51 protein-coding genes (1 of these 51 only partly in view) are annotated in these 57,671 nt (G+C 39.4%); 23 read left to right on the top strand and 28 right to left on the bottom strand.

Annotated elements, in window-relative coordinates:
* Window positions 1-114: 114 nt before the first annotated feature.
* The 8 genes from ACNKW3_RS05520 (at window position 115) to ACNKW3_RS05485 (ending at window position 5,624) form a co-directional block, all read left to right on the top strand.
* Window positions 115-963 carry an alpha/beta hydrolase gene (locus tag ACNKW3_RS05520; RefSeq protein WP_427398280.1) on the top strand — a complete coding sequence of 283 codons (849 nt, stop codon included), beginning with the start codon at window positions 115-117 and terminating at the stop codon, window positions 961-963.
* Entirely contained in the window at window positions 956-2,206 is a 1,251-nt protein-coding gene (gene kynU, locus ACNKW3_RS05515; protein WP_427398279.1) for a kynureninase, read from the top strand. The genes ACNKW3_RS05520 and kynU overlap by 8 nt, the downstream gene beginning before the upstream one ends.
* Entirely contained in the window at window positions 2,206-2,547 is a 342-nt protein-coding gene (locus ACNKW3_RS05510; protein WP_427398278.1) for an MGMT family protein, read from the top strand. Before kynU ends, ACNKW3_RS05510 begins: the two co-directional genes overlap by 1 nt.
* Window positions 2,548-2,631: 84 nt before the next feature.
* Window positions 2,632-3,117 carry a YHS domain-containing (seleno)protein gene (locus tag ACNKW3_RS05505; protein WP_427398277.1) on the top strand — a complete coding sequence of 162 codons (486 nt, stop codon included), beginning with the start codon at window positions 2,632-2,634 and terminating at the stop codon, window positions 3,115-3,117.
* Window positions 3,118-3,215: 98 nt separating this feature from the next.
* Window positions 3,216-3,512, top strand: coding sequence for a DUF2282 domain-containing protein (locus tag ACNKW3_RS05500; RefSeq protein ID WP_427398276.1), 297 nt, complete (start codon window positions 3,216-3,218; stop codon window positions 3,510-3,512).
* A gap of 7 nt (window positions 3,513-3,519) precedes the next feature.
* Complete coding sequence (locus ACNKW3_RS05495) at window positions 3,520-4,407, top strand: DUF692 domain-containing protein (protein ID WP_427398275.1); 888 nt, start codon at window positions 3,520-3,522, stop codon at window positions 4,405-4,407.
* Window positions 4,407-5,183, top strand: coding sequence for a putative DNA-binding domain-containing protein (locus ACNKW3_RS05490; RefSeq protein ID WP_427398274.1), 777 nt, complete (start codon window positions 4,407-4,409; stop codon window positions 5,181-5,183). The genes ACNKW3_RS05495 and ACNKW3_RS05490 overlap by 1 nt, the downstream gene beginning before the upstream one ends.
* 9 nt (window positions 5,184-5,192) lie before the next feature.
* Window positions 5,193-5,624, top strand: a complete 432-nt coding sequence (locus ACNKW3_RS05485; protein WP_427398273.1) for a DoxX family protein — start codon at window positions 5,193-5,195, stop codon at window positions 5,622-5,624.
* A gap of 83 nt (window positions 5,625-5,707) precedes the next feature.
* On the opposite strand, the gene ACNKW3_RS05480 is transcribed toward ACNKW3_RS05485, so the two are convergent.
* The 7 genes from ACNKW3_RS05480 to ACNKW3_RS05450 all read right to left on the bottom strand — a co-directional run bounded on the left by ACNKW3_RS05480 (window position 5,708) and on the right by ACNKW3_RS05450 (window position 15,636).
* Window positions 5,708-7,291: a serine hydrolase gene (locus ACNKW3_RS05480; RefSeq protein WP_427398272.1), complete on the bottom strand. Its 1,584-nt coding sequence runs from the start codon at window positions 7,289-7,291 to the stop codon at window positions 5,708-5,710.
* 91 nt (window positions 7,292-7,382) lie between these two features.
* Complete coding sequence (locus ACNKW3_RS05475; protein ID WP_427398271.1) at window positions 7,383-8,129, bottom strand: SDR family oxidoreductase; 747 nt, start codon at window positions 8,127-8,129, stop codon at window positions 7,383-7,385.
* Between the two features lie 3 nt (window positions 8,130-8,132).
* Complete coding sequence (locus ACNKW3_RS05470) at window positions 8,133-9,200, bottom strand: phosphotransferase family protein (RefSeq protein WP_427398270.1); 1,068 nt, start codon at window positions 9,198-9,200, stop codon at window positions 8,133-8,135.
* A gap of 1 nt (window position 9,201) precedes the next feature.
* On the bottom strand, window positions 9,202-10,422 hold the full coding sequence (locus ACNKW3_RS05465; protein ID WP_427398269.1) for an acyl-CoA dehydrogenase family protein: 1,221 nt from the start codon (window positions 10,420-10,422) through the stop codon (window positions 9,202-9,204).
* Window positions 10,423-10,620: 198 nt separating this feature from the next.
* Window positions 10,621-11,220 carry a thymidine kinase gene (locus ACNKW3_RS05460; protein ID WP_427398268.1) on the bottom strand — a complete coding sequence of 200 codons (600 nt, stop codon included), beginning with the start codon at window positions 11,218-11,220 and terminating at the stop codon, window positions 10,621-10,623.
* 88 nt (window positions 11,221-11,308) lie between these two features.
* Window positions 11,309-13,327: a putative bifunctional diguanylate cyclase/phosphodiesterase gene (locus ACNKW3_RS05455; RefSeq protein WP_427398267.1), complete on the bottom strand. Its 2,019-nt coding sequence runs from the start codon at window positions 13,325-13,327 to the stop codon at window positions 11,309-11,311.
* A 65-nt stretch (window positions 13,328-13,392) separates the two neighbouring features.
* Window positions 13,393-15,636, bottom strand: a complete 2,244-nt coding sequence (locus ACNKW3_RS05450) for an acyl-CoA dehydrogenase (RefSeq protein WP_427398266.1) — start codon at window positions 15,634-15,636, stop codon at window positions 13,393-13,395.
* A 265-nt stretch (window positions 15,637-15,901) separates the two neighbouring features.
* On the opposite strand from ACNKW3_RS05450, the gene ACNKW3_RS05445 reads away from it, so the two are divergent.
* The 6 genes from ACNKW3_RS05445 to ACNKW3_RS05420 all read left to right on the top strand — a co-directional run bounded on the left by ACNKW3_RS05445 (window position 15,902) and on the right by ACNKW3_RS05420 (window position 20,378).
* On the top strand, window positions 15,902-16,648 hold the full coding sequence (locus ACNKW3_RS05445; protein WP_427398265.1) for an outer membrane lipoprotein-sorting protein: 747 nt from the start codon (window positions 15,902-15,904) through the stop codon (window positions 16,646-16,648).
* Window positions 16,649-16,699: 51 nt separating this feature from the next.
* Window positions 16,700-17,878 carry a hypothetical protein gene (locus ACNKW3_RS05440; protein ID WP_427398264.1) on the top strand — a complete coding sequence of 393 codons (1,179 nt, stop codon included), beginning with the start codon at window positions 16,700-16,702 and terminating at the stop codon, window positions 17,876-17,878.
* A gap of 8 nt (window positions 17,879-17,886) precedes the next feature.
* Complete coding sequence (locus tag ACNKW3_RS05435) at window positions 17,887-18,471, top strand: outer membrane beta-barrel protein (protein WP_427398263.1); 585 nt, start codon at window positions 17,887-17,889, stop codon at window positions 18,469-18,471.
* Between the two features lie 46 nt (window positions 18,472-18,517).
* A complete protein-coding gene (locus ACNKW3_RS05430; protein WP_427398262.1) occupies window positions 18,518-18,775 on the top strand; it encodes a DUF3081 domain-containing protein in 258 nt (85 codons plus the stop codon).
* Window positions 18,776-18,838: 63 nt separating this feature from the next.
* The gene (gene lpxL / locus ACNKW3_RS05425; RefSeq protein WP_427398261.1) at window positions 18,839-19,780 is read left to right on the top strand and encodes an LpxL/LpxP family Kdo(2)-lipid IV(A) lauroyl/palmitoleoyl acyltransferase; all 942 of its coding nucleotides are present in this window, start codon (window positions 18,839-18,841) and stop codon (window positions 19,778-19,780) included.
* Complete coding sequence (locus ACNKW3_RS05420; RefSeq protein WP_427398260.1) at window positions 19,764-20,378, top strand: TcpQ domain-containing protein; 615 nt, start codon at window positions 19,764-19,766, stop codon at window positions 20,376-20,378. Before lpxL ends, ACNKW3_RS05420 begins: the two co-directional genes overlap by 17 nt.
* Here the strand turns inward: ACNKW3_RS05420 and glnE are convergent.
* Window positions 20,375-23,269, bottom strand: coding sequence for a bifunctional [glutamate--ammonia ligase]-adenylyl-L-tyrosine phosphorylase/[glutamate--ammonia-ligase] adenylyltransferase (gene glnE, locus ACNKW3_RS05415; RefSeq protein ID WP_427398259.1), 2,895 nt, complete (start codon window positions 23,267-23,269; stop codon window positions 20,375-20,377). The genes ACNKW3_RS05420 and glnE overlap by 4 nt on opposite strands.
* Window positions 23,270-23,364: 95 nt before the next feature.
* Here glnE and ACNKW3_RS05410 point away from each other — a divergent pair, with 95 nt between their 5' ends.
* Window positions 23,365-24,273: a DUF350 domain-containing protein gene (locus ACNKW3_RS05410; protein ID WP_427398258.1), complete on the top strand. Its 909-nt coding sequence runs from the start codon at window positions 23,365-23,367 to the stop codon at window positions 24,271-24,273.
* Window positions 24,274-24,291: 18 nt separating this feature from the next.
* On the opposite strand, the gene ACNKW3_RS05405 is transcribed toward ACNKW3_RS05410, so the two are convergent.
* The gene (locus ACNKW3_RS05405) at window positions 24,292-24,603 is read right to left on the bottom strand and encodes a GIY-YIG nuclease family protein (protein ID WP_427398257.1); all 312 of its coding nucleotides are present in this window, start codon (window positions 24,601-24,603) and stop codon (window positions 24,292-24,294) included.
* Window positions 24,604-24,630: 27 nt separating this feature from the next.
* Here ACNKW3_RS05405 and hldE point away from each other — a divergent pair, with 27 nt between their 5' ends.
* Together hldE and ACNKW3_RS05395 are read left to right on the top strand one after the other, a co-directional pair.
* Window positions 24,631-26,064, top strand: a complete 1,434-nt coding sequence (hldE, locus tag ACNKW3_RS05400) for a bifunctional D-glycero-beta-D-manno-heptose-7-phosphate kinase/D-glycero-beta-D-manno-heptose 1-phosphate adenylyltransferase HldE (protein WP_427398256.1) — start codon at window positions 24,631-24,633, stop codon at window positions 26,062-26,064.
* A gap of 115 nt (window positions 26,065-26,179) precedes the next feature.
* Window positions 26,180-27,259: an XrtA/PEP-CTERM system-associated ATPase gene (locus ACNKW3_RS05395; RefSeq protein WP_427398255.1), complete on the top strand. Its 1,080-nt coding sequence runs from the start codon at window positions 26,180-26,182 to the stop codon at window positions 27,257-27,259.
* Window positions 27,260-27,302: 43 nt separating this feature from the next.
* On the opposite strand, the gene ACNKW3_RS05390 is transcribed toward ACNKW3_RS05395, so the two are convergent.
* From ACNKW3_RS05390 to ACNKW3_RS05375, 4 genes are read right to left on the bottom strand one after another with little or no spacing between them, the layout of a single operon-like run.
* The gene (locus ACNKW3_RS05390; protein ID WP_427398254.1) at window positions 27,303-28,994 is read right to left on the bottom strand and encodes a hypothetical protein; all 1,692 of its coding nucleotides are present in this window, start codon (window positions 28,992-28,994) and stop codon (window positions 27,303-27,305) included.
* A gap of 12 nt (window positions 28,995-29,006) precedes the next feature.
* On the bottom strand, window positions 29,007-30,053 hold the full coding sequence (locus tag ACNKW3_RS05385; protein WP_427398253.1) for an XrtA-associated tyrosine autokinase: 1,047 nt from the start codon (window positions 30,051-30,053) through the stop codon (window positions 29,007-29,009).
* Window positions 30,053-31,630, bottom strand: coding sequence for an XrtA system polysaccharide chain length determinant (locus tag ACNKW3_RS05380; protein WP_427398252.1), 1,578 nt, complete (start codon window positions 31,628-31,630; stop codon window positions 30,053-30,055). The genes ACNKW3_RS05385 and ACNKW3_RS05380 overlap by 1 nt, the downstream gene beginning before the upstream one ends.
* A 15-nt stretch (window positions 31,631-31,645) precedes the next feature.
* Window positions 31,646-32,278, bottom strand: coding sequence for an XrtA/PEP-CTERM system exopolysaccharide export protein (locus tag ACNKW3_RS05375; protein ID WP_427398251.1), 633 nt, complete (start codon window positions 32,276-32,278; stop codon window positions 31,646-31,648).
* 219 nt (window positions 32,279-32,497) lie between these two features.
* Between ACNKW3_RS05375 and ACNKW3_RS05370 the strand changes: the two genes are divergently transcribed.
* From ACNKW3_RS05370 to ACNKW3_RS05355, 4 genes are read left to right on the top strand one after another with little or no spacing between them, the layout of a single operon-like run.
* On the top strand, window positions 32,498-33,907 hold the full coding sequence (locus ACNKW3_RS05370) for a TIGR03013 family XrtA/PEP-CTERM system glycosyltransferase (RefSeq protein ID WP_427398250.1): 1,410 nt from the start codon (window positions 32,498-32,500) through the stop codon (window positions 33,905-33,907).
* An 8-nt stretch (window positions 33,908-33,915) separates the two neighbouring features.
* Window positions 33,916-34,770 carry an XrtA system polysaccharide deacetylase gene (locus ACNKW3_RS05365; protein WP_427398249.1) on the top strand — a complete coding sequence of 285 codons (855 nt, stop codon included), beginning with the start codon at window positions 33,916-33,918 and terminating at the stop codon, window positions 34,768-34,770.
* Window positions 34,771-34,782: 12 nt separating this feature from the next.
* Window positions 34,783-36,282 (top strand): exosortase A, encoded by a 1,500-nt coding sequence (xrtA, locus tag ACNKW3_RS05360; protein WP_427398248.1) that lies wholly within the window; start codon window positions 34,783-34,785, stop codon window positions 36,280-36,282.
* Between the two features lie 3 nt (window positions 36,283-36,285).
* On the top strand, window positions 36,286-37,440 hold the full coding sequence (locus ACNKW3_RS05355) for a glycosyltransferase family 4 protein (protein WP_427398247.1): 1,155 nt from the start codon (window positions 36,286-36,288) through the stop codon (window positions 37,438-37,440).
* A 48-nt stretch (window positions 37,441-37,488) separates the two neighbouring features.
* Here the strand turns inward: ACNKW3_RS05355 and ACNKW3_RS05350 are convergent, their stop codons facing one another.
* Together ACNKW3_RS05350 and ACNKW3_RS05345 are read right to left on the bottom strand one after the other, a co-directional pair.
* Window positions 37,489-38,073, bottom strand: a complete 585-nt coding sequence (locus ACNKW3_RS05350) for an acyltransferase (RefSeq protein WP_427398246.1) — start codon at window positions 38,071-38,073, stop codon at window positions 37,489-37,491.
* A gap of 3 nt (window positions 38,074-38,076) precedes the next feature.
* Complete coding sequence (locus tag ACNKW3_RS05345) at window positions 38,077-39,255, bottom strand: TIGR03087 family PEP-CTERM/XrtA system glycosyltransferase (protein ID WP_427398245.1); 1,179 nt, start codon at window positions 39,253-39,255, stop codon at window positions 38,077-38,079.
* Between the two features lie 227 nt (window positions 39,256-39,482).
* Here ACNKW3_RS05345 and ACNKW3_RS05340 point away from each other — a divergent pair, with 227 nt between their 5' ends.
* Window positions 39,483-40,574, top strand: coding sequence for a glycosyltransferase (locus ACNKW3_RS05340; protein WP_427398244.1), 1,092 nt, complete (start codon window positions 39,483-39,485; stop codon window positions 40,572-40,574).
* A 35-nt stretch (window positions 40,575-40,609) separates the two neighbouring features.
* Window positions 40,610-42,148: an ArnT family glycosyltransferase gene (locus tag ACNKW3_RS05335; protein WP_427398243.1), complete on the top strand. Its 1,539-nt coding sequence runs from the start codon at window positions 40,610-40,612 to the stop codon at window positions 42,146-42,148.
* A 21-nt stretch (window positions 42,149-42,169) separates the two neighbouring features.
* Here the strand turns inward: ACNKW3_RS05335 and ACNKW3_RS05330 are convergent, their stop codons facing one another.
* From ACNKW3_RS05330 to ACNKW3_RS05270, 13 genes are all read right to left on the bottom strand, one after another.
* Window positions 42,170-43,180, bottom strand: coding sequence for an acyltransferase family protein (locus ACNKW3_RS05330; protein WP_427398242.1), 1,011 nt, complete (start codon window positions 43,178-43,180; stop codon window positions 42,170-42,172).
* Between the two features lie 71 nt (window positions 43,181-43,251).
* Complete coding sequence (locus ACNKW3_RS05325; protein WP_427398241.1) at window positions 43,252-45,132, bottom strand: acyltransferase family protein; 1,881 nt, start codon at window positions 45,130-45,132, stop codon at window positions 43,252-43,254.
* 44 nt (window positions 45,133-45,176) lie between these two features.
* Complete coding sequence (locus tag ACNKW3_RS05320) at window positions 45,177-46,037, bottom strand: glycosyltransferase family A protein (RefSeq protein ID WP_427398240.1); 861 nt, start codon at window positions 46,035-46,037, stop codon at window positions 45,177-45,179.
* 9 nt (window positions 46,038-46,046) lie between these two features.
* A complete protein-coding gene (locus ACNKW3_RS05315) occupies window positions 46,047-46,421 on the bottom strand; it encodes an EamA family transporter (RefSeq protein WP_427398239.1) in 375 nt (124 codons plus the stop codon).
* Window positions 46,418-47,845, bottom strand: a complete 1,428-nt coding sequence (locus ACNKW3_RS05310) for a UbiA family prenyltransferase (RefSeq protein ID WP_427398238.1) — start codon at window positions 47,843-47,845, stop codon at window positions 46,418-46,420. The genes ACNKW3_RS05315 and ACNKW3_RS05310 overlap by 4 nt, the downstream gene beginning before the upstream one ends.
* Entirely contained in the window at window positions 47,835-49,100 is a 1,266-nt protein-coding gene (locus ACNKW3_RS05305) for a hypothetical protein (RefSeq protein ID WP_427398237.1), read from the bottom strand. The genes ACNKW3_RS05310 and ACNKW3_RS05305 overlap by 11 nt, the downstream gene beginning before the upstream one ends.
* A complete protein-coding gene (locus tag ACNKW3_RS05300; RefSeq protein WP_427398236.1) occupies window positions 49,097-50,362 on the bottom strand; it encodes an O-antigen ligase family protein in 1,266 nt (421 codons plus the stop codon). Before ACNKW3_RS05300 ends, ACNKW3_RS05305 begins: the two co-directional genes overlap by 4 nt.
* A gap of 90 nt (window positions 50,363-50,452) precedes the next feature.
* Window positions 50,453-51,562 (bottom strand): glycosyltransferase, encoded by a 1,110-nt coding sequence (locus tag ACNKW3_RS05295; RefSeq protein WP_427398235.1) that lies wholly within the window; start codon window positions 51,560-51,562, stop codon window positions 50,453-50,455.
* Window positions 51,555-52,601: an acyltransferase family protein gene (locus ACNKW3_RS05290; protein WP_427398234.1), complete on the bottom strand. Its 1,047-nt coding sequence runs from the start codon at window positions 52,599-52,601 to the stop codon at window positions 51,555-51,557. Before ACNKW3_RS05290 ends, ACNKW3_RS05295 begins: the two co-directional genes overlap by 8 nt.
* The gene (asnB, locus tag ACNKW3_RS05285) at window positions 52,594-54,480 is read right to left on the bottom strand and encodes an asparagine synthase (glutamine-hydrolyzing) (protein WP_427398233.1); all 1,887 of its coding nucleotides are present in this window, start codon (window positions 54,478-54,480) and stop codon (window positions 52,594-52,596) included. The genes ACNKW3_RS05290 and asnB overlap by 8 nt, the downstream gene beginning before the upstream one ends.
* Window positions 54,481-54,494: 14 nt before the next feature.
* On the bottom strand, window positions 54,495-55,559 hold the full coding sequence (locus ACNKW3_RS05280; RefSeq protein WP_427398232.1) for a GNAT family N-acetyltransferase: 1,065 nt from the start codon (window positions 55,557-55,559) through the stop codon (window positions 54,495-54,497).
* Between the two features lie 4 nt (window positions 55,560-55,563).
* Window positions 55,564-56,562: a WalW protein gene (locus ACNKW3_RS05275; RefSeq protein WP_427398231.1), complete on the bottom strand. Its 999-nt coding sequence runs from the start codon at window positions 56,560-56,562 to the stop codon at window positions 55,564-55,566.
* An 11-nt stretch (window positions 56,563-56,573) separates the two neighbouring features.
* A protein-coding gene (locus ACNKW3_RS05270; protein WP_427398230.1) for a glycosyltransferase crosses the window boundary here: on the bottom strand, window positions 56,574-57,671 show its 3' portion. The gene runs 15 nt beyond the window's last position; 1,098 of the gene's 1,113 nt are visible here — the last part of the coding sequence; its start codon lies off the right edge, out of view — the gene reads right to left on this strand; its stop codon occupies window positions 56,574-56,576.

The raw sequence follows: 57,671 nt of genomic DNA, 5'->3' as shown, positions 1-57,671 counted from the left end.
AAGGTTATATATTCACGAGAAGTATAAAATGATTGAAAGTTACAATGCAAAGTCAGTCTTGATTTTATCGACAAAAATAGCGAGGCTAACGCAGACCTTAGAAAAGGAACACGTATGATAAAAATTATTCTGTTGGCTGTATCGGTTATTTTTAGCTCAAGGCTATTAGCGAATGCTGGATTGATTGACTATCCAGACGTTGATCCAGCGCCTTCATATACAAGTTTACTTGAATTAGATTATTCCCAATCAACCAAAACCATAGATTATGGGAGTGATCCGCAGCAGTTTGTGCAGTTTTATAAGGCTAAAAAAGCCGAAGAATCGCAAACCATGGTAATTTTTGTGCATGGGGGGTGTTGGCTATCAGAGTATGACATTCAACACTCAAGCGCTTTTGCTACTGCGCTTAGTCAAAAAGGAATGGACGTTTGGAACATTGAATACAGACGCGCGGGCAATGGCGGAGAATGGCCAGTAGCTTTAAACGATATAAAAGCGGCTATCAATATGTTCACTACCGAATTCAATAAAGAGGGTAAGTATAAGAAGGTGTTTTTGCTTGGACACAGTGCTGGTGGGCATCTCGCTATGCGAGTTGCTAGTGAGTTAAATCTGCCTAATTTACATCTCATTGGATTAGCCCCGATTGTTGATGTTCAGGCATACGCTTTCGGCGACAACAGTTGTCAGACCGCGACTAAGGCATTTATGCAAGGCATGCCGAATGACATTCCCGAGGCTTACGACAATGCTACCCTCGTAAATAAGTCGTTGTCACATTTACCATCGGCTTATATTTTCCACGGCGGTGAAGATAAAATAGTACCAATAGCGCAAACCATTCATCCTGATACTGGCTTTATGCAAATTCCTTATGCAGCGCATTTTGACTGGATCTTCCCTGGTACGCCTGGTAATAACCGGTTACTCCAATACATGGAAAAAATAGTCAATGAATAGGCTGTTAAAAGAGCAAGCCAAATCGCTAGATATCGCTGATCCTTTAGCGAAATGTAAACAGCAATTTAGTCTACCCACTCAAGTTATTTACTTGGATGGCAATTCATTGGGCGCCTTACCTTTAAGTGCGGAAAAACGTGCTCAAGAAGTAGTGAAGGAGCAATGGGGAAAAGATCTCATTAAGAGCTGGAATTGTCATCAATGGATAGATTTGCCCGAAATAGTCGGCGCTAAATTGTCACGGATAATTGGCTGTGCTAAAGATGAGGTTATTTGTTGTGATTCTATTTCAGTTAATTTGACTAAAGTACTTTGTAGCGCACTATCGATAAACTCTGAACGCAAAATTATAATGTCAGAGAGCGGCAATTTTCCCACGGATTTGTATATGGTTCAGGGACTTCAGGCATTGCTAGGCGAAAAAAGGTGCGAACTGCTCACTGTGGATGTTGATAATATTGAATCTGTAATAGATGCACGAGGAAACGAAATTGCCTTGTTGCTTTTATCCCATGTGGATTTTCGCACAGGGAAAATTAAATCCATGGAAAAAATTACCCAGATAGCCCACGACAATGGTGTTTTGGTCTGCTGGGACCTAGCCCACAGCGCCGGTATTTTACCTGTATTGCTGAATCAAGCAGATGTGGACTTCGCTGTTGGTTGTACTTATAAGTATTTGAATGGGGGACCTGGAGCTCCTGGGTTTGTGTATGTGAAACGTGCATTACATGAACGCATTAAACAACCCCTTACCGGTTGGATGGGGCATGCAACACCTTTTGATTTTTCCAACAATTATGAGGCTTCTGAGGGCATCAGAGCCATGTTAGCAGGCACGCCATCGATAATTTCTATGAGTGTATTGGATGCTGCGTTAGATGTATTTGAGCTTTTGGATATGCATCAGGTTTGGCAAAAATCCCTCGCATTGAGCGACTTTTTTCACCAGTGTTTAACGCAACTTTGTCCTAACAATGGATTAGAATATCTTTCACCGGACAACGCACATCGGGGCGGACAACTAGCTTATACGCATCCCCATGCCTACCAAATTTGCCAAGCGTTAATTGCACGTAATATTATTGGCGATTTTCGAGCGCCTAATATTCTAAGACTAGGTTTTTCTCCTCTGTATTTAAGTTATAAAGATATGGTTACTGCAGCCAATATTCTGGCTGACATTATGCAAAACAAAACTTACCTAGCACCCGAATATAGCCAAAAAACCAAGGTGACCTAATGACAAAATCTGATTATGTACGTATTTGGGACGTTATTGATTTAGTTCCAAAAGGCAAAGTGTCTTCCTATGGTCAAATTGCTGATTTAGCGGGCTTGCCAGGTCGGGCTAGGTTAGTAGGCAAAGCGTTGGGACATGTCCCTAAAGATCGCAAGGTAAATTGGCATCGAATTTTACGCAGCAATGGACAAATCGCCTTTCCTAAAGGTTCGGAACACGCGCAAAGGCAAACCGGATTATTACAACAAGAAAATGTCGCTGTGTTTAACAATCGGGTAAAAATGAATGACTTTGGGTGGCAGCCGGATATATCTGTTCTACTGCATGAATTAAAATTTTAATATTTTTTGAAAGTATAGGATAAATATTTAGGTCATATAGGTAAGTTTTTACCATCCGTTAATTTTACAATTGGAACTTTGACTATGACCAACAAACTATTATCCGTTATTGTGATCGGCGTGACATTGACGCTCGCATCATGCGGTATTATTCCAACACAAGCGAATTCTTCTATAGAAGCTATTAATGTAGATGAATCTCGATTAGCAATTAAAGGTTATGATCCAGTGGCATATTTTACGCAATCTATGCCAGTGGAAGGAAGTGCATCCTACACAGCTGAATACAAAGGTGCTATTTACCATTTTGCTTCAGCGGAGCATCAATCGTTATTTAAAGCAAATCCAGCAAAATATGCGCCTCAATACGGCGGCTATTGTGCCTTTGGAGTCTCTAAAGAAAAGAAATTTGATACTGACCCAACTGCTTGGGCTATCGTAGATAATAAGTTATATTTAAATCTGAATGATAAAGTACAGGGTCGTTGGGTACTCAATAAAGAAGAGCTTATTTCTGAAGCCAATGAAATTTGGCAACAAATTGAAAATACGCCAGTATCAGAGTTATAACTCGCATGTGGTAATTTATTTTTAAGAAAGTAATTTAGTAAAAGAGGCAGAATATACTGCCAATCTGTACCGTAAATTTAAATCAAGGAATCATCATTATGAAAACAAATATTGCTGTTGCAGCGGCTATCGCTTCGGTTATGACGTTAGGTGCAATTGATGCAGCTGAAGCTGCCGATAAGAAAAAAGAGAAATGCTATGGCGTTTCACCTGCTGGTCAAAATGACTGTGCTAACCTAGCTGGTACTCACAGTTGTGCAGGTCAATCAACCGTTGATAACGATATCGGCGAATGGCGTTTAGTACCAGCAGGCACTTGTAAAGACCTAGGTGGATATAGCCGTAAAGAAGCTAAAGAAATGTGGAAAAAAATGAAAAAAGATAAGAACAGCTAAATCATAAATGGCGTTCCATTCTTTTGATAAGCCCAACCCATTTATTGGTGTTGGGCTTCGTCATCCTCACTATCAACAAGCCTTAGATCACCAACCTGAACACCTGTCTTTTGTTGAAATTCATGCCGAAAACTTCTTTGCTTCTGGCGGTATTACCAAGCAACTATTAGCGGATGTTCGCAATCAATACGAGATAAGTGTGCACGGGACTTCTTTGGGGTTAGGTTCTCAACAAAGAGTGCCTCCCGAAGTACTGGAACAATTTTCTCAACTAGTTGCCTTTTCACAGCCTTGTTTAGTATCAGAACATCTATGTTTTAATCGCGCGCTTATCGATAATAAACTTATGCATTCGGGCGATTTATTACCGATACCTTACAATAAAGCATCGTTGGAATTAATTTGCGGACATATTAATGAAGTACAAGATGCTATTCGCAGGCCACTTCTGATAGAGAATTTGTCTGCCTATTTACAACCAACTGAATTAGCAGCGCATGCTCAGGATGATATGACGGAGGTCGAATTTTGGCATGCAATGTGTCGTCAATCAGGTTGCGGAATCCTACTTGATATTAATAACTTGATTGTGAATGCACTAAATCAAAAAGTAACCAATGTAGAAGCTGAAGTGACGCGCATACTTGAAGCAGTTTCACCAGAATTTGTGGGGGAAATTCATTTAGCTGGTTTTACAGATAATAAAGTAAATGGTTTTATCGTGGATGACCATGGTGCACAGGTGTCGGAACTTTGCTGGAAGTTGTATCAAAAGGCATTGAAGCTTTTTGGTAATCTTCCTACCCTAGTTGAATGGGATACACAATTACCGAGTTGGGAAACACTAACCGCGCAAAGTGATAGAGCCTATAAATTTGCCAAAGAGAATGGTTAATGGACTATCAACAATTATTAATCAATTCCATATTCAACCAGCAAGGTGGAAATTCGTCTGCGTTAGAGATTTATCAAAATAATTATGTGGAAAATGCCATAAACGCTTTGAGCATAAGTTTCCCTACGTTATTAGGCATAATAGGGGAACCAGACTTTCGAAAAATTGCATTTCGCTATGCTAAACAATTTCCAAAATCTAGCTTCGATTGGGCGGAGTTTGGCACTTCTTTGAGTGAATTCTTGCAGCAAGAAGAAATGTTTGAAAATTTACCTTATTTAAGCGAAATAGCGGATTTTGATTGGCGAAGACTGTGGATTGAAAGAGCCCCAGATGAAACCTTTAGTGCAGATAGTTTTGCCTTGCTACAGCAATATCCTCCCAGCGAATTAAGGTTTCGTCCAGCGGCGGGTCTGCAAAAGGTGGAATATTTTTTTCCAATCGATACTTTTTATGATTTTTGCCAACTAGACGATCAAAATTCTGAGCAAAAACAGACACTTTTACTGTCACTAAAAAAAGCCATAAATGATGCAATAAAACAACCTCATCTTAGGTCTTTTGTACTGTGGCGTCATCAAGCAAAAGCGCAATTTGAAGTTCATTCCCCTTTGTACTGCAATGCTTTTGATAAGTTGCTTGATGATGCCTCCGTTGAAGAGGTGTTAGCCACCTTAGAAAAATCGCCTGAGCAAATGCATCATTGGTTACAAAGTGTTATTGCTAAGCGTCAGGTAGTCGCAATTGAAAAGCGTTCAACCAGCGCTGATGAGTGAGAGTAAGTCATGAATAAGGTAATAAATTGGTATAATCTGGTGTTTGCTAAATTAGGATATTTAGAGTCGCCAGCATTATTGGGTGCACGTTTATACGTTGCTTGGGTGTTTTTTAAATCGGGTCTTACTAAAGTAAACGATTGGGAAAACACCTTGCTACTTTTTGAGTACGAATACGCAGTACCCGTTTTGAACTTTGAATTTGCCGCTTATCTTGCAACCTTTGGTGAACTTGTATTGCCGATTTTATTGTCTTTAGGACTATTTGCCCGTAAATCTGCCATAGGCTTATTGATAGTTAACTATGTAGCTGTTATCAGCTTAGAAGACATTCCAACCGCAGCCTTATATTTGCATCATATTTGGGGGCTAGCACTAGCCGCTGTCATCATCTGGGGATCTGGGATTTTATCTTTAGATAAGTTATTAAAAATAAAGTAATTCTAGGTTTATGTTGGGAGTGATATGTGAACCCGTAATTACGGGCTCACTTCTATCTGGATTTCAGGCCTTTTTCCCTCTAATCAATCAGACTCCGAAATATCGAGTTTTTCTACTTTTGAGAAGTACATATCCCGATATTCATGGTTGCTTTGTTGTCTAACTGAGTATGGGTGCAAAGAAGCGCCTGTGATCATGTGGCTAGCATTGAGATCAAAAATAATAAAGGCATCGGACTGAGCATTTTCGTTGTCCCAGTCGATTTTAAATCTATTGTCTTGGAAAGGAGATAAAGTACCTGTTAAGGTTTTCATTCTTGAGGACTTAATCCTCAATTCATCGTCTTCCCTGTAGATAGTCATAGACCCAAACCAAGTATCTTGGTATTCACCAATCACATCTTCTGCAGAGATAGCCATTTTCGCTGTAATCTCAGGTGCAACATAGCGTTCTAAAGACCGCTTTTGACGTTCTGCTCGATATTCTTGATAGGCAGTTATCCAAGTATTATCAAACGCAGAAGCACCTAACATGGCTTTTACGATAGTTTGCATGATCGAGCCGCGAGCACCGTAATTAGAACCATTGTTTAGCACTACAATGCCAAGCTCTAACTCCGGTAATATACCAACATAGGCTTGATAGCCAGAAAGCGTGCCTGTGTGAGAGATAAATTTGTAAGGGCCAATATTAGAAATGCGCCAGCCTAAGCCATAACTATTAAAATGTGTACCATCCCATTCATAATCTGTATCTGAGACTGACAATATAGTGTGACCTTGCCACATTTTTTCTAGTTGCCATTGGGAAAAGGGTAAATTTGTTTTGGTGGCAAGTGCCTTTGCCCACTTTGCCATGTCGTAAGCATTACAGACCATTCCTCCAGCCGCGGCCGACATAAGCGCATCCCCTGTAATAGCGTTGCGAGGAATGGCATAAATGCCTTTTTCATCATCGTAACCATATGACATAGCACTATGTTCAACCGCTTCTTGATTAACCGCGCCGACAAAACAATTCATATCTAGAGGAGCAAAAACTTTGCTTTCGATAAATTGATCAAAGGGTACTTTTGCAACTCTTTCAATCAGTTGACCTGCGGTAATATACAACACATTACTGTAGGCATACTGTGATTTAAACGCGTATTCAGGTGTTAGGTATTTTAAGTTTTCTACCACTTCGCTTCGGCTAAAACCGCTGGGTTCGGGCCAAATCATGCTGTCACCCGCACCACTGACAAGGCCACTGTTGTGGGTTAATAAATCCATAACGGTGAAATGTTCAGTGGCGTAGCTATCTTTTAATCGAAATTCCGGTAAATAATCGATGACTTTATCGTCCCAATTGACCAGACCTTCATCCACTAAAACAGCTAAACCTGCGGCAGTAAATGCTTTGCTGGTGCTGGCTAAACGAAAATAAGTATGTCCAGTAACTGGGGTTTCTTGTTCGACATTGGCAAGACCATAACCTTCTGCGTGAATGATTTCACCGTTAAGGGTAATTGCCACTGACATCCCTGGGGTATTAAAAGCCTCAAGCGCGTTGGTGACAGTATTCGCTAATGCATCTTTGTCCAACTGCAAAGGCGGCATTTGCGCGTTTGCATTGAATAATAAACTGGCTAGGGTGGAAAAAAGGGCAATTCGCCAACGAACAGACATATTTAGAACTCTTGTTATTTTTTTATAAGTCTGCTGGATAATGAATTACATTGCAAATATACAAAAAGATAAACAGGCGCTAGTTAATAGGTTAACTCATTTTTGCTAATAACGATAAAGGCGCTACACGCAATAGCAATTGGACAATAGACCAAGGCCAAGAAGGCACATAAGCATTGGCAACCTCCTTTTCTACTGCTTTGACAATGGCTTTGCATCCGGTTTCTGTGTCAACAATAAAAGGGACTTTTTCTACTTTGTCATTAATTTCGCTGCGAATGAAGCCAGGGTGTACTGTGGTGACATTGATAGGTGTTTTTAACAAGTCCACTCGAATGCCTTCGGTTAAACAGCTTAATCCTGCTTTAGTTGCGGCATAGACGTTTAGCGCGCGTCGAAATCCACGAATGGCACTGATAGAAGAAATTGTGACTAGATGCCCTGCATTTTGCTCTCTAAAAATTTCAACTGCGGCTTCACATTGTGCCAAGGCTGATACAAAGTTTGTGATAGCCGTTTGTTTGTTGGCTGCAAAAAGTCCGGTTCCGACCGAGCCGCCTTTGCCCATGCCAGCGTTAACGATAACTCTGTCAATGCTTCCTAAGCGAGTTTTAAATTGCGCAAATACGTCAAATACGGCCTGGTGATCATTTACGTCAAGAGACAATATTTCTACCTTGATATTAGGATTAATATCGAGCAGTTTTTGTTTTAAGGTTTCTAATCTATCCAAGCGGCGGGCGCAGAGGGCGAGGTTTCGTCCTTTTTTGGCGAATTCTATTGCCATTCCTTCACCTAGTCCTGAACTTGCGCCTGTAATTAATATGTTTTGCCGCATTGACTATCCTTTTTGTTTGATAATTTTTTTACATCGATAGAGTAGGTAGTGCACGAAAACCCATAAATTTTTATAGGCAGGATTGCGCGTCTGTTTATGATGATATCGATAGTAAATTTGTTGCACTATACCAGCCAACCTAAATAATCCATACACCTCATAGAAGGCAAGGTCACCGGGATCCAGTTGTTGTTTACTACAATAATATTCAATCACTTGATCTCTTGTCATCATGCCTGGAATATCAGTGGGTTGACGTCGGGTTTTACGGGCAAAAAAGTCATCATCGCTTTGCACCCAATAGGCCAGACTGTTACCTAAGTCCATGAGAGGATCACCCAAAGTAGCGAGCTCCCAGTCCAATACCCCTAGAATTTTTGCAGGATCTTTTGCATCTAACACTAGGTTATCAAATCGGTAATCATTGTGGGTGATGCAAATAGTTTCTTTGCTTGGAATACGTTCTTCCAACCAACTAATAACCTTATGGGCTTTGGGTACGTTCCAAGTACGGGCTTTTTGGTACCGACTAATCCAGCCAGAGATTTGGCGCTGGGCATATCCAGCACCTTTGCCGATGTGATCAAGGCCTGCTGCCATGTAATCGACGTTGTGTAACGAAATTAGCTCGTCAATGGCAACTTCACATAAAGTTCGCGCCTGTTGCGGTGAAATATCTACGCCACGGGGAAAATATTTGCGCGGGATTATGCCGTCAATTTTCTCCATGACATAGAATTCCGCCCCGATAACAGATTCATCATCGGTATAGCCCAACATGGTAGGAACTTTATCGTAGACAGGTTTAAGACTTTTTTGTAAGCGATATTCTCTACCCATATCATGGGCCCCTTTGGCTTTGGTGCCTTTCGGGGGGCGTCTTAGAATCAAGGAACGATTGTCAAACGCTAAACAATAGGTCCAGTTTGACGCGCCTCCAGAATATTGACTAACTTGCATGGCGCCTTCTAAGTCGGGGACATTAGCATCTAACCATTCTTTTAGGGGCGCTATGTCGAGTTCTTCGCCAGGCCGGACTTTTCCAGCTGTATCTATGATTTGATTTGTCATGTTATTTATATTTCTTTAATTCTAGTCGAGACACCATAGCCATATGCACTTCATCAGGACCGTCTGCTAATCTAAGAGACCGGGCACCAGCGGCAAATCTTGCTAATGGAAAATCGTTGCAAACGCCTCCGCCACCATGAATTTGAACTGCGAAGTCGACAACATCTTGTAGCATATTGGGTACAACTACCTTAATAGCCGAGATATCTACCATAGCGTTTTTCACTCCGAGATTGTCTATACGCCAAGCTGCTTGCATGGTGAGTAATCTGGCTTGTTCTATTGCCATTCTAGCTTTGGCTACTCGTTCTTTATTGCCGCCTAATTCAATCAGTGGACGACCAAAAGCAACTCTTTGTTTGCCGCGTTTTATTGCAAGTTCTAACGCTTTTTCTGTCATACCTATGGCGCGCATGCAGTGATGTATTCGTCCAGGTCCAAGTCGGCCTTGGGCAATTGCAAAACCCTTACCCAATCCCACGAGTAGATTTTCCTTTGGCACTTTTACATTGTCTAGCTGAACTTCTCCATGCCCGTAAGGGCCATCAAAGTCACCATAGGCAGTTAACATGCGTTTGATCGTTACACCATCAGTATCCAGGGGCACAATCACCATGCTGTGTTGATTGTGTTTATCATTTTCTGGATTTGAAAGACCCATAAAAATCATCACTTTTGCCTTTGGGTGTCCAAGTCCAGTAGACCACCATTTAGTGCCGTTTAATAGCAAATGATCGCCTTTGTCTTCGATAGTTGCCGCCATGTTGGTTGCATCTGACGAAGCAACCTCTGGTTCGGTCATGCCAAACACAGAACGAATTTCACCCGCGAGAAGGGGTGTTAACCACTTGGCTTGTTGCTGCTCATTCCCAAAATGGTAAAGGACTTCCATATTGCCGGTATCGGGTGCGTTACAATTAAAGATTTCCGCACCAAATAATATTCTGCCCATGGCTTCTGCAAGTGGCGCGTATTCTACCGTTGTTAACCCCTTACCCAACTTGGCATCAGGTAAAAATAAGTTCCATAAACCAGCGTCTTTTGCTTTTTGTTTTAACTCTGTGATTTGAGGAATTTCTTGCCATTTGGTCCAGTCCCCCGAACCATTTACTTCATGGTTTGTGTCATAAAGTTCTTTTTCGATGGGAAAGATGTGAGTGTCCATAAAATCATGGACGCGTTTGATATAATCTAGTGCTTTAGGTGTGTGTGCAAAATCCATTACTGCCTCCGACATGACTCCAATGTAATGAGTAAAATCATTGTAGCCAAGGCTTTTTTATAACGGAAATTGCTTTTGCTATGGTCTATTAATCACTAATTTTTATAGAACCTATTTATCTTTGTGCGTTAGCAATACCTTGTTTTCACCAATTTTAGACGCCAACACAATTAATGAACAAAGATAAACACCTTCTAGTTAAGAGGTGGCATCATTGTCGATAAAGCCAGTTTTTTCACTGTAATGTTTACGGCACAATGACACATATTTATCATTGCCACCTATATCTACTTGCGCGCCGTCTTTAATTACGTTGCCACTACTGTTTAGTCTCGCTACAAAATTTGCTTTACGACCACAAAAACATACTGTCTTTAATTCACTCAGTTTATCCGCCCAAGCTAATAAATAATGCGAGCCTTCAAAGGTTTCGCCTTGGAAGTCAGTTCTTAATCCGTAAGCTAATACTGGAATATCTAATTGGTCTACGATCTGCAAGCATTGTTTTACTTGTTGACGAGTTAAAAACTGTGCTTCATCAATGAAAACACATCCCAATGGCGTTGAACTGTGTTGTTGATTAACTTCAGCATATAGATCTGTGGACTTGTCGAATAAAGAAGCAGGGGAAGATAATCCTATTCTTGAAGCAATTTTTCCTTTTCCAAACCTGTCATCGAAAGATGCAGTAAAAAGAGAGACTTGCATGCCGCGCTCTTTATAATTATAGGCAGACTGTAATAAAGACGTAGATTTTCCTGCGTTCATCGCAGAGTAATAGAAATATAATTGGGCCATTGTTAGGAAAGGTCCTGCAGTAGTTATTGTTATTTTTGTCGACTAAATTTAGCGCCTGTGTATCAATGTTTATGAATACATACAGGCTCTAGTCTGTATCTTTGTATTGCCAAGAGGTTATTCTATCTGCTTCCATCGGCTTTGCAAAATAGTAACCTTGGAAAATATTAATGCCTAATTGCTGTAACTTTTCCAACTGGTCCTGACTTTCAACCCCCTCCACTATGGTCGAGGCGTGCAGCTGTTCAGCGATAAAATAAGCTGCTGAAACTATAGCGATATCTTTGGTTTCTAATCTATTGATAAAACAGCGATCAATTTTCACTGTATTAAATTCAACTTTTTGTAATTGGCGCAATGATGAGTATCCAGTACCAAAATCGTCTATGGCAACTATAACTCCCATGCTTTGAATTTCACGCACTACATCTTCAATTTGCTCGTAGGACTGAATGACTGAGGTTTCAGTAATTTCCAGCTGAAGACAAGAGGGCGGCATCTCATAAATCGCTAATGCCTGTTTAATATTTTCGACAAAGTAGTCATCCAGCATTTGAATCGCAGATACATTTACCGAAAGGTACTGAGACGTTTTGGCAAATTGCATAAATTCTTTACAGGCTTGCTGCAACACCCAAAGCCCAATTTGATTAATACGTCCGGATTTTTCCGCAATAGGAATAAATTCAGTTGGCGGAATAAATTGTCCCAAATGTTGCCATCGTATTAGCGCTTCAAAGCCAGCGATTGATTTAGTTTTAGTGTTTACTATAGGTTGGTAGACGAGGTGAAACTCACTTTGTTTAATCGCATTGGGTAAGCCTTTTCTTATGCTTTGTTCACGAATATGCTTGGCTGCTATCTCGCCATCGTACACAACTGGTGCCAAATGATGATGTTTTTGTTCATACATTGCCAAATCGGCCATTTGAATAAGTTCTTCGGCTGATGCTCCATGTTCTGGGTAACAGGAAACACCAATACTGGCTTGCATGTTAATAATGTCGCCATTTACTGATAAAGGCTCAGTGACAATGTCAATTAGTTGCTTGGCTAAGGCCAATGGCGAGGATTCATCCTTAAGCAAACTGAAGACTATGAATTCATCACCGCCCCAACGGGCGCAAATTTCGAATGTATCTTTAGGTAAATTGGATAATCGTTGGGCAATTTTTTTCAGTACAGCATCACCGTATGCATGACCGAATCCATCATTGATATCTTTAAAACTGTCTAGGTCGATGAAAAAAATTCCTATTCCTTGATTATTTTTTTCAGCCTGTTTGATTAATTTTTCGCTGTGTTTTAGTAAAGCAGTTCTATTAAGTAGTTCAGTTAGCGGGTCCAAATTAGATAAGCGATAAATTTCTTCAGTGCGCTTTTCTACTTTGTTTTCTAGCTCTTGGGTGTAATTGTCTAGGGCGTTATTGGCCACTTCTAAACGAAAATTGTAATGCTCTATTTGTTTTTTCTCGTGTTCTATAGCATTCGCTAGTTGTTTATTTTTTTCGGTTAACTCAATGGTACTGGTGATAAACTCACTGGCCTTTTTCGCAGATACCAACATAGAAGCCCAATAACAAATACCAAGAATACCGACTAGCCAAAAGCCATCAATGGATAAATTAATTGCCAAAACGGAATAGGGCAGCAATATCATTGACATATACATGGTAGCAATTCGTTGAATTGCCCCCAGTACTGCAATAGCGCCTCCGGCTAGAGCTGCCAAAACGATAGCGGTAATGGTTAGTTGGATAATTTCCATTCTTGCCATAAAGGTAAGTATGAAAACTGCCCATAGGAAACTCGAAGACGTTAGTCCTATACCAAATTTTGCGAAGTGCTTGTACGGGTGTTTGGTGATATCGCTGACATTGCTCATAGTGGTGTAGATATCTACCAGTCGCCCCAAACAAATGACCAACATAATAATGCCCATGGAAATGGCATAATAGCTACCAGATGAAACAAATAGCATGTAACAAAGCGCTGAGAAGGTAATTATGGTAACAAAAACGCCCGTGTAGGCATTTGCATAGAGTAGTTGTACTCTATCGGCGAGCTGTTGACGTTCTATTTTTGATAATAACAATCGACCTACCATTTGGTGTCCATAAAAAAAGGTGCGACTAGAGCGCACCTTTTTCTTAGATTCCGTTAGCAGGCATTTTAGGCCGCGTTTACAGTTTCCTCTTGTGTATCGAGGTGGTCTGTAACTAACTCCATGTCAAAAGTGAACTCATCTACTCTCACCGCTAGCTTACGTTTTTCATTGTAATCTAAAAGAATATCTTTCTCGTTATCGGCAAGTTCACCTCTTTCATTTAATTTTTCTACCGCATTTTCAAATGAAATGAATGGTACTACAGGCGCACTTCGTAATGCTTTTTGAACCTTAGACAGTAGTGGTAAAGCCGCATGTTTTGCTTTGAAAGCTTGCTCGTTGATGTAGTTTCCATCGCCCTCAACCGGCTTAATCAAATGGGTAATTTGCGCTTTAATGCTTGAATCTTCTAACGCCGCTTTAGACAATTCACGTACTAAGTCATCACTGATCTTGCTAGTGGCACCAGTATAAGTATTTGTAAGAACTCGCATTAATACTCTTGTTGGTGCATTTGGGAAGTTGGAAACAAAATCAACAATCGCTTTTTCAGCTTGGCTTAGTGTCCATTCCATTGCATATTTAAAGAAAGGCAGTGCTTGCTGTCTATCTTCAACTCGCTGTTCGTAAAAACGAATAGCTGCCATGCCTGCGTAGACGTAGCTGATAACGTCACCTAATCTAGCAGATAGTAATTCTGCTTTTTTCAGATCGCCGCCCAACACCAATAATGATAAATCAGCTAATGGAGCTAGTTTAGCAGACATAGCATGTAGTCTTTTTTCATACGGCAATACTTCGTTCATTGCTGAATCTGAAGAACGTAAGAAAGGTAAGTAGCTATTTACCATGCTTCTTAACGCATTTTTTACGCTGAATTTCACAGTTTTCGTCAATACTTTATTGAATTGAGCATCAGCGTTTGAATCATCGCTGTGAATAAGATCGACCATGTCTTTAAGGTATGGGTGACAACGCATAGCACCTTGACCAAAAATCATCAAATTACGCGTTAGTATATTGGCACCTTCTACTGTAATTGCGATTGGCAATGCGCTGTAGCCGTTGGCTAATGTATTTTGAGGGCCACGTTGAATAGCCTTACCAGCTTGAACATCCATTGCAGAATTACATACGTCTCTACCTATTTCTGTCATGTGGTATTTGGCAATTGCTGTCACAACAGAAGGCTTAATACCCTGACCTAAACCTTCAGTGGTTAACACACGCATAGCTTCTAACAAGAAAGTTTTACCCGCAATATCTGCAAGTTTCTCTTGAATACCTTCAAAACGGCCAATTGGCAAACCAAACTGTTCACGCACGAATGCATATTCAGCGGTAGATTTGAATGCTGACTGAGCAGTTGCAACACCCATGGCTGGTAATGAAATGCCTCGTCCTGCACCTAGACAAGACACCAGCATTTGCCAACCTTTACCAATGTTCTTTTGACCACCGATAATGAAGTCCATTGGAATGAACACGTCTTTACCTCGGGTTGTTCCGTTGTAGAATTTCACGCCCATAGGATCATGACGGTTGCCCAATTCAACTCCAGGGTGAGATTTTGGTAATAATGCACAAGTAATGCCTAGCTCAAGTTTGTCGCCAAGCAAGTGTTCGGGATCAAATACTTTAAATGCTAAACCAAGTACTGTAGCAATAGGAGCAAGGGTAATATATCGCTTATCCCAAGTGACACTAAGTCCAATGACCTCTTCGCCGTTCCACTGTCCTTTGGTAACTATGGCTGCGTCTGGAATTGCGCCAGCGTCTGAACCTGCTTCAGGACTTGTTAATGCGAAACAAGGGATCTCTTGACCCACAGCAAGTTTAGGTAACCAAAAGTTCTGTTGATCTTCTGTACCATAATGCATCAGCAACTCACCAGGACCTAATGAGTTAGGAACCATAACGGTGACGGCAACAGCGCCACTTCGCGCAGCAATGGTTGCCACTATGGTTGAGTTTGCATAAGGGCTGAACTCTAATCCACCGAATTTTTTCGGAATGATCATAGAGAAAAACTTCTCTTTGCCCAAAAAGTCCAGCACATCCTTCGGAATATGATTGCTATTGATCAATTCAAAATCATTGATCATTTCTAATAAAGTTTGTACAGGACCATCCATAAACGCTTGTTCCTCAGCACTAAGTTTGGCTTGAGGTAATTGTCTAAGCGCATGCATATCAGGATTTCCCTGATAAATACTAGATTCAATCCACACGTCACCAGCGTCTAAGGCTTCTTGTTCGGTGATTGAAATGGGTGGTAATACTTTTTTAAGGCTTTTTCTGATGCTCATGTTAACTTATCCGCTCATCTGACCAGTTGGTATTTGTATGAAAACACATTTTGTCCTTCAGGTCAAAATCTTTAATTGATTAAAAAATGCACTAAACTTTACGCCAGAGTGAACTGATTAACGTTATAATGTTCTATAACGCGTTATTCATTTAATATTTATGGCTTATTGCCGTTAAAACAGCTAGACAGTCTTAAATTGCAAAAAAAGGTTTAATAATATGCGCATGTGGCGAATTATTTTTCTATTTTTCTTAGTAAACACGATGCTAATTTCAACGCCAGTCATTGCTAAAGATCCAGAGAAAGGGTTGGAAATAGCAAAAGAAATGAAAAAGAGAGATCAAGGTTGGGGAGACTCTGTTGCAGACACCATCATGATTTTGCGCTCTCCGGATGGTCAAGAATCGGAACGTGTTTTACAGGTGAGAACGCTAGAAATCGAAGATGATGGGGATAAATCTTTGACTATCTTTTATGAACCAAGAGATGTTTCTGGAACCGCTTTTTTAAGTTTTAGTCACGCCATTGAGCCTGATGAACAATGGATTTATTTATCTGAAGCCAAGATAGTAAAACGTATTTTGTCGCATAACAAATCTGGCCCTTTCATGGGCAGCGAATTTGCTTATGAAGATATGTCGTCGTTTGAAATCGAAAAATTTACCTATGCCTATTTAAGAGATGAAACTTATAATGGGATGGAATGCTTTGTGGTAGAACAATATCCAGAATATGAAAATTCTGGCTATACCAAACAAGTTGTTTGGGTTGATAAAGCGCATTATCGAGCACAAAAAATAGAATTTTATGATCGTAAAGATGCCTTACTGAAAATACTTACCTTAGGTGACTATGAGCAATACAATGGTAAGCATTGGCGAGCACTACGATCAGATATGGATAATGCGCAGACGGGTAAAAGTACCACCTTGCTAATAGAAAACATCAAGTTTAAAACTGGTGTAGACGAGAGTGACTTTAACAAAAATGCGTTAAGACGTGTTAGATAAAAAAACGAACTCAATGCGTAAACTAAATTAAAGATAAAGGGACTATTTTATATGCGTTATTTGTTGGGTTTTACCCTAGTAATAATAGCAACAGTTAGTCATGCTGAACTACGCTTCGCGGGTTCAGCTTCAGTGCAACAGCGGTTTTTCTTCCAAGATGCTGCTTACGAGTTTCAAACCAACAGTCAAGTGTCATTGGCCGCTAAACCTCAGTTTGAATTAGACGTGGGTGATAATGGCTATTTTACCTTCACTCCCTTCGCAAGAATTGATCAGCGAGACAGCGAGCGTACTCATGCGGATGTGAGAGAAGCATTGTACTCAGTGTTTTTTGATAATTGGGAGTTCAGGGCTGGTATAGGACGAGTGTTTTGGGGCCAAACCGAATCTGTCCACCTGGTTGATATCATTAATCAGACAGATTTTGTTGAAACTATTACAAACGAAGAAAAACTTGGACAACCATTGTTAGATGCTCGATATCTGTTGGATACAGGTTATATTAGTTTTTATGCCTTGCCCTATTTTCGTGAACGTACCTTTCCAGGACTTGATGGTAGATTGCGAGGTCCATACAACATAAGTGACGACGCCTTGTACGAATCTGAAGATGAAGAGACTAATCTTGATTTTGCTGTGCGATGGCAGCAAAGTTTTGGCAATTTAGAATTCGGACTGTCTTATTTTGATGGTACTGATCGACTACCAGATTTTGTTCCACAAATAACCGATGGCGATATAGAACTTGTGCCCTTTTATCCACAATTACAACAAGTGGGTTTAGACGCTTTATATGTATTTAACGGTTGGTTATTCAAATTAGAAGCTCTTACTGGCTCACGCATGGATGAAGATTTTTCTGCGGCTGTCGCAGGTTTTGAATTTATGCATGTGAATGTGTTTGATAGTGGCTATGATCTTGGCTATCTGGTTGAATATCAATATGACGAAAGAGATCAAAATCCCTACATATACGGTCAGAATGACATTATGGTGGGTGCTAGATTCGTAGTGAATGATTTTTCAGGTTCAGAAATTCTAGTGGCTTTTATTCAAGACATGGATGAGAGCTCTAGTTATTCAGCAATGATTGAAGCCTCCACGCGTTTAACCTCAAATTGGTCAATAGAAGTTAATGGATATTTCTTTTCAAGCGATAAAGAAGATGATCCTCTGTTTTATATGCGCAGAGATGATCATCTTATGATCCAACTTGAATACTTCTTTTAGGTGTAAACATGAAAAATTGGTTTTTCGCGACTAGCTTTGTTCTTCTTATTACGCTTTCTTATAAAGCTGAAGCTCAACCTGAGTTTTACGGTATTGCCAGTGCAGGATTTGCTCAGACAGAGGTTGAAAGCTACGAGTTAGATAGTTTTTCATATAAAATTGGTTTGGGTTATGAGCTTACAAAGCAGTGGAATATTGAATTTGGTTATCAAAGCTTTGGTGAAGAAAACCCAGCTGATCCTGTGGTCAGTATCAATGAGCCGAGCGCTGAATTATCTGCGCTGTATTTAGCAATGCTGGGTAATGCTGAAGGAAACTTCGGGCAGTTGTATTATAAGGTGGGGCTGCTAGCTATCAACAGTCAAGTTGACTTTATATCTGGTACGGTTTGTGATGCAAGTTTTGAAACTGTATCCACATTAGCAGGTACTCTTTGTTCTATGGATGATACCCTGATTGCTGGGCAGTTAGGCTTAGGATTTGATTTCTATATTCACCATTCAACTATGATCCGTACTGAAATTGAGTGGACTAAAGGGCAAAATGGATTTGAAAGTGCGGCTGTCTATTTAGGTCTACGTTTAAATTTCTAGTGATCTACACATCTTTACTCAACGAATAAAAGGGTAGAGGTGAAAAATGAAAAACGAACTAGATTCAAAACAACTATTACGTGTTTTTGATAAAGTCAGACAACATGGTGAGCATGATGGCGACACATACATGCTCAACGGCGTCAAAGCCTACACTGATTTTGATGGCTATACCGTTTTTATGGAAGATGCCAAAGTCAAATTATCCTTTGGTTTTCATAACCAATACCATTTTGATTATGAAAAAGAAGAACACAGAGAAGACTTCGAGAAAAAACTCAAATCCATAGATCAAGAATTCTAAAGGTTGTCTTTTTCAGCCAAGTGAATGTTATACTTGCAACTTTGTGAGTAACGAGATTATTTAGTGTCAATAAAGTCTGTCAAGCCTCCACACTTTGAACTAAGGTTTTTACTTCCTCAATTTTGGTTAGTGTGGTTAGGTGTGTTTTTTCTTTACCTCATCACTTGGCTCCCTTATCGAATAATATTACTGCTTGGAAAAGGCGTAGGCCGGCTGATCAAAAAGTTAGCGCCTAAACGCGTTGCTGTAGCTAAACAAAATCTACAATTAACCTTTCCCGAATGGAGTGATGACAAAATTAATGCCGTGTTCGAAGCAAATGTTTATCGCACAGGTATGGCGTTGTTTGAAACCGCTATGGGCTGGTGGTGGCCATCTTGGCGGGTTAAGAGACACATTGAATTTGAAGGTATTGAACACGTTGAACAAATCTTAAAGAGTGGAAAAGGTGTTTTTGGTCTGGCTATTCATAATGTGAATCTTGAATTTGCCTGCCGTGGTATAGGATTTTACCATCCAAGCATTGCTTTTTATCGTAAGCACAATAATCCACTCATAGACTATCTTCAATACCATGGGCGTAATCGATCTAATAAGTATATGATCCACAAAAGAAATGCAAAGGCATTGATTCAAGCATTAAACGACAACGAGCTGTGCTTGTATCTACCAGATCAAGACTATGGTCCAGCACAAAGTATTTTTGTGCCCTTTGGAGGCGTAGTTCAAACGGCAACCACAACAGCTACCTTGATGTTTGCTGAACGAGCCAATTGCGTGCCCTTATTAATTACTCCCATGTACACCAAAACTGGCTATAAAATAAAATTTTGTCCAGCAATTGAATATCTTGCCGATAATAATAAAGAGAGAGCACTGACTAAGCTAAATCAAGATATTTTAGAATTAGTCGAGATGCAGCCCGAAAGCTACTTATGGATGCATAAAAGGTTTAAAACGCGTCCGCCGGAGGCACCCGAATCTCTTTATGAGCAATTCAAGTAATGTAAAATTTTGGCTTAATAGAATTCTAGTAATGCTAGCAGTGGTGCTAGCAGCTGTTCTGTTTCTAATTTTTAATCCGGAACCGGGTAATCAAACAACAGCCACTGAAAGCTCCTCCTCAGGCAACGCAGTTGCTGATAATGTGAGCAGGTTTTATTCTGAGTTTAGAGCTAGTTCTAGAGATCCCATTAAAGAAAAATTCGGGGACTTTGTTGTACCTCTCGATAAAGACGACACGCCAATTGACGAACTATTATCAAAATCTAGTAAGACGACAAATAAGGATGTTGATTGGCAAGGAGATTTTAAACAAAGAGCCTTTCCCCAAGGAAGTACTTTGATGAACGAGTCAATGTCCTATTTTGAGCAAGAAGGATTGAGGCTTGTTTGGCATTTAGATCAAGACTTCATTGTGAAAAACCGTTTTATTTCTGAAAACACCTTGGTTGGTATGTTAGAGGAAGTCGCTCAAGCTATTGATGCCAATTTTCTATTGGATGTACAGATTTATTATTGTGAAGCACAAGCAACCATGGTGATCACAGATAAACTAGAAAGCTATCTGATTGACAACTGTCGAATTTATCAAGAATATTAGTTGTCATCTTCTTCTCCACCTGAAAACAAACAACTAAAACGTCTCACATTATTTAAATATTTTGATAATTCAGTACTGGGTTGAACCTGCTTTTTATCTGCGAGTTGCAATCTATGTCCTTTATGCCTTAACCATAAGTAACTCTCTTGCAGACGCTGCATTTGCTCATCATTAATAAACCCAAGTTGATTGGCCGTTTCTAGAATACGTAAATTATCAGACCACTGTGTAAGCTCAGGTGATTTGTGGGCGTTTAACAAGACTATGTATTGAACGGTAAATTCTATATCTACTATGCCACCGATGCACTGCTTTAGATCTACCGCCTCAGCGGTTGATTTATCTAGGTGCTGGCGCATTTTTTCGCGCATCTCCAAAATTTCTTGTTTCAACGTAGCGGGCTCTCTAAATTGACTTAGAATTTGCTTTCTGACTTGAATAAATCTTTGTTCCAAACTTGGTTGACCGCAGATGAATCTGGCTCTAGTCAGCGCCTGATGTTCCCAAGTCCAGGCTTCTTGTTGTTGGTACTCGGCATAGCTGTCAATGTGAGAAATTAATAATCCTGAATTTCCCGACGGACGCAATCGCAAGTCAATTTCATATAAAATCCCTTGATAAGTTTGAGTCGAGCAAAGGTGAGAAATGCGTTGCACTAGTTTGGTATAGAAATCTTGATGGCTTATAGGTTGTCGATTACCTGAATCATCGGTTTTTTCTGTTCTATCAGCATCGTATAGAAAAACCAGATCCAAATCAGAGCCATAACTTAGTTCGATACCACCGAATTTCCCATAGGCGATGATTCCCAGACCTTTTTGATTATCGGCTAAATTAGGCCGACCAAACTTTTCGCATATTTGATACCAAGCTTGTTCAACAACTTCTGAAAGCAATACTTCCGCAAGAACTGTGAGACGGTCACTGACTTTATTGATTGGCAAGGTCTTGCTGATATCCGCCGCCGCAATTCGAAGTTGCTGCGCATGTTTAAATTGGCGTAATGCATCCATTTGTGACTCCACATCCTCAAGAGGAATGCGTAATAAAATTTGGCGTAAATCGTCAGCTAATTGTCGTTTAAATTCATCTACCGATAAATCTTCTGGGGTTAAGTAATTTGGATGGAGCAACTCATCTAGCAAGATGGGGAAGCGAGCGATTTGTTTTGCGACCCATGGGCTTTTACGGCATAACAAGTAAAGTCTATTACGTACATCGGGTGTTTCATTGAGTAAGTCAATGTAAGTAGTTCGCCCCAAAACTGTTTGTAAAATTGCAAAAACGCCGGAAATACAATTTTGCACACCATTCGCTTCTGGCTCCGGTGTACCCTGATCATCTAACACACTGATTTCTTGAATTAATTGAGGCATCAAACGTTGCAGGCTTTTTTCACCTTTAGGCGACACTATACTGCGATGAATTTTGTCCTTTAGTTCATGGATTTGCTCACACAACAGAGTTTTAGATTGATCTTGCATATTATCTGGTAACAGTGACAATTGCTCATCAAGGTTCAAATCTAAACGCCAAAGATCGATATAATTTTCGTCAACTTCTTCGTTTTCTTGATTGTCTTCAGACGTATCAATTAGATCACTAAAAATGCTGTGGATTCTCTGCATAGATGCATCTATTTGTGATACACAAGAAGTAAAATCCGGATAGCCTAAAACATAGGCTAAGCGCTGCTGATCTTTTTCATCTTCAGGCAGGGTTTGGGTCTGCTCATCATTAAAAATTTGCAAATACTGCTCAACCAAACGCAAAAATAAATAATCATCACGAAGGTTCTTGGCCGTATCATCTGTAATAATCTGGCATCTGGATAAATTTTTTAAACTTACTAGTAATGATTGTTGTTGACAGTCTGGTTGTCTACCAGCGTGAATTAATTGCTGACTTTGCGCGAAGAACTCAACTTCTCTAATCCCGCCTTTTCCCAGTTTTATATTATTTTCAATTTGTTTGCGCCTGACTTCCTTTTCAATTAGCAGTTTCATTTCACGTATCGACTCTATGGTCGTAAAGTCTATGTATTTTCGATATACGAAGGGTTTAACAATATCAATTAACTCTTGGGAAAATGGGTTAGGGTTTATTATCCGCATTTTCTGCATGGCAAATCGTTCCCATTCGCGGCCTTGCTCTTGCAAATAATGTTCGAAGGCATTTAGAGGTAACACAAGCGGACCGCTGTCACCCATAGGGCGTAATCGCATATCAACCCGATAAGCCCGGCCGAATTGGTTAACTTGATCAAGTGAGGCTATTAGTTTCTGGGCCAGTTTGGTAAAGAATACCTGATGTTCTACTGGCTTTCGGCCTTCTTGAGTTTCACCGGTAAAAGAATATGCAAAAATCAGGTCTATGTCGGAAGAGAAGTTTAACTCTTGTCCACCAAGTTTCCCCATGCCCATAATTTGCAGATGTTGCTTGCGTTCAGGATAGCCATAGCGTTTGGCAAGGTTTTCATAGTGCCAATAATAGGCCGAGCAAATTATATGATCTGCAAGCTTTGAGACCTGCAAAAGGCTGGTCTCAATGCTATGAAGTTGCAACAAATCTGCTATTGCTATTTCAGCCATGCGGATTTGACGATATTGTCGGATATGATTGTTGAGTTCATTCTCAGTTGTTGAAGTGTCTACCAAATCTGAAAAAGCCGCGTAATGTGAAGTGTCTACTTGTTTGCTGTCGAGCAAATTGAATAACACTGGGGCAAACAATGCTGGAAACTGTTCACAAGTGCGCAAGACAAAGTCACTTAGACTTAACACGCGATAAATTGCTGGTTCAAAAGTCGCAATTGAAGCTAGTTCTTGCAATAGTTGTTGGTACGCTTTAATTACGTGCTCAGTGGGATGTTCGGGATTAAATAATGCCATTGATCTATGTCAGCCCATAAAGATGTTGGTATACTATAAACATAAGGACAAGTTGGCAATTATCTTCGATTCATCAATACATTACGGGACACTGCATGGAACAGTTAGTAAAGCTTCTGCCTATCTCGCAAGACACACCTATTTACTTGGCTATAGATGTAGGTATAGCAATTATTCTTTTATTTTCAATACGATCTCTGTCAGGTTTTTTTAGCAAAAAAAGCGTGCGTAAAGAGTTAGGTGAAAAAGATAACTTTGCATTTGGCATCAGCATGGCTGGCCGCATGCTGTCGTTAACTATAGTGCTTTCTGCTGTAGTAGGCAGACACATAGGATTAGGTTACGACGTTGCAGCAATTGGCATGTTGTTATTTGGTGCTAGCGGCCTATTTCTAGTGAAAGTTGGGCGTTTTGCGCATGATAAATTGGTACTGAATCGTTTGGACAAAGACGAAATGATAGACCAAAAAAATGTGTCCGTAGCCTTAGTTGATGCCGCTAGTGCCATTGCTTCGGCATTGATTACTAAGAGCATAATAGATTGGGCGCAAGGCACTGATACAAAAGCCTTTGTTGCGGTATTTTCAGGTGCCTTAGTGACGTTATCAGTTTTGTTATTTGCGACTCGACTGTATGAATACAGATTTAAAGAAAGCAATCAAAGCCATTCATTTCAGAAAACCTTAACTAAAGGACAGGTAGCGCTCGCTATTCAACATTGCGGTAACTTAATTGGAATTGCCATCGCAGTGTCATCCGCCAGCAAAATTCTACAATACGATCCTGATGGTTATGTGAGTAATCTTACAGGTTGGCTGATTGTTGGTTTGGGATTAGCAGTGATACTGATGGTAATGACTTCTATAACTAAACGAATCGTGTTACTTGGCGTCAAATGGCAATCTGAAGTGGTGTTACAGCACAACATTGGTGTCGCCAGTATAGAGGCTGTGTTATCCATAGGTATAGCCTTATTGTTTAGCCAGATTTTTGTTGTGGTCTAATTAAAATAGATACAAAAGTTAAAATGCCGTTGGCATAAGCAATTGTCTATTTACCAAGGCCCACTTTTGTTTGGGTCTTAGTTTTTTCACCCAAATCTCAGCTTTTAATGCGGTTGATTTATTTTCCAGTTGAGTTTGAAACACTAAAGATAAGGGCGATTTGCCTCTTAGCGCTTTTGCGGATTTATAGTTTTGCGCGCAATGCTCATTAAAGCGTCTATCTACATCAGTGGTTATGCCACAATATAAGCTGTTATTCGACGTTTTTACTAAATAGAGAAACCAAGGAGTTACTGCTTTTTGCTCATTCACTGGTATACTCGGCGTCATCCAAAAATACAATCATACTTATCTCATATGCAATTACCAGACTTTAGCAAAGCAAACATTCTGATATTAGGTGACTTGATGTTAGACCGGTATTGGACCGGAGCGACAGCCAGAATTTCGCCGGAAGCCCCTGTGCCTGTTGTCAATGTAAATGAAGCTGAAGATCGACCTGGTGGCGCTGCAAACGTAGCGGTGAATGCGGCAGCATTAGGGGCACAAGTCACTCTTTTGGGCTTTGTTGGAGAAGATGAGTCGGCCAATATTTTAAAAAATAAACTTGCGGCTCATGGCATAAACACAGATTTCATCTCCGTTCCCGGGTTTGACACAATTACTAAATTACGCATTATGAGTCGGCATCAACAATTAATTCGCTTAGATTTTGAAAAATCTTTCGCTTCGGTCGATAAACAAGAGATAACAGAAAAGTTTGCGCAACAGGTTGCACAGGCGGATGTGGTGATTTTATCAGATTACGCGAAAGGTGCTTTAACTCAAGTTAATCAACTTATCACTTTAGCCACGGAACATCAGGTACCTGTTGTTGTTGATCCAAAAGGCAGCGATTTTAGCAAGTACGCTGGCGCTAGTGTTATCACCCCTAATTTAAGCGAATTTGAATTAGTGTATGGTGCGGCCGATACTGAAGATGAGTTAGCAGAAAAAGCCTTTAAGGCCTGTGTGTCCCATAAGGTTAAGAATATCTTGTTGACGCGTTCGGAAAAAGGCATGAGTTTATTTAGCGATGGGCAGGTTTTTCACAATCCCGCATTGGCTAAAGAAGTATACGATGTGACGGGGGCGGGAGATACAGTGGTATCGACCCTTGCTTGTGCTCTCGCGGTGGGAAGTGAATTAAAGGTTGCTTGTCAATTAGCTAATCATGCAGCCGGCGTTGTGGTTGGGAAATTGGGTACTAGTACAGTTACTAATACTGAGTTGGCATTGGCAATCAATTCTCATAAATCTGTGGATGCTGGCGTGTTAGCGGAGGCTCAATTAATACAAGCGGTTCAGCAAGCGAAAGATAGAGGCGAAAAGGTGGTGTTTACCAATGGTTGTTTTGACATTCTTCATGCGGGACATGTGAGTTATTTGCAAGAAGCAGCGGCATTAGGAGATAGGTTAATCGTAGCGGTAAATAGCGACGAATCGGTGAGAGAGCTTAAAGGCGAAGGCAGACCGGTAAATAATGTTAACAGGCGCATGGCGGTGTTAGCCGGTTTACAATCGGTGGACTGGGTTGTTGAGTTTACCGAATCAACTCCACATAGGATTATTACTGCACTTATACCAGATATTCTGGTCAAAGGTGGAGACTATAAGATTGAAGATATTGTAGGTGCAAAAGAGGTGGTGGATAACGGTGGTAAAGTCTACTCATTGTCATTTGAGGACGGGGTATCCACAACGGGGATTATTACCCAAATATTGAATCAACAAAATTCACTTAAAAATTAGTCAATTTGTGCCAAATAAAAGCTGCTTTCAGCTATAATACCAAGCTATAAAAGTTGGGCTCAGGCAGTAAAAAATAAGGAAATTGCCCATGCAAAGGACAATAGGAATTTAAAATATGTACGAAAGTTATTACGGACTAAACTCTAAGCCTTTTCAATTAACACCTGATCCGGCGTTCTTTTATCAAAGCAGATTACACCAAAGAGCAATGTCTTATTTGCAATATGGGCTTTCTCAGGCAGAAGGGTTTATTGTTATTACTGGTGACATAGGTACAGGGAAAACCACCATTGCCAATAGCTTGTTGGACAATATTGAAGACGATATTTTAGCGGCCCAGATAGTAACGCCGAAATTAAGTCCAGACGAACTTGTCAAAATGGTAGCCTCAAAACTGATGATACCTGTAGAAGGCAAGTCAAAATCTGAAATTCTGGAAGTGCTAGAGCAATTTTTGAACCAGCTGGCAGCCAACGGCAAACGTGCTTTATTGTTAGTTGACGAAGCGCAGAACTTACCTCTAGAGACCATTGAAGAGTTGCGTATGCTGTCGAACTTTCAAAAAGACGGCAAACCTCTGTTGCAAAGTTTCTTGTTGGGACAGGCTGAATTACAACAAATATTGCGCGCGCCTAATATGGAGCAGTTTAGACAGCGCATAGTCGCCTCTTGTCATTTAACGCCATTGAGCCGAGATGAGATGGAAGAGTATGTGGTTCACAGATTAACCCATGGTGGATGTGAACGACACGATCTTATATCTAAAGAAGCGTTTGATGAAATTTACAAATTTACCAATGGCGTGCCTCGTAAGGTTAACACTCTTATGGATAGGGTGCTGCTTTACGGATTTCTAGAAGAGCTTGAGAGCATCCAATTAAAAGACGCAGCTCAAGTGATAGATGAAGTGAAAGCTGAGATGTTTGTGCCTGGTAAAATGCATGAATCCTTTGATCAAGTTTCTGATCATATGAGTGCGACTTCAGTGCCAGGTCAAGAAGTACCGGAACATCTAACACCCAAAGGAAATCGTATCCAAGATGCAAATTATTACAAAGCCATTCTAGAAGAATTGGTGGATGCATTGGACGACGCAATTAAGCACAAAATAAAACTTACTCAATACATTGATAAGCTATTGAAAAAGCGCTACCAAGCTTATGTTCGTTTAAAAACGGATGATGAAAGGAAGTAAACAAAAGCCCTCATATTGAGGGCTTTTTTGAAGACAGTAGAAATTATTGTTTATTCGAAAATTCGTAACGAATACTTAAGGATATGCGGTTGTCAGTCAAAGGCCCTTCTAAGCCTATGAAATTACCACCGATTCCAGCATTGGTAGCATCGCCTTGGCGGTCAAGGTATTTGTAACCAATAGATGCAAATAAACGCGTTCTAAATCGTCGTTCGAAGCTCACCCCAAACTCTTTCACTATTGAAGACTGGTCTTCTCCATCTTGTACTCGATCATAGTTGGTGTATCTAGCGTTAAGCTCTAATGTGGTTCGACTTACCACTCTAAACGATGCAGTCAATTGTGCTGAGTCTGAGGTTGTATTTAAATCGCTTTCAAGATCTTCATTTTTCGTTCTGCTTAAGTTTAACGAAACATTTGTTCGACGGCGTTGAATGCCGGTGGTGTACTGTGCTGTCTTTAAAATAATTGCATTGTTATTTAGCTGGAAGCGAGAGTCTACAAAGGGCACTAAATTAATATCGTCGAGACCATTGTTTGGTACATTGGGAGTATCTAACAACTCACAATTTTCAATATTAGTGTCACCATCCGGACAATTGAAGAGTAAAAGTTCTGAATTATCAATAATTTGAGCATTTGTTGTCACTACTTCCTGATAACTAAACCTGTTTCGCCAGTGTCGAGTGTTATGGGAAAATGAGATATTGCTAGAATCACCGTAGAATCGTTTACTCACATTGGCTTCGAGACTCGTTCGCGAGGTGAAGCGCCATCTGATGTTAGCGCTGATAAATGTATCGTCGTCATCGAAGTCGCCATCAATGTCTAAATCCTCGGTGTCTCTAAAGGACTTATTCAATGCCACCCGAATGCTTCTATCACGACTAGGACGCCAAGTAACGCCTAGGCCATATGAGTAGTACTCTTGAAGTTGTAAAGCACTTACATTGGCACTGCCAATGTCATTATTTTCATAGGTGCCTAGTATGGAGAACAAGAGGCTATTACTAATGGTGGGAATATTCAACTCCGCATTGACCATTGATGACTCGAAATCACTGCTACCGGAACGTTTGGTTTCTCTTATAGAACCTTGGATTCTGTAGGTGACAGGTAATATGTCGTCGCCACTTGTTAAATCTAACCCAATATCATAGGTCTCACTATCGAGATTTAATGAGGAACTAATTTCTTGCTCATAGTCAGTGGTTAATTTTCGGTAACCTATTTGCGAACTAAGACCGAATAATTTTCGATTAGGTAGGTCAAATCCAACTTCAGCACTTTTTGTAGTCAACTTCGCAAGGTTTTGCGCGTCCACTAGAAAGTCTTCAAAGATGAAGGAGTTTTCAAACGGATTTCGATAATTTTGTTGCCAACCAGCTTGGGCGTACATGAGGTCTGGCACAATATTTAAACGTAAAAGACTATTAAAAGTAGTGTAATTATTAGTGACGTTCTCGTCGTCTAGAGAGCGCCTCACGTGATTGTGCTCTGCAGAAATTACAGCTCGAAGTAACTTAGCCTCGTATTGTGAATAAATTCTTGGCGTCAAGACTAAATTATTCGAATCAATATCACGATTTTCATCAATTACTTCGATATCTTGGTGGACATACTTCGCCTCTATATCTGAACGCAGAGTCACTTTTGCGTCTGTTGTTTCAGCGAAACAGAGCATGAGCAAAGTTGCAGTAATCGAAAGTGGTATTGACTTTATTCGAGCTTCCATTGCTATTTTCTACTATTCCTTTTCTGGTTCGTGACCGTAGTAATAATAACCATAATAACCTGCTGAATCAGAGGTACTGATGGACTTATTCATCACAAAGCCAACCGCCATTTCAGGATTTAACCTTTCAACAGCATTTTGTATATCTGAAAGCTTAGACCGGCCTTCTTCAGCTACTACTACCGCTTGACCAGCAAAACTTGCTAAAATTGCAGATTCGTTAATACCAATAATAGGTGGCGTATCAATAATAACGATTCGGTCAGGATATCGAGTTGAAAATTCGTTAACAGTCGCGTGCATGGCATCACTGGCTAATAACTCTGTGGATAAGTGATGAGAACTACCCGCTGGAATCAGGCGGAGCTTATCGACATTGGTACGATAAATAAACTTGCTTAAAGGCTCATCTTCTAATAAGTAGTCCATTAAACCTTTCTTGGCCTCAAGCCCTAAGGTTCTAAGCACGTTTGGTTTTAACACATCAGCGTCCACCAGAAGCACGGTTTTATCTTGTTCAGCGGCAATACTCAAAGCTAAATTCACCGCTGTGAAGGTTTTACCTTCAGAAGGTCGTGCACTGGTCACCATTATTATATTGCTATTCGGCATTGTTTTTGACAAAGGACCAAAAGCATTAAGTAATAGCTTACGTTTTATTTCACGATATTCTTCGTTAATGCGTCGTCTGGCATCAGTTGTGGTTACGAACCCAAGTGATTCAAGACGAGCAAGATCAATTTCGTAGAAATTATCTACCGGAGATGGTGCTTCTATGGAATTTTCATTATCAACTTTTGAACGTGTTTCTGACGCTGCGGTTGATAGTTCGACATCAGAAGCGCTTTTACTGTCAGCTTCTTGAGGTTTTTCGATTTCTGTTGGCGCTTCGCTGGATGTGCTTACTTCTTTAGACGATTCTAGCGCCGAACTCGTGTCTTTATCATCACTACTGGCAGTATCAAGCTGGTCATTCTCTTTTTGATTTTCTAATTCATCAGTCTGCTTAGCTTTCGCTGCTTTTTGCATTTGTAAAGCTTTTTCAATTGTACTTTTCATTAGAGGACCTTGCTTAATAAATTAACATTCATAAGGTCTGCAGCGACCAAAACCCCGTACATAAAAATTATCGTGCCTGAAGAGACTATAAACACTAACATCCGGAGTCTATTTTTTCGTTTTATGCTATCCACATGAATATGGGTAACAGCGCCTAATACAGGAAATCCAGTGATAGTCGTAAGTTGTAGTCCTCGCACTAAAATTGGGTTTAACTGAGAAATCACAAACGCCAATGCAATGCCAGAACCAAATCCTAGTATCAGTACAGCTGTGTAATTAAACAGACGATTAGGACCTGTTGGCTCATTAGGTACCAAAGGTGGCTTTATTATTCTAAATTGAAGATCTTCAGAGGAAACTGAAGCACGCTCTGTGATATCAGCCGCTTCTTTTCTGGCTAATAATTCTTCGTATTTTTGTTTTACGATGTCATATTCACGGTTCTTAGAAATACCTTCAGCTTCAATTTGTGGCACAAGATCAATTTTGTTTTGAAGATCTTCGATTTTCTCTTTAAAGCTGGTTTCACGCACTCGTAAAGACGCAATTTGACCTTCTAACTTACTGATTTCAAGTGTTATTTCTTGGTTTAATTGATTTAACACTGGTGAAGCATCATCATCAGGTTCGCTGTTGAGATAAGCTTGAATCTCTTCTTCTCGTGATTCCACTAAGCTGTCAAGCAGCGTTTGGGTTTCGATCACGTCAGGGTGCTTGTCGGTGAATCTGAGTTTTAAATCATCTAATTTAGCTTCTAAAGCCAAGATTCGATCGTCAAAACGCGTAGTAATGGTAGGAGCTTCACCACTGCCTCTAACGGAAAAACTGTCGGTTTGTCGTTGTTTACCAGAAAGGCGGGCTTTTAATGCATTTACTTGCTGTTCACTTTCTTTAATTTGAAGTCTAATACCGGATAACTCTTCCTTTGCATTGGCTAAATTACTGTGAAAGGTTCCTTGGAGCGGAAGAATGTCTGCATGCTTTCGTTGAAAGTCTGCTTTTTGCTGTTCCGCTTCTGATAATCGAGATTCATATTCAGCGATCTGCTCATCTAAAAAGCGTGAAGCACTGTTAGTATCTTTTCTATTATTCCCTAAAGATCCTTCAACAAAAATATCCAAAGTCTCTTGAACCACTGTGCGCGCCATTTCAGGACGTTGATGTTCGTACGAAATAGTAAAGATATTTTCTCTGCCAGTATTTCCAAGGATAATTCCATTGGTTAGCTGTTGAATAAGTTTTTCATAATCAGCGTCTGTAGATACCGTAATATCTAGATCTGACTCCCTAGCGATTTCTTCAATATTGGCGCGGCTTTTAAGCGTTTTCGCCATTATTTGTACTTCTTGCTCGGGATTTTGGTAAATAGAAATGCCTGACAATATTGGCGCCAACATAGACCTTGTATCTACATATACTTGTGCCTCAGATCTGTAAACATCTGGTAGCGACGCAACGTAGGCGAATCCGATTGGGCATATAAGCCATGAACAAATAATGAGGTAGCGTTTTTTTATCCAAATGCCTCGCACATAATCGAGGATCATTTGGATTGTTTGTTGTAATTCTTGCATATTCGTTACTACTAATTAAAACCATGCTTCAGGAATAATAACGACATCTCCTGGCAACATATCAACGTTCTTAGTTATATCGCCATCTTTTATTAAATCTTCAATGAAAATACTGTAAGTAATTTGTCGACCGTCAACGACTCTAATTAATTTCGCATTGTTGCCATTGGCAAATTCTGTGAGCCCGCCCACGGAAATCATAAGGTCGAGTAAGGTCATATGTTGAGTGTAATTAATAGCTTTGGGATTTGTTGCTTCACCAATAACTCTAACTTGCTCGCTGTAAGGACCATCAAATTTGGTAACTGAGACTGTCACTCTTGGGTTATTGATATATACCGACAATTGTTCTTCCAACTCACGAGCTAACATGGTGGGAGTTCTTCCAGCCACTTCGATATCTTCTACTAAGGATGTTGTCACTTTGCCATCAGGTCGAACCACAAAACTTCCCGAAATTTCTGGGTTACGCCAGACAAATATGGAAAGCTGGTCGCCAGGACCGATGAGGTACTGGTAGTCATTTACATCTGTAGTCAAAGACGCTCTTGACATAGCGCTAGGGAGTTCAGAGGTGGCGCATCCGTTCAATAGGACACTAAGCACTGCTACAACTAAGACTGAAAAAAATGCATTTAAGCGTTCCATTATATTTTCCTTAATACGAACTTTTACAAAGCTTAAGCTAAGCATTGACGTTAAAATAGCACAATGCAGGATTATGTACCATTGTTGAATCATTTTCACTAATTCCTGCTAAATTCTTATGTTTACCAACCGATATAAATCTTTATAATGCTTACAACTTTCGATACTTATCGAAAATAAGAGTGTAAAAGCTCTATATGAAGGGAATATTGTATTTTCATGGCTAAAACAAAGCAGACCCCAAATAGACGTTCATACAAACTAGTAATTTTCGAAGCACTAATTATTGGTTATGTTTGTTATTTTGCCGCTTTAAGCCTTAAATGGCTTGATATAGTGCAAAACGTAAACAATTTAGTTACCTTTGTTAATATCTTGGTATTTACTATATCGGTCGTAATTGTAAATTTATCAGTCGGATTGTATGAATCTAAATTAAGAGAGTCTTTCCGGGGGATTATTCGACGTATTTTCGTAAGTGCTATACTTTCATTTTTCGTCAACGCTATAGTCACTGGCGTACTTTTCCAACAATTTGCTGCACATCCTTTATATGCGCCAACAACAGTGCCAATGATCATCTTGGCTTTGGTTATTTTTCGCTATTACATCTATTCTCTGGATATTTTTTATAGCAAACCTCGAATTGTTATTATGGGAGCTGGGGTCAGAGCTTCCGTCATTGAGCGACGCATGCGTCGAGACGTGGACCGCGCGGGATTTGAATTAGTTGGTTTTATTCCGGTCAATGGTGATGATAGAGATAATGGTGTTAAAAATGAAAATATTATTGAAATCAATTTAGAAGAAGAGTTTCAAGAATTTATCACTAACAATCAAATCGCAGAAATTGTAATTGCCTGTGATCAGCGAAGAGGCACAATGCCCACTGCAACCCTTTTTGATGCAAGGTTGAAAGGTACAATGGTTACCGACTTGCTCGATTTTATGGAACGAGAAACGGGTCAAATAGTAGTGGATCTAATGTATCCAAGCTGGGTTATCTATAGTAATGGTTTTCAATCACAAAACTACTTCCGTGAAATTGTCGATTATTGGATCAATGTAACCCTGGCGATTTTGATTCTCTTGGTTACCTGGCCAATTATGCTAATTACCGCATTGATCATTTATATCGATGACGGATATCGCACGAAAGCGCCTATTTTATACAAACAAGAAAGAGTAGGATTGAATGGCGCTACGTTTAATATTTTAAAATTCAGAAGTATGCGTCCAGATGCGGAAAAAGACGGTGCTAAATGGGCGTCTAAAAACGATTCAAGAGTTACCTCCATTGGTGGCTTTATCCGCAAATACCGCATTGACGAACTGCCACAATTACTTAATGTTCTAAGAGGCGACATGTCCTTTATTGGTCCCCGTCCTGAGCGTCCTCAATTTGTAGAGCAGTTAATTAAAGAAGTCCCATATTATGCTCAGCGACACAATGTTAAGCCGGGCTTAGCCGGATGGGCGCAACTTAATTATCCTTACGGTGCTAGTGTCAACGATTCTCTAGAAAAGTTGAAGTTCGATCTCTACTACGTAAAACATCAAAGTTTGTTGTTGGATTTATTGATTCTCATTAGAACAATGGAAATAGTTCTGTTCGGTAAAGGGCGGTAATAGCGAACATGAGTGATATCAACCAAAACAAAAATGCCATACATGCGATGACAGTAGATGTAGAAGATTATTTTCACGTGTCAGCATTCGAATCTGTAATTTCCCCGGCGGATTGGGATAGTCTTGCTCTTAGAGTTGAGCTCAATACCAATAGATTGATCGATCTGTTTAACAAGCACGATGTTAAAGCCACATTTTTTACCTTAGGTTGGGTGGCTAAGCGTTGCCCTGAACTCATAAAACGAATAGTTGCAGAAGGCCATGAACTATCAAGCCATGGATTCAACCATCGCAGAAATACTGCTATGCAGGAAAAAGAAGTCATTCAGGATATTACTGAGAGTAAGGATTTGTTAGAGCAAATCAGCGGTGAGAAAGTGATTGGCTATAGAGCGCCTAGTTTTAGTATCAATGATAGCAATCAGTATATCTACAGCTTGTTGGTCGATTTAGGCTTTGAGTACAGTTCCAGCACTTATCCAATACAACATGACCTTTATGGTGTGCCTGACTGGCCTAGGTTTGCTCACAAACGAGAAGAAGGGATCATTGAGATACCAATTCCAACAATTCTTGCTGGTGGTGAAAATAAAGGCATTGGCGGAGGTGGTTTTTTCCGACTTTTCCCTTATTGGTTATCTAAAAAACGAATTGAAGCTTATTTAAAAGAAACAGACCAACCTTACAATTTTTACTTTCATCCGTGGGAAATAGATGCTAAACAGCCAAGGATTAGTAATGCGCCATTTAAATCAAAGTTACGGCATTACATTAATTTAGCATCCATGGAAAAGAAACTAGAAAAACTTATGTTGGATTACCGTTTTTCATCCATGAAAAATGTGTATTCAAATCTACTATAAAAGGATTTTTAAGTGGCAATTTCTGGCGTTAGGAATGTAGTACTTGCATTCATAGTTATATTAGCTTTCTGGTTATTCTTAGTCTATCAACCACTATTTAACGCTGTCGATATTTGGATTAATAACGAGATTTATAATCATTGTTTGGTTGTGCTGCCTGCGTCTATTTATTTGATTTGGGAGCGGCGGAATCAGATTAAATGGGAACATAGTCAAACCTCGAAGATAGGCCTTATTTTTCTTGTTTTAGAGATACTCTTTTATTTGTTGTCTCGCGCAGCGGAAATTCAACTTTTTCAACATGTCGCTTTATTTGCCATGTTACCTACCCTGGCTTGGAGTTTGTTAGGTAATGCAATCGCTTGGCAACTGAAGTTTCCCTTTATTTTTGTCATATTTGCAGTACCCGTAGGGGAAGAGTTGATTCCATATTTGCAAGAAATTACAGCGGACCTCTCTGTAGAGCTGCTGCAACTGACGGGTATTCCATTATTCCGTTCAGGTTTATATATTGAAATTCCTCAAGGCAAGTTTTTAGTTGCGGAAGCCTGTTCGGGCGTTAGCTTCCTTATTGCATCCATAGTATTGGGCAATCTTTATGCCTATATGAATTTGAAAACCACTAAAAGACGTGTATTTTTTGTCATCCTATCGATCGTATTCCCGATTATTGCAAATGCATTACGGGTGTACGGCATTATCTTAATAGGTTATCTAAGTAACATGGAGCACGCAGTTGGTGCGGACCATTTAATATATGGTTGGTTCTTCTTTGCATTTGTACTGATTTGTTTATTTTGCATTGGTGAATTAATCAGAAAAATGGAAGCGAAAAAGCTTGCCACTAATAAAGATTCTCAAACTGAACCAACAAGCGAGAAAAATGTTGGAGGAAAAGTTTCTGTTTCTAAAGGGGTAACCATTGGCATCTTAGTGCTCTTGATAGTCGCATCCATTCAATCGATGAATATGGATTCAACCGGTGAAGATAGAGTCGTTGAAATTAATCATGATTTGCCCTTTGTTGAAACCAACTCCTCATTCAACGTGGTCGGTTGGGAGCCTCAGTTTGACCATGCTATTGAGCAATCACTCAAGCACTATAAAGTTGGTGACGTCGAATTTTCCGTTTTTGTCGCTGTATATGATGACGCTACTGGAGAGTTGGTATCTTCATTGAATAGGTTATATATTCAAGATAGATGGACCCTAGTAGAAAGCAATAGCGCTGTTTCTGAAGGTGAAAACATTCGAGCAGATATGATTAGTTCATCAGTGGCGGAAAAGCGGACTATTTTCTACTGGTACATGGTTGATGCTAAAGTATATAGCTCGTTTAGAGAGGTGAAACTGGCGCAACTAGTGAACAAATTTCAAGGTGAACCAGGGTTTTCTACCATAGTTGCGGTTAATTTCCCGATGAAAGATTCAGCTTTGGTAGACGAGCAACAAACCCAGCAAATTATTGCCACAATTAAGCAACACTTTACGTCACAAATGAGCAGTTATTAGAGCATGAAAACCGTATTAGTTTTGACTGAAAATTTCCCCCCGATGCATGGTGGTAGTGGTCGTTGGTTCGATGAGTTGTATTCACGATTAGGTGATTGCAAGGTCATTATTTTGGCTGATGACAAAGTTGATACTCAAGCATTCGACAAAGACTACAAATTGACCATAGTAAGGGCCAATTTACGTTCTTATGAATGGGGATTTAAAAGCTTAACGGGCATTAAATTTTATTGGAACGCAGTTAAAGCTCTACACAAGGTCGTCAAACAATATAAAGTTGACGAAATTCATTGTGGGCGGGTAATACACGAAGGTGTTACTGCTTGGTTGCATAAACTCATCTGGAAAACGCCTTTCATCTGTTATGTGCACGGTGAAGACATAAAAACTGTTGCCATGAGTAAAGAGCATTCTTTGATGGTCAAACAGGTATGCAAGTCTGCGAATTATTTGGTGTGTAATAGCGTCAACTCAGCCGAATTGGTTGAGCAATTAGGCTTTGCAGAAGCGCAAAAAAACAAGGTATTGCACCCTGGTGTTGATGCAGAACGTTTTATACCTGTAGCTGAAGATTTAGCGTTTAAAACTGACAAGGGATGGCAAGACAGATTTGTAATTATTACCGTTGGAAGACTGCAAAAACGTAAAGGCCATGACATTATGATTAAGGCGCTTCCTTCGATAAAACAACAACACCCTAATGTACTCTATGTAGTAATTGGTGATGGCGAAGAAAAGCAATATCTTGAAGGTTTAGTCGACCAATTTTCTTTAGAATCCGATGTGCAATTTTTAACCGGCTTAAACGATCTTGAGATGATCAAGTGCTACCAACAATGTGACTTGTTTATTTTACCCAATCGAACAATTGAAAACGATATTGAAGGTTTTGGCATGGTGCTTTTGGAAGCCCAAGCTTGCGGGAAACCTGTGATAGCAGGTGACTCTGGAGGGACAAAAGAAACTATGCTAATTGGCGAAACAGGCTGGGTTTTAGATTGTACTGAGGCGCAAAAACTTGCGAATAGCATGATCCCTATTATTGAAAATAAGGATCGTTTGCAAGAGATGGGCGCTAAGGGAAGAGAGCATGTCCTAAAAGAACTAGAATGGAACGTCCACGCGCAAAAAGCTAAGCAAATATTCTTCGGAAATTAGCACCTGTTTATCTTTGTTCAGCAATCATCGAGCAAAACTTAACAGGCTCTAATCAGTAGTTTTGCGAATCACTTTTCCAGGATTGCCTGCTACTATACTATTTTCTGGCACTTCATTAACTACCACTGCACCGGCAGCAATAACACAATTTGCCCCGACGTTTGCCATAATGATCGCACAATTTCCGACCCAGGTATTGTTGCCAATGGTGATTTTTTCATAATGACCACCTTGGTCTTTAATCGGCGTATTCGGATCATTAAAATTATGCTGATTTTTCCCGCTTAATACATGCACGCCACTGCCTAATAGGCAATTTTCGCCTATTTCACACATCCCGATATTTGACTGAGGACCAATGTAGGCTCCGCTATTGATGCTAGTATCTTTATGAGAAAAAAGAGTGCCAAAGCCAATCACTGCGTCTTGAGAGCAGTTAGTAAATACTAGGCGGTAAAATGCGGTTCGAAAGTAACTCCCTAATTTGCCCGGAAACAGGCTTAAAAATTGAGAAAATGCAGTGACAAGCGTATCTGGATTGGTAACAACCCTTAGTACAAAAAAGAGCAAAGCCAACGGTAAGACCAACAACAAAAAGACCAGATGTAATATTCGTTTGACCGCTGAACGCATATGTTAACCTATAGACTCTTTAAGCGGGAGCAAAACAGCATCCCAGGAGTAATGATTTACTATAAGCTGATGAGCAGCCTCACCAATAGCTTTTTTTGCATTTTCATCTGTAAGTAGCGTTAAACAAGATGCTGTAAAATCAGAAGCTTGATCAGAGATGAGTATATTTTCACCCTTAATACAATTGATGCCTTCGGCACCTAAACTAGTTGAAACTACCGGCAGAGCGCATGCCATAGCTTGCAATACTTTATTTTGCACACCTCGCGCAATTTGAAAAGGAGCAACAAAAAGGTCTGCACTATCAAAATAAGGTTTAATGTCGTCGACAAATCCAGTGACTTCAACACCGTCAATATTTTTTAATGCCAATATGTCTGAGGTTGGATTCATTCCACCAATAATAAATTTACAATTGGGTTTAGCCTCTTTGATTTGCTTCCAGCAGTTACTAACGAACCATTTTACCGCATCAATGTTAGGTTTATAGTCCATAACACCGGTAAATAGTATTTCTTGACTTTTCTTTGGTTCACGATGCACTGGGAAATACAAACCAAAATCAATACCGTTGCCTAAAACTTTTAGCTTTGAGGTTTTCGAAACGGTTTTTTCAAACAGGTTAACCTCAGCCTCAGCAATTAAAAACAGATGGTCAAAATTGGCCACGGCTTCCAATTCAAGCTTTCGAATAAGTTTATTCTCTCGCGCATAAATGTATTTCATTGGTAGCTTAGCACTAGCAACATACTGCGCCCATTTATCGGAGTCTACATCCATAAAATCAATTAACACCTGTGTTTTGGTACTGACTAATTTTCGGGCATATCGGGTCAATGATGAGGCTGTCAGTAATACGGCATCAGCGGACTCGGCTTTTTGTAAGAATAAGGTTTCTAATTCAGCAGAATAAAAATTGGCTTCGCTCATAGAGCGGCCAGTGAGAATGGCTTTTATAAATCGTACGTATTGATTACCTAGAGCTAAGGTAGATACCTCGATCTTAAAATGCTCGGCGAGATCAATCGCATATTGCTCGTCTTCACGATTAAAAACAGGGCAACAAACGCTAACCTTATACCCATGTTTATGGAGATATTCTATTTGATGGAAGGTTCTTAATTTCTCACCCTTGTTGGGGGGGAAGGGGACCCTATGGGATAGAATTACGACTGATTTCAATGTATTTTTCCATAAATGACCGAACATCCTATGCTAATTGTGCAACTTCCAATCACCATAGCTTCTTAAACGTCAGTTTAACATTAAAAAAAAATGAGAAAAGTCCTTGTTTCAACAAGATTAATCTAAAGTTTTCAATCTATGATGAGATATACAAACTAATGCTTAATTAGTTTATGATGGAACGAATGGGCAAGTAGCCATTCTAATTGAAAGGAATTGTGTAAGTGAAAAAAATTGGGTTTGTGCACAGTGTGGCTAAAATAGGCGGTGCTGAGCGAGTATCTCAAATGTTAATGGATGGGTTGGATCCAAAGCGCTTTACGCCATTTCTATTCTGTCCTACAGAGGGCGACTTAACCCAATGGGCCAAATCTAAAGGAATTGATTATCAGATTCTCCCAATGCAGCAGCCGTCTGCGAAGCACCCATTCGCGACACTTTCACAAGTGCTTATATGGAGAAAGTTTTTAACAAAACAAAATATTCAAATTCTGCATACAGCTGATCCTTATTGCACAAGAGCTATTCTAATAGCGGCTAAGCTTTCAGGCGTTAAAGTACTCTGTCACTTTCACTTCCCTTTTTCTGAGTCTCAGCTTGCATGGTTATTTAATCGGCTTCCGACGCCCACAGCTTTTGTTTTTTGTAGTCAAGATTTATCCGATGATGTGGGAGGGAAGCTAAAACGCGTATTAGCCAATCCTGATTTGCATACCATTCATAACGGCGTGGATACTGAAAAATACCAACCTAAAGCAAAGCCTAGTTCCCCAGACATTCACATTGGTATTATTGCAAATTTACAAGAAAGAAAAGGCCATCTAGATTTTATTAACATGGCAAGCATACTGATGCCTGAGCATGACAATTTAATTTTTCATGTGATCGGCGGAGATATCTTAGAACAACCTCGACAGCCTTTATTGGAAGCCAAAGTAAAAGCACTTGGATTGTCTGAGAAATTTGTCTTTCATGGCCAGGTACCCGATGTGTTAAATGAATTAAATGCACTGGATATTGTAGTTTGCGCATCCCATGAAGAAGCTTTTCCTATTGCAATCCTTGAGGCTATGGCAATGCAAAAAGCCATTGTTAGTACAAACGTTAATGGAATACCTGAAGCCCTTGAACAAGAGTTAAGTGGTTTAATGGTCGCGCCTCATGCCCCTCAGGCCTTGGCTACTCAAGTAAAGCGCTTGATTTTGGATGAAGGCTTAAGACAAAAACTTGCAGAAAATGCAAAAAAACGTGTATCAGATAACTTTGGACTAACCGTATTTTTGTCGAAATTTGAAGATTTATATGAGCGTATATAAACAGGCTCTAATTACCACTATGGCAAACTAGCAAAATGAATAGATTAACGCGTAAAGAATGGTCATCAATTTCTTTTAAATTACTTTGTTTAGTCGCTTGTTTCTATTTGTTTTTCCCAAATGCAAGATTGGACTTTACCGATTTTAATAGTCACGATTCGGAAGGATATTTAACACTTTCATATAATATGCTTCATCAAGGGTATTACAGCTTTTCATTTGATGAAAATGAATATTTGCCACATATGCTCTGGCCGCCAGGTATGCCCATAATATTATCACCGGCAGTTTATTTAAGCGGCGATACGTTAAATTTCTATTTGGTTAAATATACGATGATTTTGATTGGAATTGTCGGCATTTTTGCCGTACGCAAACTTCTGATTGAATTTAATTTGAATCGAACCAAGGCTAATATTGCTGCCATCTTTTTCGCACTTAATCCTTTTTATTGGCATTTTAGCCGCATTAGTATGGCTGAAGTTCCTATTATCTGCTGGCTTTTAATTTCCCTGATTTTATTGAGCCAACTTTTTAGTAAAGACAACTTAACGTATCGAAGGGCGATATTCGCAGGAGCGTTTGCTGGTTTTGGAATGCTAATTAAAGGCATGATGATCGGCATAGCCGCAGTTCCCTTGGTGCTTATTTTTTACCGAAAACTTGATGTTAAAAAAGCTACTTCAAGATATTTCGTTTTTATGCTGATTTTCATCATTCCTTTCGCAATTTGGAATTTGAGGAATGCGCAAATTGATCGTACTGGTTTGGGATTTGATGGTGTAAACCAAATTCAAATGATTACCAAAGAAGTAATTGAAGATCCTGAGAGTCCAACGAAAACAGTACCGCAGATTTTACAGTCGGTTAAAGAGAACTTTCTTTGGCATGCTATCTATCATATTCCCAATCATACGTTACCCTTGATTCGTATATTGGATCTTAAACAGACTACTTTTGGGAATTTTGTTGCCATAGGATTATGCGTATTAATTTTACTCCTATCCCTGCGAGGTCCGAGGCTGTTAACCCTTAGCTTTTTAATTATGATAGCGCCAATTGTTTTATTAATCTTACCCATGACAATAGGTGGAGCTGAAAGATATTGGTTTAATATTACGACATTTATTGGTTTGTTACTTTTTATCGGATTTTTACAATTATCCAATGCTTCTATTAAACGACTGCTTATTCCTAGTTTATTTATTTTACAAATAGTCTCGCTTTCTCTTTATATCGTTAAACTGGAAAAGGATCCTTATTCACACACGGATTATCGTAATGAATTAGTTCAGGTATTTGATTATTTGTCTGATTTTTGCGCTGAACAACCGGTAGATATTTATACCGGCAATGCATATTCATTAGCTCTGACAACAAATTGTACGAGCGCTCGCATTAACATTAGAAGGGGACTGAATCCTTCGTTTGATTATATTGTGAAGGAAAAGCAGAATATTGATGATTTACCACCTTATAAGGTGTTGTTTGAAACAGAAAATTTAGCATTTGTGCATCTGGCTAGCCCAATTACGGGAAAAGAAATCATGGAACAGCATAACGCAAGTCATTAGGAATTCTTTCCAAAAGTAGCGTTATTTTTGTGATGGTGTAGATTTTTGTGTATGAATTCGAACCTGTTCTAAAGGACTAGCCAAAACGCCCATCAAGGTTGTTAACACTACCGCTATTATCCAGACAAGATAATTATTTAATCCAATTTGATTTTGCAGTTGGATGGCGAGGTAATAACCTATTCCTTGCCACAAATAGATAGAGTATCCATGCTTTATAAATAGACTAACCAAAAATTGATTGGAGAGCTTATCTATAAAGCGGTTACTGACAAAATAAGGTAACAATAAAGCTAAACAAACCCAAATGGCGCTAAAAATTAAAAATGTAATGTTGGGCGGAAATTTGTTCTCTTGCATATCAATGTTGGCATCAAACAGGATAATGCCAATGGTCAAAATCAGAAAAAACACCGCAGCTGCCATCAGAAGCGTTTGTTTTTGCGGATAAGATTTATCAGCAATTACAAATCCTAACCAAGCCCAAAATAAATAAAATGTAGGATCAGCGAGTTTCAGCTGCACAGCACTAAAAATAGTGAACCCGATTAAAAAACTTATAAGTAACAAAAATGTAGGAAGTTTTTTTAACGGGGTATATTTAAATAACGGAAGGCAAAGAGTAACCACGATAAACTGAGGGATAAACCACAGGTGCCAGTTTAATGTAGACTCAGTAGCGCCGGCTCCATATTTGATTGGATTTAGCCACTTTATCGCAGTATGCAGCACACCTTGTTCATAGGTACTACTAAATAAAAGCAATAGTATTGTGGCTATCGCAAGGCCGAAATAAGGGACTAGTATTCGAGTTAGTCTAGATACGGCAAAATTTAAGTAAGAAAATCTTGAGTTGGTCCCAGAAGTTAGCCCGAAAGTGTACCCAGAGATTAAAAAAATCAAAGGCATTTCAAGTAATAAAAATCCAGAAAAAGGCGCTGGCATTAAGCCTAGCCAGAATACACCATGGATGATTACGACAATGTAAATCATAAGCAGCCCACGGGATAAATCTAAGCCTAGGTTTCTCATGACCGTAGTTCGTCAGTTAGTGTAGTGAGCATGAGAATAATCCTTTTGAATCGCTGTAATGGCCGGTGGCGTTAATGATTCTCTATTTTTTTATATTGAAAGAGGTCTAATAGCAATTTATGGCTTAAGTAGGTAGCCGCGTCTTTATTCAAATGACCGTAATCAAAGGAAATCAAACTGCCGTCAAAGTCAACTTTACACTTAAGTGTCGACTCATCTTCTAAACATAATTCATTGATAATTGAAACATAATTGACATCTTCTACGCGAGTGAATTTATTACTCATGATTTGATCTGTTTCTACTACATAAGGGTCTAGCTTGTTATCAGACAAATATTCTTTTCCAAAGGACTCTCTAACATACACCAATGGAACTGAGGGGTACCATTGAGGCGTAGGGCCGATAATAATGATATTTTTAACCCCGTTTTCTTTTAAAAATGCAATATTGTTGTCCCAATCGGTTTCTTCATGCTTATCTTTCATTGCTATAATGACAGTCTCGGGTTGTGTCTGCTCAACGACTTGTTTCGCCAAACTATTTGCTTCGTCACAAGCTCGGCGCAAGCGACTAGACGTCCCCACTTTATTGGTAATCGTTGGTCTACAGCCTGAAGAAATAACTATGTTCACTCCCGTTTCACGTAACACATCTTCTTCAAACCCTTGAGTAATGGCTTCTGCGTGAGAGTCTCCCCACACCATTAAGCCATTTTTAAACTCTAAATTGATGCATCTTTCTGGTAGCGCATAACTATTGTCTGAGTTCATATTGGCACTGACTCGACAAGACTGGTTACTCGACTCTTGCTCTGCTTTTAAACGCTCTTGATTGTAGCGAGCAATTAATTGATTACCAGGATTGCTTGACATGGTACGGGCTGAATCTGTACCTATTGAAAAAGCATATGCGAAGTTAGCGAACAAGAGCGCACCAGCAAAAAGTGTAAACTTGCCGATGAAAAACTTACTTTGTTCAACAAACTGATAAGATAAGAAACCAAGAAAAATAGACACTAAGATGCCTATAAAATTGTGATACCACTCTATACTGAAAGATTGATTATTCAAGAATACAACGATTGGCCAATGCCAGAGATAAATTGAATACGACCATTTGCCCAACTTAACAATGGGGGAAAGATTGAAAAAACCGAAGGTTCCTGAATTATTGGGTATCATCACCAGCGCAGCGCCAATAATAGGTAAAGCGGCGTAAACGCCTGGCCATCCAATGCTAGATGAGAAAAAGACGGCGCTAAAGCATATACAACCTAATCCAATGTAAACCAAAAAGTTCGATTGATATTTAGTGGGAATGGGAAATAAGAAAATAATGGCGCCAGTCAACATTTGCCAAGCACGAGTGGGTAATGAAAAATAAGCTGGGTCGGGCCAGATATCTGTCGCATAAACGCCTAAACCAAAACTGGCGACAGTTGCAAACACAATCAATGCCTTTACTATTTTCTTGCTGAGCAATAAAAGTAGGGCACTTATCACTACCGGATAGATAATATAAAACTGCCATTCTACTGAAAGAGACCAAGTATGTAGAAGCCAATTTTCATGGGCATTTGCTGAGAAATATCCAGCTTCTTGCCAATAAATGATATTGGAGTAAAACAATAAAGAAGAAAATAAGTGACGTAAATAGGCTTCAAATTCAACATCAAATAAGTTAAACCAACAATAAATTGTTACCACGGTTAGCATCACGGTTAGCGCAGGGATAATACGCTTTGCTCTAGCTTTATAGAATTGAAGAATACTAAATCTATTATCTTCAAGTTTATCGAAGATAATTTTAGTCATCAGAAATCCTGAAAGAACAAAAAATATGTCAACCCCTACGAACCCGCCAGGTAGCCAGTTAGCATTGAAATGAAAAAATACCACTATCATCACTGATATAGCACGTAGTCCATTAATGTCCTGTCTAAATTTCATTTTTAGCGGTAACCTTTATATTTGACTTTCAATAAGCAGATAAACTACTTAGTTAGTAATTTTTGCAATCTTTTTTTTACCAAATAAGTTTTTATTATTCCTAGGTGTGAGGTTAAGTTATCAAAATCTGCATCAATCTTCATGTTAATTTCGCGCATATTCTCTGGCCAGTCTTCGACAGCTAAAGCATCTAAAAATGTTTCTTGGATTTTGCCAAGTTCATATCTGGCAATGCGATTTTTATAGAGTTTGATGTCATCAATTTTAAATGGAGAAAGGCTTTCAAATTCAAATCCAACCCCTTTTTGATAAATCACTCTGTTGGGTAAATTGTAGGGGTGAAATTGTATGTCTGTGTTTGCAGCTTTAGTTAAAAATGAGTCTATCCAGTTTAAACCCACAGGTAACGAAAACTTTTTGCTGCGAACCATCTCTAAATATTGCTCACTAGCGCCGTATAAATTCCCAAAAAAACAGCTTCGTTCTTCGACTAGCATTTGATAGAAAGGCAGATTTCGACCGCTAAGCGGGTATCCTGCAACAATATTTGGTGTAGGGGTCGCATTTAGTAATAAAGCGTGTAGTTTTGGAAAGCATTGCTCTGTAAACACAACATCTGAATCAACAAAAAAATGACAGTCAGCGTTAGCATCTGGACTAATCTTATGCACATAATGATTCCAAGCATTACATTTATCACCGATTTTAATCGTTATTATGTTTAAAGAATCAAGCTCATGGGTTTGTTTAAACTTTTCAGCTAACTCAACCGTCTTGTCAGTGCATCCATTTGCCAGCAAATAAACCGCATTTAGATCTTTGTCGACATTATCGTATATCGTTTTTAGCGACTGCTGAATGTGTTTTTCTTCGTTATATGCAAAAACGGCGATATTGTAAGACATTTTTGTTTCCTATTTTGAATGGGATATAAAAACAATACCGGACACGATCAACAAGGTGCCAATTACTTTATATGTGGTCATTGATTCTCCTAGGAACCAATAGGCAAATAGCATAGTTAAGATAAATCCTAGACCAACAAATGGATATGCCTTACTTACATCAAGTTTTGACAACACCACTAACCAAACACCAGCGCTTGCGACATAGGCAAATAAACCGGCCAACACACTAATATTGGTAAATATTTGAATCATCATGTTAAACAGGGTTTCAGACGATGATTTATATAAATTAACCCGCGTCATGCCATGTTTTAGTAAAATTTGTGCCACCACAGATAAAAATACACTGCAGAAAACTAAAGCTAAGGTAAATATGTTCATAACAATAAGGCTAATACGGTAGTTACAAAAACGAAAGATAAGGCAACAATACTGCCGTGATCTTTCAGTGAATAGACGATTGGATCGTCATGCATTTCTCCGCGAAGGGTTTTTACCCACATTCGCATCAACCAATAACCTAAGGCTGGAAGACTTAACCATAGCAAATCTGGTTCTTGGTATTGATCGGCTAATACGCCACTTTCCATATAAAAACAATACATTAGTAAGGACATCATGGCCGAAGTAGCACCAAAGGATGTAAACACCGTAAGGTCGGTCACGCTGTAGTCTCTACCTGATACATGGTCTTTATTTTGTTGTTTGATGGCGACTAATTCAGTGCATCGTTTAACTAAGGCTAGGCTCAAGAAAATAAACATAGAAAAACTCAGCAACCAAAAGGATACATTGACACCTATAAGAGCTGCTCCAGCAAAAATCCTTATGGTATATAATCCTGCTAACGCAATGACGTCCATAGCAAAATAGCGTTTTAGCTTTAATGAATAGGACAAGGTTAAAAATAGGTAAGCGAGTAGAACGACAGCAAATTTCAGACTTAACAAAAGGGCGCCAGCAAAGGCTATGAAGGTCATCAAAAACGCAACCATTATGCCGGAGGGGATGGATATCTTACATGCCGCTAAAGGTCGATCTTTTTTGGTTCTATGCACTCTGTCATTATCAAGATCTAATAAGTCGTTAACAATATACGTAGCAGAGGCCAACATACCAAAAAATACAAACCCTAAAATGGTCGCCACAACTAATGAGATTTGAGTAAAGTTGCTGGACACCAATATTGGCACAAAAATCAAAAAGTTTTTAACCCATTGATGCAGTCTTAATTGTTTCTTCCAAACTTTCAAAGTACTAATTGCTTCGCTTTCTAGAACTTCATCTACAGGGTGTTTTGCATGTAGTCGCTTGGCTTTTTTTGTCGGGTTTACCAAAACACTATGCTGAGCCTCGCAAAACACCTCAAAGTCCTCGCTACTGTTCCCCATATACGCAAAATCAGGGTCTATACTTTGAATCTTTTTCGTCTTGTTTTTACCCTTGAGGTTATGTTTAGGGTCTGATGCAACGTAATCGTCGAATACATCGTATTGGCTGACAAATTTTTTCGCAATACCTTGGTTACTCGCAGTCGCTAAAACAACCTTTCTCTCTTCAAGCTTGGCTTTTTTAAGGTAAGCAAGGGTTTGCTCATTCACAGGAATACTACTGATATCAATATCAATACTTTCATTAATTTTGTTCTTAAGATGAGCTTTGCCTTTCAGCAACCAAAAAGGGACTGAAAATAGCTTTAACGGATGTTGCTTAAGCAGGCAGAATAAGCTTTCAAACAACATGTCTGACTTGATGAATGTACCATCCAAATCAACATAAAGCGGTAGTTTAGCACTAGGATTCATTGATTTTGTCTCTAATAAATTTTAACAACATATGGCCGACTGAAAAAAGGACCAAAGGCAAAGTAACATAGGCATACCTATATTCACTATGTACGATGGTATGCATAGCCCAATGAGAAACGATCGCCAAGGTAGCGATATAGAAAATCAGTTGGCGATTCTTGAAAAGGCTGACAAGCCATAAGATCAAAAGCGGCAGGCCAATAATTAAACTCTTGTTTGAAGGTTTCCAAGAATCACTTGGAATGTACATCCAGTACTTAAAGGCTTTTCTCACCAAGAGTTGCGCTGATTCAACTGGATTTGCTATCGCATCTTTGATTGCTAATTGTTTAAAATATTTGTCTTTTTCTAATGCATTAAGGTCTTTGGCATTTTCTTCAATTTGTCTGAACTCGGCAAGCTCCCTGGCATTTCCCGCTGGCGCACCTTGGCTCGGGATATGGTTTCCTAAAAAAAGTGCATAACCGCCTTGCAAGGTAAAGGGAATAAAAGTGTTAAATTGCTGATAATTCAGTATAGGTAAACTGGCATATACAATTAAAAATCCAGCAGCACATATGGCAATTAAACGTTTCTGGTGTCTCAATATGAAAAAGGAGAAGATAAAAAGTCCTGCTATAAAGAATAATGAGGACGGCCTCACGTTAATTAACACCCCCATTAAAATGCCAAGGGCAATAGCGAGAACATAGTTTTTTGCTGAAGTTTCTTTTTCGGTGAATATCTTGTGGGTTAAAAAGGTCAAAAGAATAACCAAAAATGCCCCTATAGGTTCTGAAAAGTAATAACCATACAAATAAGAATATGCCGGCCAGATCGTCCATACGGCACTGACGGCGAGGGCTAATAATATTGAACGCGATATTTTACTGATGAAGAGTATCAAGGCGACACAAGTTAAAAGATGAAATAACGCATTAATTATTTGTACCGATTCAGGAATCCCCATTAAACAATAGGAGCCTGCAAACAATAGACTAAGCAAATAGCCACGCTCAGGGGAATAAGCGCTGGTCGCGGAAATATTACAACCAAGCTCTTGTTGCGCTACGAGTTTCTCTACTAAATGGCCCCATCCATCGAGGTCATAGGGTAAAGATTTAAGGCTAACCTGGTACTGAGCTTGAAAATAAATGTAAATACCTGCCAACACGAAAAAGCCGATATTAGCGATCAGCTGGAACTTAGCTGATTCTGAAAGCTTGCTGTCATAGTTAATAATAGGCGATAAAATGTTCGTCAAAGTGGTCAATTCTGTACTGCTCCCGTTTGCCGAATACGTCTATTCATGGGTGAATTAGGCACAGGCTTCTCGTTTTCTACTTCTGATGTAAGATGTACTTTCTTCAATAAATAGTTAACACTTACCATTAAAATAAGAAGGAAGTAGAAAGGTTCAAAAATGATTAAATCTAAAAACATTGCCCCTACAAAAAAGCCGATAAGACTTACAAAAGTCGCTTTATTTAAAAACTCATAACTTTCATCAAACTTTTGTTTCAATATTTCGTTGTTTTCTTTATACAATCGCCAAGATTTATAGAAAAAATACAAATAAATAAAGGCGGCTATATATCCCAGATTAGCTAAGAAATTAATCAAGGTAGAGTGAGCAACGTGAGGTGTTCTTCCTGGGAAATAAAAGCGGACAGCCTGTTGAAAGCGTTCTGGTCCCACCCCTAGTATCGGATGTTTTAATGACAGATCGAATCCTGCTTTCCAAGAAATGAGGCGAGGGTTAATAGGTTCTTCGCTTTCAGTCTGAGCTACCGCAATAGTATTGGAGGTTCTTGCTGTAAGCTGTGCACCTTGATCTATGATAAACAAGCAAACGCCAATACCAATGAATATGTTAAAGACTTTAGATCTCACCATAAAGGCTGTGGCTAGACTTGCAACGCCTGCACTTAGCAAAGCTCCCCGCGAAGCACACAAAATTATGCCATGCCAAATGAAAGGAAGGGAAAGGATTAAAAGGGCTTTGAGCCAAACTTTTTTAACCGCAAAAATACCAAATAAAATAAAAGGTAAACCAATCACAAAAATGATGGAAAGGGCGTTCCCATCCGCGTAGGGACTATTAAATGGTCCTAATAATCTTCCGTTTTCAAAGTATGCCCAATTATAAGAAAAGTATTTATCATTCGCCCAATACGCATAATAAATTGTAATCGCTATGATAGACCAAGCCAGCCCCATGGCGGCACGCTTGTTATTAATTAATCCCAGCACCACGAAAAACATGATAACTATGGTTAAGTAGATTCCAATTACCAAATCAGAACTTACAGAAGAGGAGAAGCTTTGAAACGGACTTACCATATCTGAAATATAATATAAAACCAGTAAACCCAGTAATCCCCAGACAATCCCATTGTTGTAGACAGAAAAATCCACCTTCTTTTTTAAACCGGCGAAGATTACCGCTAAAATCGCAATACCTGCAGAAATTTTGAATATGGAAAACCCATCAAAAACCCAGAACCAAACATATTGGGGTTGAAGTATACTCACTATGGAATACAGTAAAGCCGAAATCCATGGCTTTGAAAACATATAACCAATAGAGGTAAGTACGGATAAAATTATCAATAACTTAAACATTTAGTTTTTGCTTCCGTAAAGTATTTGATATTCAGATGCCATTTTTTGACTTGAAAAATAGTCGTCAAAACGTTTTTTAGCCGCTTGTCCATATGCTTGTATTAACTCAGGTGACTGTACAAGTTTGGTTATTCCTTGAGCAAACAAAACGCCATCTTCATTTGGGGTGACAAAACCTGTTTCACAATCTTTAATCACTTCAGGATTTCCGCCGGCATCAGTTACAACGCAAGGCTTAGCCAACGACATTGCTTCTAATAATGTCATGGAAGTTCCTTCACTGAGTGAGGAGAGTAAAAACACATCAATTGCCATTAAAATATTGATTGGATTATTAATATATCCGGTAAAGATGACTTTTTCTTTAATTCCCAAAGATTCTACTTTTTTTTCTAGTGCATCTCGCATTTGACCATCGCCAACAATTACCAACGTCATCTTTGAAAATTCATTAGATGCTAAGGCAAAGGCTTCTAACATCATTAATTGGTTTTTAATGGGATCTAGCCTTGCGACTGTTCCCAGTAAAATATCATTAGGGTGAACCTGGTGATCGAGTCGAAATTTTTCACTCTGCATTGGATCAGGATATAGCGGGTCTATACCGTTATAAATCACATTAATCCGCTCTATTGGAATATTTTCGAATTCTACCAATGCTAACTTGGTAGCCTTTGATATCGAAGTAATATGGTTTGTTGCTCTCGCCAACCAAGGATTGATTAGGTTACGTTTCCAACTGCTGGAATCTGGATGAAAGCGGCCATGCTCGGTAAATATGACCTTGGCTTTTTTACCTAAAGCTGCAAGGCATCCATACACCCAAGGAGTGTATTGATGGCAGTGAACAACATCAATCTTTTCTGAAGTTATCAATCTACGTATTTTTTTTATGAGTAGACGATCGAATCCTGGTTGACGATTTCCCATAAAGACAGGAATACCGGCTTCATTGAGTTCTCTTCCCCATGGTCCCATTTTATCTTCTATACAAAAAATAGAATGGGAATACTGATTACTGTCAGTGCTTGAAATAATATTTTTAATTACGGTTTCCGTGCCGCCAATCTGCATATCATAAGTGACATGAAGTATGTTTACTTTATGCATATGTCGGTAGTTCCCTTTTTGAGGAGACTGGGATTTTTTCTCTCAAATTGATGAAAGTTATTTCAACAAATCGATAGAGGATTTCAGCCATTATCAAAACGATCAAAAATGATAATAGATAAAACGGAATCCAATCTGTAGGGGACACTAACTTTTTGGCTATTGCAAAAGCGTCTGGGTGTAACAGGTAAATACTGTAGGAGCGAGTGCTGATGTGCATAATACTCTTATGAGCAAAAGGTAATTTTTGCACTGGATTTACAACGGCGTAGATAACCATACAAGCGAAAATGACCGCTAGTATCAATTTCGATGGGTCTGAGTAATTTTCAACGGGTGGGAACCAACGAAAAAGATAACATACCGCATATGCCAATATTGCAATGACCAGCAGTGCGCTCGCCCAAGATTTAATTCGGTTCCAAAGGTTTTGAAAATTGGCATGTAGATTTGCCAATATTATACCCATAATACAACAGTCCCACCTGACGTGAGTTTCAGCTAAGCTACCGTATAGGTTAAAATATCTGAACACGCTAGGAGAAATCAATAAACACAATAAAATGATTAATTGTAGATGCTTAGACGATAATCTTGATGTGAGTAATATCAAAGGAGCAATAAACAAATAGAACTGTTCTTCTAATGCAAGCGACCAACTGATGCTGAAATAGGGTAAAGGAACATAATAGTTTTGAATAAATAAGAAATAGGGAAGTGGATTTTCTACGGTATTTTTGCTCAGATAGAGTTGGGTTAAGGTCGCTGCTAACACCGCAAAATAAGCTGGCATAGTTCGCATCCATCGTCGGATCCAAAATTTCACTAAGTTGATATCGCCAAACTTTTTCTGTTCAGCAAATAACTGATAACCAATCAACCAGCCGGAAAGTAGAAAAAATAAATCAACGCCTGTGCCACCAAAGGCTAGAGGCGCAAGCAAAGTGCCATTAAGGGCAAATACCGAATGCCCCGTAAATACCAGCATAATGGCAAGTGCGCGCAGTAGGTCTAAATAATAAATACGCTCCCTAAGCATCCAACATGTACCTTTGATACCACATTTCAAACATCAATAATGACCAAAGTTTGGTGCTATGATCTGCTTTAAGCGCTTGATGTTCTTGCCAGAACTGTTCAATAGTTGTCTTTTTGAAATACTGTTGCAAACCAACGCTTTCTTCCAATAAATAGCGTTCTGCTATCGGTTTTATCTCATTTCTAAACCAATCAGCCAAAGGAACGTTAAAGCCCATTTTTTTGCGATAAAGAATTTCATCCGGGAGTAATTTTTTAAATATGTTTTTAAGGATGTATTTCTTTTCCCCATCCTTAAATTTTCTATCTGAAGGCAGAGTAGCTGCATATTCAAGTACATTCATATCAAGCAGGGGAGCTCTAACTTCTAATGAATGTGCCATGCTCATTCGGTCTACTTTCACTAGTATTCCGCCAGTCATGTAAGTTTTGATGTCGGTATACAGTATTTTGGATAAATGATCAGGCCCATCAGCTTTTTGATAGAAGTGCAGCGTACTTTCTGATGGATGATAATTTTTTAGTTTCTCTGAAAGTTCTTCGGTCGCGAGGTTTTGCCATTCATCATCTCTAATTTGAGAGTTAGTGATGTAAAAGCCCATTGCAGGATCAACAGATAGACTTTTTAACAGTGAACCCGCTCTACGAAATGAATGAATGCTAGAGTTTAATAAAAACTGACTGAGTTTGGGAAAAACTTTGGTTCTAATGCTTTGAGGAAATTTTTCACGTAATTTATTCTCTAAATCATCATTATTATATTTCTGGTAGCCAGCGAACACTTCATCACCACCGTCACCCGATATGGCTACTGTCACAGCGGACCTTGCCAGCTCAGATACAAAGTAGGTAGGTACCAATGATGGATCGCCAAAGGGTTCATCAAAGAAGGATACTATGTGCTCTAAATTATCTTGAACATTTTGATGAACTAAAAATTCATGATGGTCAGTAGCGTATTTTTCGGATACTATTTTTGCAAATTCAGATTCGTTAAAAGCTTCTTTATCGAATGCGATATTACAGGTTTTTACTGGGCTTTCAGAGTTTTTAGACATCAATGCCACTATACCGCTGGAATCTACACCACCACTTAGAAACGCACCTAAAGGTACATCTGCTAGCATGCGGCTGGTGGTTGATTGTTCGATAATCTTGGCTAATGCCTGTTCCTGTGAAGATTCATCCTGGTTAGACACTTGGGCAAAAGAAAGATCCCAATATTCACTAATTTGAATCCCCTGTTCTGAGGCAATCATATAATGGCCTGGGGGGAGTTTGTGTATATGTTTAAAAATACTTTTTGGGTCTGGTATGTACTGATAAGCAAAGAAATCCCAAACCGCATCATCACGAATTTCTCTGGGGACTTCTGGCAACGCTAATAAAGACTTAATTTCCGAAGCGAATGCAAATCTATCCTGATGTTGTAGGTAATATAAAGGCTTCTTGCCTAGCCTGTCTCTCGCTATGAAGAGTTCTTGCTTTTGTTTATCCCAAATAGCAAAAGCAAACATACCATTTAATTGGGCTAGACAATCTGTCCCTAATTTTTGATACAAGTGGATGATAACTTCAGTGTCTGTTCCGGTAACAAAGGTTATACCTTCAAGTTCCAACGCGGCACGAAGTTCTGGGAAATTGTAGATCTCACCATTAAAAACGATGACAATATTGCCATCTGGAGAAAACATGGGCTGATTCCCAGCTTCACTTAAGTCCAGAATGCTTAATCTTCTGTGGCATAACCCAACCAAGTCATCTAGATATTCACCATGGGCATCGGGACCACGATGGGCAATTTCATTTCCCATGGAAACTAATAAATCTGTATTTTGACAGTTAAATCCTTTATTCAGAAAACCCGCTATACCACACATGATGCATTAACCCTTTATAAACTGATACGTTTTCGAACCGGAGGACCTAGTTTTTTAGTCACTTCGAGTGGTAAATTTCGCCAAATTCTTTCGACAAATTGACGGGCATTTTGAGATTTTTCCGTTGCGGGCTTTTCTTGTTGGCCGTTAACAAAGCTTAACCAAGTTAACTCAGCAGGTTCTGCTCCCCATTGTTTTTTAAACTTGTAAGTGCCTTCGCCAATGGTCGAGCGCCCAAAATCAAACTCAGACAAACCTAGATTACATGCCTGCTCTAATACCGCCCAATACAACAACATATTAGGGGCTAGACGGTTGTATTCGCCAATTGTACTCGCCCAAGGAATCGAAGCTTTATTTGCGCAAGTAAGTACAATCCCTGCCGCTATAACTTTATCTTCGAGCATTACCAATGCCATATAACAATGGTGAGCATAGTTTTCGATAACTTCTTTATACCAAGCGAACGAGTGGACCGGAGAGCCTAACGCTCGCATGTTATTCGCTATAACCTCATAAAAGGCGTTAAGTTCTGTGTTGGTTACAGACTTTCCATCGACTACTCGGTAGGTCAGGTTGTTTTTTTCTGCTTTGCGAATTTGGCTTCTTAGCTTTGATTTGAACTGGGCCATCAATTTTTCAGAAGTTGAAGGCAGTGGCAACAACATTCTAACCTTGGCGGCAGGAGATATTGCCGACTCATCAACTTTTTCACCACAAGTTCTGATTTCCACTATTTTGATACTATGTTTTTGAGCAAAATCATGTAAGTGCGCGGTTAAAAGCTCGCATGCATTCGATTGGCCTATAGGCCCTGCAAAATCGCAATAGGGTAAAGAGGTTAGGACTTTTTTGCCACTCAGGGTTTTCATCTCAACCACTGGTAAGATCGCGACTATCTTGTTATCCACAAGACAGGTAAATCGATAAACTCTATATCCGTAAGCCTTGTGTACGGCTTGTGTCCAAGCGAATAGATGATAAGGCGAACTAGCGGGTTCTGATTCTATAAAATCATCCCATTGCTTACTCTGAGACTGATCAAAATCGACTATTTGATAATTCTGTTGCCCGTCCATAATACTAGGCCGCCATATATTCTTCGTTTATTGAACAATGGGTTTTAGCCTCAGATAAGGTCAAACATTTCACATCATGGGTTTTGGACAAATGTTCGACTACCCCTTGGATTCGGCTAGTAATAACTTGGAATGGGTCATCTGCTTTTAATACACCTGTGACGTCACTGATTAAACTTGAGCTATGGAAATACATGTGAATTATAGGACAGCCATTGTGAATAATTGAATCACAAAGAAGTTTGAGGTTATTTAAATCAGTTACCTCTGGGCTCATATAGATTTTCTTCAAAAGACCTGTATGCCACATGATGGCATTTGCTTTTAATTTTTGCATAGCCGGCGTATCTAATGTGTTGTAGACGGAGTTTGCGATACCAAAGGATGCTCTATTGAAGCCTACTGATACTGGAATTTCCAGTAAATTACGTTGCACGCCAGCACCAAGAACGTCGTCGAAGGAAGGCCAATAAGGTTTGACAGGGGCACCCTGACATGAAAAGTACTCATTTTCGTAAAAGGGGTAAACACTAGAATCGATCTCGAAGCCTTTTTTAAACAATAACTTCATGATATCTCCAGAAATTCCCCATCGGCCTGTGCGAAAACTCTTAGGATGTGAGTGAAATTTTGTGGTTAAAAGCTCAATTAATAAATCGAGTTTTTCTTCTACTTGGTGTAGTGGCAAATTAATAACATGTGAAGTAAATTCGTCGGGTTTACCAAAGAAAGGCGGGTTTGCCCAAGGATGCAAATGAGCACCAATTTCAGCTTTGTTGCTCAGGACTGACTGAACAAACTCACCATTTGAAGGAATTGCTTTAGCCGCAGCATAATCGACCAAATAGGTGGGTTTGACTGAAATACTCTCACAAAACTGTTGAAAACGAGGGAGTTGTTGAGTGTTTTCAGTGTCAAACTGGTCCTCAGGAAAAGGGCCGTTCCAATCCCATTCCTCTTCGGTATCTATACTGAGTAAGAAAACTAATTCTGGTTTAACCATGTTCCCTCATCTTATAGAAGGTTGTTAAACAAACGTTCATATTCCTGCGCCATCCTTTTTGCTGAATAATGTTTATTTACATACTCAATCCCAGCATTTCCATATTTATCGGCAAGTTCACTGTTATCTAAAAGTCTAGTCCAGTAATCTTTCAGTTCAGCCTTGTCGCCAAATTTCGCTAATAGTCCATTGTACTCATGCTTTATCAATTGATCCACACCAGGAATATTATAAGCGACTGTGGGGATTCCCATGGCACAGGCCTCCATAAGACACCTTGGTATGCCCTCGAGAGACGACGTCATTACAAAGAGGTCGAAACTTCGAAGATAATCTAGTCTATCGTTTCGATAACCCAAAAAGGATATATTGTCAGCTGATTTTAGTGTTTTGGCCAAGGCTTCTAAGCGTTCTCTTTCATCTCCGTCACCTAAAAGAATCAATTCAACGTCATCTCTTTGGGCACTGATTTCATCAAATACCCACAAAATATCATCGATCACTTTTCGGCTGATCATCTGCCCAATAAAGCCTATGCGTTTCTTTTCTTTAATTAACTTTGCTGGCGCGTCCCTGAATGCTTCAACTTCAGATAGATCAACGCCATTTTGAATATATTCAATTTTTTTAGGGGCGACACCGAAGGCCGTAACATCCTCTACTAACTGTTTGGACAAAGGCACAATTTTATCTGCAAAACGCATGGCAAAATTGCCTAGCTTAATAAATAAAGATAATTTCAAATCATTAGAGTTTTCAAAGCCATGTGGCGTCACAACCACGGGAATTTTGGCTTTTTTCGCCGCTAGTATGCCAATAATATCGGATTTGTACCCATGGGTGTGAATGATATCTATGTCATTTTCTTTAATTAAGGTGACGAGTTTATTAACCACGCCTAGATCAAACCTACCTTTCATAGGTACTTCGAATGCTGTTCCACCTTGTTCTCGGAACTGTTTCACTAGTTCTAAATCTTGCGAGTTTTGTTCTAACGTTATCGCCAGAGAATGCTGTGATTTATCTGGATCTGAGTTTCGAAAAAGTGCAAGAATCCATCTCTCAGCACCATAAAATCCAGTGGAACAGATAAATTGAAGTATTTTAGG

It is taken from the genome of Glaciecola sp. 1036 (genome assembly GCF_050306235.1).
Lineage (GTDB): Bacteria > Pseudomonadota > Gammaproteobacteria > Enterobacterales > Alteromonadaceae > Glaciecola.
This window is presented reverse-complemented; position numbering and strand designations above follow the sequence as displayed.

Bases quoted from the DNA above. Each gene is read 5' to 3' on its own strand.
- ACNKW3_RS05445 (WP_427398265.1), top strand. From the start codon at position 15,902: ATGCTAATTTCAACGCCAGTCATTGCTAAAGATCCAGAGAAAGGGTTG.
- ACNKW3_RS05355 (WP_427398247.1), top strand. From the start codon at position 36,286: ATGAAAACCGTATTAGTTTTGACTGAAAATTTCCCCCCGATGCATGGT.
- ACNKW3_RS05310 (WP_427398238.1), bottom strand. From the start codon at position 47,845: ATGAATCCTAGTGCTAAACTACCGCTTTATGTTGATTTGGATGGTACA.
- ACNKW3_RS05295 (WP_427398235.1), bottom strand. From the start codon at position 51,562: ATGCATAAAGTAAACATACTTCATGTCACTTATGATATGCAGATTGGC.
- ACNKW3_RS05485 (WP_427398273.1), top strand. From the start codon at position 5,193: ATGAATAAGGTAATAAATTGGTATAATCTGGTGTTTGCTAAATTAGGA.
- ACNKW3_RS05390 (WP_427398254.1), bottom strand. From the start codon at position 28,994: ATGGAAGCTCGAATAAAGTCAATACCACTTTCGATTACTGCAACTTTG.
- ACNKW3_RS05450 (WP_427398266.1), bottom strand. From the start codon at position 15,636: ATGAGCATCAGAAAAAGCCTTAAAAAAGTATTACCACCCATTTCAATC.
- ACNKW3_RS05520 (WP_427398280.1), top strand. From the start codon at position 115: ATGATAAAAATTATTCTGTTGGCTGTATCGGTTATTTTTAGCTCAAGG.
- ACNKW3_RS05385 (WP_427398253.1), bottom strand. From the start codon at position 30,053: ATGAAAAGTACAATTGAAAAAGCTTTACAAATGCAAAAAGCAGCGAAA.
- ACNKW3_RS05380 (WP_427398252.1), bottom strand. From the start codon at position 31,630: ATGCAAGAATTACAACAAACAATCCAAATGATCCTCGATTATGTGCGA.
- ACNKW3_RS05495 (WP_427398275.1), top strand. From the start codon at position 3,520: ATGGCGTTCCATTCTTTTGATAAGCCCAACCCATTTATTGGTGTTGGG.
- ACNKW3_RS05420 (WP_427398260.1), top strand. From the start codon at position 19,764: ATGAGCAATTCAAGTAATGTAAAATTTTGGCTTAATAGAATTCTAGTA.
- ACNKW3_RS05430 (WP_427398262.1), top strand. From the start codon at position 18,518: ATGAAAAACGAACTAGATTCAAAACAACTATTACGTGTTTTTGATAAA.
- ACNKW3_RS05470 (WP_427398270.1), bottom strand. From the start codon at position 9,200: ATGACAAATCAAATCATAGATACAGCTGGAAAAGTCCGGCCTGGCGAA.
- ACNKW3_RS05460 (WP_427398268.1), bottom strand. From the start codon at position 11,220: ATGGCCCAATTATATTTCTATTACTCTGCGATGAACGCAGGAAAATCT.
- ACNKW3_RS05455 (WP_427398267.1), bottom strand. From the start codon at position 13,327: ATGGTAGGTCGATTGTTATTATCAAAAATAGAACGTCAACAGCTCGCC.
- ACNKW3_RS05370 (WP_427398250.1), top strand. From the start codon at position 32,498: ATGGCTAAAACAAAGCAGACCCCAAATAGACGTTCATACAAACTAGTA.
- ACNKW3_RS05365 (WP_427398249.1), top strand. From the start codon at position 33,916: ATGAGTGATATCAACCAAAACAAAAATGCCATACATGCGATGACAGTA.
- ACNKW3_RS05275 (WP_427398231.1), bottom strand. From the start codon at position 56,562: ATGGTTAAACCAGAATTAGTTTTCTTACTCAGTATAGATACCGAAGAG.
- kynU (WP_427398279.1), top strand. From the start codon at position 956: ATGAATAGGCTGTTAAAAGAGCAAGCCAAATCGCTAGATATCGCTGAT.
- ACNKW3_RS05490 (WP_427398274.1), top strand. From the start codon at position 4,407: ATGGACTATCAACAATTATTAATCAATTCCATATTCAACCAGCAAGGT.
- ACNKW3_RS05440 (WP_427398264.1), top strand. From the start codon at position 16,700: ATGCGTTATTTGTTGGGTTTTACCCTAGTAATAATAGCAACAGTTAGT.
- ACNKW3_RS05290 (WP_427398234.1), bottom strand. From the start codon at position 52,601: ATGCTTAGGGAGCGTATTTATTATTTAGACCTACTGCGCGCACTTGCC.
- ACNKW3_RS05505 (WP_427398277.1), top strand. From the start codon at position 2,632: ATGACCAACAAACTATTATCCGTTATTGTGATCGGCGTGACATTGACG.
- ACNKW3_RS05480 (WP_427398272.1), bottom strand. From the start codon at position 7,291: ATGTCTGTTCGTTGGCGAATTGCCCTTTTTTCCACCCTAGCCAGTTTA.
- glnE (WP_427398259.1), bottom strand. From the start codon at position 23,269: ATGGCATTATTTAATCCCGAACATCCCACTGAGCACGTAATTAAAGCG.
- ACNKW3_RS05315 (WP_427398239.1), bottom strand. From the start codon at position 46,421: ATGAACATATTTACCTTAGCTTTAGTTTTCTGCAGTGTATTTTTATCT.
- ACNKW3_RS05475 (WP_427398271.1), bottom strand. From the start codon at position 8,129: ATGCGGCAAAACATATTAATTACAGGCGCAAGTTCAGGACTAGGTGAA.
- asnB (WP_427398233.1), bottom strand. From the start codon at position 54,480: ATGTGTGGTATAGCGGGTTTTCTGAATAAAGGATTTAACTGTCAAAAT.
- ACNKW3_RS05320 (WP_427398240.1), bottom strand. From the start codon at position 46,037: ATGTCTTACAATATCGCCGTTTTTGCATATAACGAAGAAAAACACATT.
- ACNKW3_RS05435 (WP_427398263.1), top strand. From the start codon at position 17,887: ATGAAAAATTGGTTTTTCGCGACTAGCTTTGTTCTTCTTATTACGCTT.
- ACNKW3_RS05330 (WP_427398242.1), bottom strand. From the start codon at position 43,180: ATGAGAAACCTAGGCTTAGATTTATCCCGTGGGCTGCTTATGATTTAC.
- ACNKW3_RS05465 (WP_427398269.1), bottom strand. From the start codon at position 10,422: ATGGATTTTGCACACACACCTAAAGCACTAGATTATATCAAACGCGTC.
- ACNKW3_RS05405 (WP_427398257.1), bottom strand. From the start codon at position 24,603: ATGACGCCGAGTATACCAGTGAATGAGCAAAAAGCAGTAACTCCTTGG.
- ACNKW3_RS05500 (WP_427398276.1), top strand. From the start codon at position 3,216: ATGAAAACAAATATTGCTGTTGCAGCGGCTATCGCTTCGGTTATGACG.
- ACNKW3_RS05280 (WP_427398232.1), bottom strand. From the start codon at position 55,559: ATGGACGGGCAACAGAATTATCAAATAGTCGATTTTGATCAGTCTCAG.
- ACNKW3_RS05375 (WP_427398251.1), bottom strand. From the start codon at position 32,278: ATGGAACGCTTAAATGCATTTTTTTCAGTCTTAGTTGTAGCAGTGCTT.
- ACNKW3_RS05335 (WP_427398243.1), top strand. From the start codon at position 40,610: ATGAATAGATTAACGCGTAAAGAATGGTCATCAATTTCTTTTAAATTA.
- ACNKW3_RS05325 (WP_427398241.1), bottom strand. From the start codon at position 45,132: ATGAAATTTAGACAGGACATTAATGGACTACGTGCTATATCAGTGATG.
- ACNKW3_RS05395 (WP_427398255.1), top strand. From the start codon at position 26,180: ATGTACGAAAGTTATTACGGACTAAACTCTAAGCCTTTTCAATTAACA.
- ACNKW3_RS05510 (WP_427398278.1), top strand. From the start codon at position 2,206: ATGACAAAATCTGATTATGTACGTATTTGGGACGTTATTGATTTAGTT.
- ACNKW3_RS05410 (WP_427398258.1), top strand. From the start codon at position 23,365: ATGGAACAGTTAGTAAAGCTTCTGCCTATCTCGCAAGACACACCTATT.
- hldE (WP_427398256.1), top strand. From the start codon at position 24,631: ATGCAATTACCAGACTTTAGCAAAGCAAACATTCTGATATTAGGTGAC.
- ACNKW3_RS05350 (WP_427398246.1), bottom strand. From the start codon at position 38,073: ATGCGTTCAGCGGTCAAACGAATATTACATCTGGTCTTTTTGTTGTTG.